The following is a 57,671-nucleotide window of genomic DNA, read 5'->3' as shown; positions in this document are numbered from 1 at the left end:
AAATAATTCTATTGCATTTTTAGATTTACCAGAAGACCAATACAACTCATTATTAAATGGACATATAAAAGATAATATACTTTCAAGTCCATTATTTAAAGGAGATCAATCAAAATTAGATTTAATTGATGGTTTGGATCCTTGGAGTGATCAAGTTAAAGACATAATTAGTAATAAAATATTGCCAAATGCTTCTAAGGATGAATCGTTATCCATTTTGAAAAAAGGAATAAATGATGGTAATGAGGCATTTTGGCATACTTATAATAAAATTTTTTTAGAAAAAGCATTTCAACGAGGTGATGATATTAGATTAGTTTCTGATCCAAAAATTTATCAGCCTGATCCTGTTAAGGGAGGGTCTTATAAACGTGAATTAGACGCTATTACAGGATCAGAAGGTTTAGCAAAAAAGTATGGTTATTATTATGATAATGCTACTAAAACATACTATAAAAAATAATGAAGTATTTTGATTTAATTTACGATGAATGTTTGAGAATAAATAAAATTCTTGATTCAAGATATAAAACTTTCTCTTTTTTAGAGTCTTCTTTACATAAGATAGTTTATGAAAATGAAGGTCATATGTTAATTTTTGGATATTATCCTGAGCGATATGAATATGGGAAATCAATGTTTTTAAAAGGGTTAATGATTCAGACAATTAATATGAGTGTGGAATCTTCTTTGGTTCAGATAGTATCTTTTTTTAAAAATGATTGTAAATTTTTTGAAGAGGATAATAAAGAATATCCTTTAGACGAATTACTTAACTATTACGATTTTTATAGATTAAATTATAAAAAATATCCTAATTGGGAACACAAGTATCAAGAGTATTTAAAAGTAAAATACCCTTGGTAATCTGGTTTTTATAAGGAGTAATTGATGAAATAGGAGGTTCTCATAAAAGAGAATTAATTGAATTGAAAGATTAAAAGATTTATATGAATATAATCCTGTTACAAAAGTTTTTATAAAAATTAAGTAATGAATAAAGTTAAGGCTAAATTATGATTTGAAGAGCCGTGTTTTTGATTATGAAAAAGAACATAATTTGTTTAAAATCCATTTATAATGGAGATGGTGTTTCTAGAAACTTAACAATGACATTACCAGAATATTTTGTCAATGGGTTACTAGAATGTTATAAAATAACAAATGAAGAATTAAAAGAAGAGTGGTAACCATGGAATACTTTAGTAATAAAATTAACGAACAATGATATTCCTTATAATAGTAGGGAAAAGTATGTAACCTAATAGTTTAGAGAGATAGAAAACTATTGAAGAAGAAAAAAAGAGTATTGAAAAGGGGGAAGCAGTACATATTAGTAAGCTTACTATGTTTAGTAAGTAGCATAAGTTTAGCACAAAATTTAGATATAGAATCCATTACAAAATCTACCAAGGTTAAAGTAAGCGGTAATGTCAATGCCAATATGGTGTATTACAATGCAAATACCCGTAATGCACGTATTCCGTTTACGTATTTTTTACAAGGAACAGTGAATGTAAGTTGGTTAAGTTTTAATATCCCTTTTACCTATAGTTTTTCTAATCAAGGAGATAATTTTGACTACCAACTGCCTTTTAAGTTTAATAGGTTGAGCTTACACCCAAAATACAAATGGATACAAGCGCATATAGGAGATGTTACCATGAATTTTTCTCCTTATACCTTAAACGGACATCAATTTACAGGAGGAGGTATTGAATTAACTCCTAACAAACCAATAAAGTTCAGTGCCATGTATGGTCGTTTATTAAAAGCAACAGAAGACGATGGTAATCCACAAACCTTACCAGCATTTAAACGTACAGGATATGGAGCAAAGGTAGCTTGGGAAAAGCCAAATTATAAGTTAGGATTAATAGGTTTTTATGCAAAAGATGCAGAAAATTCTATTGCAGCAATACCAGAAGAAAGAAATATTAGACCTAAAGAAAATTTAGTAATAAGTCTTACGGGAGAAACCACTATAGCTAAAAAATACACTATAAGAGCAGAATACGCATCAACAGCCATTACACAAGATTTAAGAGCAGATAAAAGTAGTAATACCGCTAACAATTTAGCAGGTTTTTTGTTTAATAACCGTACATCAACAGAATATTATAATGCGATTAAAGCAGATTTAGATGTAAAATTAGGACAAATGAAAGTTGGTTTGGGCTATGAACGTATCGATCCTAATTATGAAACCTTAGGAGCCTATTATTTTAATAACGATTTTGAGAATATTACATTAAATATGACTCGATCATTATTTAAAAACAAGTTGAACTTATCGTTTAATATAGGATACCAAAGAGATAATTTAAATAATCAAAAAGCACAATCTACAGGGAGAAATATAGGGAGCGTTAATGCAACGTATCAGATGACAGATGCGATTACCTTATCAGGAATGTATTCTAACTTCACCACGTTTACGAACAAAAGTTTAAATCAGTTTGATGACATTAACGACAACGATTTAACTGATGAAGAACAAGAAGCATTAAATTTTAAGCAACTGTCACAAAATGCCAATATAAACTTGAATTGGATGTTGGTTAAAAAGAAAAATGTTACACAGAATGTTAATCTAAACTATTCATTAGCATCTTCAGCAAATAAAGAGAATGGTATTATTAGAATTGGTCAAGCAAATAATTTTCACAACGGAAATGTAGTTTATACATTAGGATTTCCTGAAAAAGCGCTAACAATTTCGCCTTCACTTAACTACAATTATAGCGATATCGGTAGAGATGATAGCAAAGCATACGGAGCGTCTTTAAATATGAATAAACTATTTTTTAAAAACATATTAAATACCACTCTAGGAGCTTCGTATAATAGTAATGTAAACAAAGAAATTATAAGTAATGTTTTAAATTTTAGGGCAAGTGCTTCTACAACTATTGCACAAAACCATAATTTAAATTTAAATGCAATACAGTTGTTTAGAGAAGCTACACAGCAAGAAAAACTAAGTGAATTAACTATAACTTTTGGTTATAGTTATAGCTTTGGCTTGAAAAAACCGAAATTCAAATTTGGAAAAAGAGAAAGAAATAAAAAAGTAAAAGAATTTTCATTCTCGTATAAAGAGCATACTTTTAGTGGAGAACACTCTAAAATTACCTTAGAGATTAAACAGTTATTAAATGATCCTGTTTTTGCAAGTATAAAAAGTATAGAAAAAGTAAGAAATGATTTAAATTTATTAGAAACAGATGTCGTAAATAATGAAAATGTAAGTAATAAACATTATAAGAAAGCAGCAGTAAATTATTTAGACTATTTATATAAACACAAAGACTTTATAAATACGTATCATAAGTTAGCGTTTAAAAGTTTAAAGAAGCTTTACGAACAAGCAGTCTTACTAGATGAAGAAGTAAAAGCAAGTTATAATCGTTTACTGCACTTGATGAAACAGGAAGCGAAAAGAGGAAACTTCATATCTAAAAGTGATAAAAAAGACTTACAGACTAGAAAAATAAAAATGGAGGCGCATCAATGGATGCAGTCAGAATTACAAAAGTTAACATATCAGGACGTTGTGGCTAATAATGGAATCCTCAATGAGTTTAAAAATAATCATATATCAACTATTTTTAAAATGATAGAAGAAAAGAAAACAGAAGAGCAAATTGAAGACTTTTTAGCTTTAGAATTTGCTAAATTCTATCATAAAAAAAGTATTAAGAAACCGCAAAGGTAATTTTTTATTTGGTGAGCTTAGTTAAGCTAGATATATGGTGATGCATTCTTTTAAGAAAAATAAGCTAATCAAAGAAAGAACTACCCCTGTTATACCAATGAATAATTTTGAGCTAGTATTTTTGGATTTTCCAATTATAAGTTCCTTAGTATTTTTATTGTACAAAAAATTTATTTTATGTCTTGTTAATTTAAGTTCTAATGTCCTTAAATCAGCTTCAGTTAAAATCATTTATAAGAATAATAAGTGAAATTTAGATATGCTACGCAATCTTTGTCCCGTTTTTAACAGCACGTTCAGTAGTTAACAAAGTAACCTCTTTATCATCACCTAAACCACCTAATACAAGGCATTCACTCATCATATTAGCAATTTGTTTTTTAGGAAAGTTTACCACAGCAACCACTTGTTTTCCTATCAAATCTTCAGGCTTATACAGTTTAGTGATTTGTGCTGAGGTTTTTTTAATTCCGTAATCACCAAAATCAACCTGCATTTTATAGGCAGGATTTTTAACCTCTTTAAAAACCTCGGCAGAAATGATCGTACCAATACGCATTTCTACCTTTGTAAAGTCGTTCCAAGTGAGGGTGTTATCTTCCATATGTCTGTAAATTATACCAGTTAGGTATTTATAGTTGTTTAAAAATAAAATTTTATTAAGTGCCCATTATGAGCTCCATAATTTAGTTGTTTTCTAGCAATCGTTTTGCTGCAGTAAACGGTGTCGTTTTCCCATTTTCTAGTTTTGCAATTTCCTGCTGCAATAATTCTTTAATTTTAGGATTGTTATAAAAATTGTTTTTTAATTGTTGATTGATGGTTTCTAACAACCAATAATTATTTTGTTCATCTCTTTTCTGTTGAAAGTAGCCTGATTTTTTCACTAAACCCATGTACTCTTCAATCATAGCATAGATAGCATCAATTCCTTGATGATGCAATGCACTAGCTAATAAAACTTTAGGTTGCCAATCACTTTCCTTAGCAGGATATAAGTGTAAAGCTCTGTTAAATTCTACTTTCGCTAGTTTAGCATTTTTTTCATTACCGCTATCTGCTTTGTTAATCACAATCGCATCCGCCATTTCAATAATTCCACGTTTAATACCTTGTAATTCGTCACCAGCACCTGCCAATTTCAATAATAAAAAGAAATCAGTCATAGAATGTACAGCCGTTTCTGATTGTCCAACACCTACCGTTTCAATAATGATTGTATCAAAACCAGCTGCTTCACATAAAATAATACTTTCACGTGTTTTTTGAGCAACACCACCTAACGAAGTTCCAGAAGGAGAAGGGCGGATAAAAGCATTTTCATCAGTTACTAATTCCTCCATACGTGTTTTATCACCTAAAATACTCCCTTTGTTAATAGAACTACTTGGATCTACCGCCAAAACAGCTACTTTTTTTCCTAAAGAAGTTAAATGCTTACCAAAAGCTTCAATAAACGTACTTTTTCCTACACCTGGAACACCTGTAATTCCAATTCTAACCGATTTATTGGCATGCGGTAAACAAGCTTCTAAAATTTCATTGGCTTGTTGTTGGTGTTTTGGATTCGTACTTTCCACTAACGTAATAGCTCTACTTAAAAAAGGAATATTACCAGCAACTATTTGAGTAACAAATTCTTCAGTTGAGGTAGTTTTTCTTCTGTTACGTTTTATTTTTTCTGCAGATGATTTACTGGTGGTTTCAGGCTGAGAAACCCCGTCTTTTTCAGAGAGTGCAGATGTGTCTTTGTCGGTCATTATGTAGGTAAAACAAAATAATAACGTAAATTTAGAAATAAAAATGCAGGAAAATGCAACGCGGTAGAAAAAGTCTCGTATTTAGGGTAAGAAATCAAGAATGAAATCAACTAAACAGTTACATCAATCGGTAATAGATGCCTGTAGAAGCAATGATGCAAAAGCACAAATGCAATTGTATGATTTGTATTGTGATGCCATGTATACAGTGGCGTTACGGTATGTAAAAGATTCTTTTATAGCGGAAGATGTAATGCAAGAAGCATTTGTAAAAGCATTTAAAAATATTGATTCATATAAAAAAGGAGTAGCGTTTGGTGCTTGGTTAAAAAGAATCGTTATCAATCAAAGTATTGATTATTTAAAGAAGAGAAAATTAGAACTGGTTTCTATTAACGAAGAAATTACCACAGTAGCAGATGATGATAATTGGAATGTAGCCGCTACGATATCGTATCAAGAAATTGTAAACTGCATTCAGCAATTAAAAGAAAAGTATAGAGTTGTGTTGACTCTGTTTTTATTAGAAGGGTATGATCATGGAGAGATTTCGCAAATATTAGGAATTTCGGAAGTGAGTTCGAGAACACATTTATTAAGAGGAAAAAGACAAGTGCAAGAACAATTAAAAGCAGTACACCATGTCTAAAGATATTAGAGAAATACTAAAAAACAATGTTGAAAACACCGAGAGGTTATCAACAAATCACAGACAGCGTTTTCAACAAAAGTTGATGGATGAATTGCATTCAACACCATCAACAAAAAAATCATATCAGTGGTTGTATATAGCAGCATCCATTGTGTTGTTGGTGAGTTTGGGAATTCAGTTTTACCCAACTAATACTGTAAATCCAATAATAACTGAGCTTCCAAAAGAAACTCAAAATCAAATTAGTTTAGGAACCATATCTCCTGAGTTAAAAACGGTGGAAGATTACTATGTAAATACCATTAATTACGAACTAAGTCAGTTAGAATTAACTGAAGATAATAAAGAACTTTTTGATGGTTATTTAATTAAAATAGGAGAATTAACCAAAGAATATAAATCGTTAACCGAAGAGCTCAATACAAAAGGAATTAACGATGATACTATCAATGCATTGATTGGAAACCTGCAATTACGTTTACAGCTGTTAAAACGTATGCAAAAACAATTACAAGAATTTAAAAATCCAACTCAAAATGACATTCAAACAATTTAAAATCAGTGTTTTTTTACTGTTAGTAACTGGCGTTGTATCTGCACAGAAATACGATAAAAAGTTTAGTGAAAATTTTAAAACAAGTAAAGACGTAGTAGTTAATATCAATGCATCTAATGCAGATGTAGATGTAACTACATGGAATAAAAATGAAGTTTCAGTAGAAGCAGTTGTAGAAGTTGAAGGGCTAGATAAAAAAGAAGCTCAAAAATATTTAGACAACTGGAAATTTGAAGTCTTAGGGAATAAAAGTAAGGTACAAATTAATGCCAATAGAAATAGTTTTAGAATAGGAAGAGACAATATTGTATTCTTCAATTCATCAGACAATAATTACCCAAGAGTATTTGAGTATGATACAGAAAGTGAGGTTGTAGTAATACCAGAAATACCAGAGGTAAGTATCCCGGAAATGCCAGAAATGCCTGAAATTGAAATTCCAGAAATTAATTTTGAAAAGTTATTTCAAGATGTGGATTTTGATGTAGAGGAAATGTTTGAAAATGAAGAGCTTGTCAGGTTTAAGTGGAAAGATGGCAAGCATAATGTAAATATAACCTCAAAAGAAGAATGGGAGGAATTTAAGAAAACGGAAGCATATAAAGAATATCTTAAGAATAATAAAAATTCTAAAACAAAGATGTTTTTCTCAAAAAACCATCAAGTTCTCAATGAAAAAAAATTAAGAGACGAACTAAAAAGAGTTAAAAGTGAGCTTAAAAAAATTGACAGAGAAAAAATTCAAAAACAATTAGCAAAAGTGAAAGTGGAAATGCATAAGGTAAGAGAAGAAATGAAAAAAAATCACAGGAATTATTCTTTTTCTTCTGGCAGTAATAATCTTATGATTAATGGAAAAAAAGTAAAAATCACAAAGAAGATTACAATAAAAGTTCCAAAATCGGCAACGTTTGACTTGAATACACGACACTGTAAAGTAAAACTACCAAAAACTAAAGCTTCAGGAAAGGTTAGTTATGGAACTTTTAAAGCTGACGCACTTGACGGTGGAAAATTAAATATTTCATTTTCACCAGTAAACATAAATTCATTAAACGCTTGTACGTTGTTCTTAAATAATGTAACCGATGCTCAATTAGCATCGGTTACCAATACAACCGTAAACTCTAATTCATCAGGATTGGTAGTAAACAATGTTTATAGCAATGTTGAAGTAAATAATAAGTTTGGAAACTTAACCATAACCAAAGTACACCCTAGTCATGATACTTTAAAAGTACTTTTAAGTTATTCAGATGCTGGGGTTGATTTAGCAGGGATAAACAAAAAATTCGATATTCAGAGTAATAAGATTAAGAAACTAAAAGATGGAAGTGTAGAATATAATGGAGAGTTTATTTTGATTTCAAACGATAAGAAAATAGAAATAGACGGTAAATACAGCCAATTAAAAGTTAAAAACCAATAAGAAATACAAACAAAATTACTTTTTATTTCTACAAAATTGCTGCCAAATTCTTTTTCTATATTCTTTATAAAGTGCCTATATTAGCGATTGCAAATAGTCATTTTTACTATGGAATTATACAAAGAAAATCAACTTAAAATATATAACTCTTTAACCAAATCAAAAGAGCTTTTTAAACCAGTAACCGAAGGACGCGTAGGAATGTATGTATGTGGTCCTACAGTATATAGCAACGCCCATTTAGGAAACGTACGAACTTTTATGTTTTTTGATGTGGTGTATCGTTATTTATTACACCTTGGGTATAAAGTGCGTTATGTGCGTAATATTACCGATGCTGGTCACTTAGAAAACGATGCAGATGAAGGAGAAGATAGAATTGCAAAGAAAGCAAGACTAGAGGAGATTGAACCGATGGAAGTAGTGCAACGTTATACAGTTGATTTCCATAATGTATTAAACAACTATAATTTTTTACCACCAAGTATAGAGCCTACAGCAACAGGTCATATTGTAGAGCAGATTGAAATGATTAAAGAAATCATGGAAAAAGGTTTTGCTTATGAAGTAAACGGTTCGGTGTATTTTGATGTGTTAAAATATAATGAAACAGGTAACTACGGAATTCTCTCTGGTAGGAAATTTGAAGATGCTATTCATAACACAAGAGCGTTAGACGGACAGTCAGATAAAAGAAATCCGCAAGACTTTGCTCTTTGGAAAAAAGCCGATGATCGTCATATCATGCGTTGGCCTTCACCTTGGAGTGATGGTTTCCCAGGTTGGCATTTAGAATGTTCAGTAATGAGTACAAAGTACTTAGGAGAACAGTTTGATATTCATGGTGGAGGAATGGATTTAAAATTCCCGCATCATGAGTGTGAAATTGCACAATCGCAAACATGTAGTGGTGTTAAACCAGTAAATTACTGGATGCACACCAATATGTTATTGTTGAACAGTCAAAAAATGGCAAAATCAACAGGGAACTTTATTTTACCAAATGAAATTTTAACAGGAGAAAATAACATCTTAGGAAAACCGTTTTCTGCAAGTGTGGTTCGCTTTTTCAATATGCAAGCGAACTATAGAAGCATTTTAGACTTTTCTGGAGAAGCGTTAGAAGCTGCCGAAAAAGGACATGCGAAGTTAATGGAAGCTGTAGATTTCTTAAGTAAAATTGAAGCAGGTACTACTTCTACATTTGATGTGCAAAAATGGAAACAAGATTGCTACGATGCCATGAATGATGATTTTAATACACCAATATTAATATCACATTTATTTGAAGCAGTAAAAGTTATCAATCAAATAAAAGAAGGAAAGGCAAGTTTAACTACCGATGACTTAGAAGTGTTTAAAAATACAATCAATGCGTTTGTTTTTGATGTATTAGGATTAATGAATGAAACTTCAGAAGGAAATAATTCAGACAAACTAAGTGGTGTAGTTGAAATGTTAATTAGCATGCGTAAAGAAGCACGTGAAAATAAAGATTGGGCATTATCTGATGAAATTCGTGATAGATTACTGGAATTAGGTATTCAATTAAAAGACGGTAGAGAAGGAACAACGTTTACAGTTAACTAATTGAAAAAAATACTAACATATCCGTTTATATTACTAGTTCGATTTTATCAAACAGCCATATCTCCGTTTACACCAGCAACATGTAGATATTCACCAACGTGTTCAAGCTACACAATTGAAGCGTTACAAAAACACGGATTGTTTTACGGTGGTTGGTTGGCATTGAAAAGAATTTTCAGTTGTCACCCTTGGGGAGGAAGCGGTTACGATCCTGTTCCAGAGAAAAAAGAAAAATAATAATTGTCATTGAGGAGTTTATTAAGAAGTAATCTTAAGATTATTTCATTTTAACTTGTCTTAATTGACAGCCGAAAGGTTCACAATGAAACAAAAACTAAATTAAAGTAGATGAATTTTTTATCCATAGTGTGGGATTGGAACCCAGAAATAATAAATTTAGGAGGTTTTGGTATTCGTTGGTACAGTTTAATGTTTGTAGCAGCGTTTATTTTAGGACTTCGATTAATGAAAAAGATTTACATTAACGATAACATTGCTGTTGAAAAACTAGATCCGTTATTTATGTACGTATTCGTTTCTATGTTAATAGGAATGCGTTTAGGAGATGTATTCTTTTACAGTTGGGATTATTACCAAAACCATTTACTAGAAATCATATTACCATTTAAAAAACAAGAAGGAGCTTCGGCTTTATTCGGATTGTTAGATGGATGGAAATTTACAGGATTTACAGGGTTTGCAAGTCACGGAGCAGCAATAGCAATTCCAATAGCTATGTACTTTTACGCAAAGAAACACTTACAAAAACCATGGTTGTTTATTTTAGATAGATTAGGAATTATGGTAGCCTTAGCAGGATTTTTTATCCGTTTCGGAAACTTCTTTAATTCTGAAATTTACGGAAAACCAACAGGTAGCAGCTTTGGTGTAATCTTTAAAAGAGCAGGAGAGACGGTACCACGTCACCCAACCCAATTATACGAAGCACTAAGTTATTTAGTTTTGTTTTTTGCATTATGGCATTTCTATTGGAAAACAGACAAGAAAAACCAAATAGGATTTTTATTCGGACTGTTTATGGTTGTGTTATGGACGTTACGTTTTGTAATAGAGTTCTTAAAAGAGGCACAAGTAGAAGGAAGAGAAGATTGGGTATTCAATACATTAAACACAGGTCAGGTGTTAAGTATTCCACTAGTGTTAATCGGTTTTTGGTTAATGTTTAGAAAAACCAAAGCAACAACATAAAAACAATAAAAAAACTCCAAGGTTATTCTTGGAGTTTTTTGTTTATGAGAAAAAAGTTTTAAGCTTTTATTTTTGCTAACTCTTGCTTTTTAGCATTAATTTCATTTTCAATTTTTAACAAGCGATTTTCAATCTTACTGATAATAGCTTGTTTTCTTTCAATACTTTCTTTAGAAGTAGAAGCATCTTGCTTAGCCTCTTCTAATTTAGATTTCATTTTAGCTAAACCTTCCTTACCACTAATTAAAATTTCTTCGTTAATGCTAATATCATCTTCAAGGTCACTTATTAACGTGTTTTTCTCTTTACTAATGTTTTTCTCCTTAGCTTTAATTTGGTTACTTAATTGCTTCAATTTTTCTTCCTCTAAACGTAAAGCCTCTTGTTCTTTTAAATAAGCAAGCTCTTTGGCTTTTCTTTCTTCGTCTAACTTCTTACGGGCCTCTTCAAGTTTTTGTTTTTGTAAAAGAACTTCTTTCTGTTCGTCACTTATATTATCTTCATATACCACAAGACCAGTACTTACAGTAGTAGTTTTAGCTTCCTCTTTTTCCTCAGCTCTCTTAGCTTCTTCTTTTTTAAGTTTTCTAGCTAACTTTCTTTCAAGAGACGCTAAGTCTTTTTTATGTAAATCAATTTGATTATTTAACTTGCTTAACCTTTGTTGCATATTAGCAACAATTTTTTCTTTTCTTTCTACCTCTTGTTTTGTAGCTTTTTTACTTGTTTTAAAACGCTCTAAATTTCCTTTTACACGTTTTAAAGCACCAACGCCACTAACTAAAATTTCTTCATTAGCGCTAATTTGATTTTTCTTGTTTTTTACTTGAGCTTTTAAAGTTTTAATGTCATCTTGAGCATTTACTTGTTGGCAAGTAAGCGTTAAGAATAAAGTTAAAGAGACTAGGAATCTTAGTGTTTTCATTTTAATTTTATGGTATTAAGTTTTTGTTTTTTTCGGGGCGCAAAAGTATGGCTAAATGCGAAAAAAAAATAACTTTTCATCATGTTTTTTATCATGTTTTTCAGGATACTAAAAACATAATGTTTTGACTCACATAAAATTTGATATGAATAAATAGCTTAACAACACTTATTCGTGATGATAAGGCTCGTTACGAAGAATGGTAAACCCACGATAAATTTGTTCGACAATAAATAAACGAATCATTTGATGAGAAAACGTCATTTTAGAGAGTGATAACTTTCCTTGTGCTTTTTTATATACAGCCTCAGAAAAACCATACGGACCTCCAATTACCAGTACCAGTTGCTTAATACCAGAGTTCATTTTCTTTTGTAAGTATTGTGAAAACTCTACAGAAGTATACTGTTTTCCTTTATCGTCTAATAAAACTAATTGATCAGTAGGTTGTAGTTTAGACAGAATTAACTCTCCTTCTTTTTCTTTTTGTTGCGCCTCGCTTAGGTTTTTAACGTTTTTAATATCTGGAATAATCTCCAACTCAAACTTTACGTAATGTTTTAAGCGGTTTTGGTATTCGTCAATTAATTGCTGCAACTGTTTATTGTCAGTTTTGCCTATGGCGAGTAGTTTTATTTTCATATAGCAAAATTACGAATGTTTGACAAATTTTATAGAGATAGCTTTTAGGTTAAAAAACTAGCTTTAATAGCGGTATGTAATAAGCTACTAAAACAAGTTTTTGCCATCGTAAAAAGTGGTTTACCTTATGACGCAAATTATAAAAGTACGTTGGTTTAAAAAAGTATAAAATTTACTTGTTTTTTATCGTAGTTAGTTTTGTTTTACTTTTTATTAATATTTATACTATCACCTTCTTTATCATAAAGTGTTTTTTTTATGATTCTCCCTTCTTGATTGTATTCAATTTTTGATTTCAATTTTTCATTCTTATAATAAGTTCGCCAAACTCCAGCTTTTGTAAAATAATCAGTACCTAAATAGCTACCAGTTTCCATAATATTTCCATTAGGGTAAAAACTAGTATGTGTACCTATCTTATTTCCTCTTTCATCAAATTCCTTTTCTTGATATATAGTTCCGTTATCATAGTATATAATTAATTTGCCAACAAAATCACCTACATCATTATATTTAGCATCAAGTCGTAACTGACTATTTTTATAGTATTCAATATTCTTTTGAATTATGCCTTTTTCAGTATATTCTTCTTTTGATTTAATTTGACCATTGCTCCAATAATTTATCCAATTTCCAACGGGCTTATTTTCTTTGTAAACCCCAGTAGATTGTAACTGCCCGTTTTTATAGTAACTCTCGTAGTTTCCATCCATTTCGTAAAACCCTTTACCAGAGTAACTACATGTAGTTTGAATTTGTCCGTTTTTATAATAAAGAACAAAAGTACCTTTAGGGTTTCCATTTTTATCAAAATTAATTATAGAATTTATAGAGCCGTCTTTTCTGTAATATGTCCACTTACCATACGCTACTCCTTCACTATTTTTAAAACCTTCAGATTTTTTACTTCCATTGTCATAATAATCAATGTAATTTTGAGCACTTATAGAATTTATTGATACTAAAAAAAGTACTAAAAAAAAGGGTATATATTTTTTCTTGAGTTTCATTATTTAATTGATTATAATGGTTTTGTTTGTTTTGATGCTATTAAATTTAGCAAATGCACACAAAATTAAAAAACTGAAAGGATTTTAAGAAATAAGATAAAACAAGCAATTATTTATATTTGTTACACAGGTAGATATTCTATTTAAAATTCAAATACAAGAATAATATTATTGATACAGACTGAAATGATTCTTTGCTAACAGGAGATATATTTATTACGGTTTTTTCATTTTTAAAAGTTTCCTTACTCTTTAGAATTTTCAGTTACTCTTCATTTCCAGTAGTTTGCTGATCTCTATTTGTTTGTAACATGTTTTAAGCAAGTAAAAACCGAATAGAAAATCCGCGAGTTTTTTTGTTAATAGCTGATAAGTAGTAATTACTTATGGGAGTCGTTGTTGTACGTTTATAGTTTTTAAAAAAAAGGTTCTTCTAATACCATCTTATTACTTCCTTCTCGAAAGGTATTATCTTTGCTGTTTATCAGTTCAAAAGTAGGATATTGTACTCTTATTCTTTTTCTTTATGTGTAATAGTAGTTATTACTTTAGCTTCATGTTTTGGAGAAATACTAATAAAATACAAAGCAAAAAAATTGTTAGACATAATGAAAGTACATTAAACTTTAAGACTAAACCTTTATTAATTATAATAAATGCTGTAGATAGTTTTACTTCCAGAGTTCCCACCATTTTTTATTCTTTTCTTTAATGTTTTTGTCTGACGTTTTTTCCTTCAATTCAATTTCATCTTTAACCTTTTCTTCTTCTATCTTAACAAACTACTCTTTTATATACTTTACTGTAGAACTAGATGTATTTGGGTTGTTTATAATGTAATCTAAAAGATCTTCCATTTTTTCATTTCCTACATAAGTAACATTAGAGTTAAAAAGTGCATTTAGGTTCATAATCGTTATATCAGAAGCTTTTCTTTTTAAAGAATTTACATATTCTTGTTCAAAACCATCCATGTCTTCTAGTGAATACATGATATTCCAAAATACATTAGGCTCACTTACCTCACTGAATCTTTCTAATACCTTAAATAAGGTAACCATAGCTTTGTTTGATGTATGTTTTTTTAAAAAATTACCGTAAAGTTCATTAAAAAGATTTTCCAAAGGTGTAAAATCATCATTTTCTGGTCTAAAATTTTCTATTTTATATAAAAGTTCTTTTTCAGTATAATTTTTCATCTTTTTTATTTTTCTGATTATTTAATTTAATAGTGGTGTGTGATAAGCTACTAAAACAAGCTTTTGCTATTGTGAAAAGTGATTTATAGTGTGGTAGGTACAAACTATAAAAGTACTTTGGTTTAAAAAAGTATAAAATGCACTTGTTTTTTGCCTCAGTTCTTTGTTGGCGGTAGTTTTTTAATCACTACCAATTATTTGTAAAAATATAATTTTCGTATTATCAATTTCAAAAATTAAATCTATTCCAACTATTCTGTAAAAGCTAGCTTTGGTTAAACTTAGTTCATAAATATTATATGAATTTTCAGCAAATTCATTTTTCAATAAATTAATAAAATAATCGATAGAAGAGTTTATACTATGCTTCAAGTCCTTTACTAATTCACTTTCAGGTAAACTATTGTAGTTTCTTCTGTTAAAGTTTGATTTTAATTCGGATTCTAATTTTTCTTTCCAGTTTTTACATTCATTTATTTTAAATTCCCAGTCATTAGGATATACGCCGAAAAGCTCATATGAATTATCTTGAATTGCCTTATGAATATTTCCTGCTGAAAAATTAAAAGCAAAAAGTTTATAACTCATTCCAATTACAGAGTATGAATTTATTAATTCAAGAGCATCCAAATAGGCATTAAGATAAGTCAGTTTTGTTTGTAAAATTTGATCTTTCAGTTCTTCGTTTAACATTAATTTTAAATTTTATCAAAAATTTCCTATTTTACTTAAATTCAATCAAGTGATCATCCTCTTTTTTAATTACCGCCAACGGCTCGTATAACCGTCAGTTACGGGTTAGTATTCGTTAATTTTCGGTTTAGCACTGGCATTAGCAATTCCGAGTGGATTCGGATGTAGTCGAATCCATCGTAATTGCGGTTATACATCTTAAGTTAGCAATTGTTTAAATTTAGTAATAAAAACCAGAAAGAAAAAAGCGTAGAGTAAGGTTATGATATACGTTGAAACCTAGATTTCGTCAACATTGATAATCCCTACGCTTTTACTACTTCGAATTCGTTCAGTTCTGTGAGACCAAGATCTCGATTTCAAGTTGTTTAATTGATAGTAGTTATTTTCTTTCCAATCCTTTTTTCTTATGAGTAAAAATAAACAATTTTTAGGAATCGATGTAAGTAAAGACGTTTTAGATGTATATGATTATCAAGGAAATTGGTATCAGTTTAAAAATGATGCATCAGGTTTTAAAGAGCTGTTGTTAATCACAACTGATTTAACACATTGTATAATGGAAGCTACAGGATATTATCATGTACGGTTAGCTTATTTTTTAACAGAAAAAGGAGTTTTGTTATCGGTAGAAAATCCGTTGAAGGTTAAGCGTTTTATTCAGATGAATTTATCAAAAGTAAAGACGGATAAGAGTGATGCAAAGCAGTTATATAATTATGGCGTAAGTCAATCTCCTTCTATATGGAAAGGAGATAGTAAGGAACAACAAGAATGTTTACAAATAGTACGTTTGTTGAGTGTTTATACGAAACAATCTACTCAATTAAAGAACAAGCTTCATGGCGAATCAGTATTAGGAACTCCCTCAAAATTGGTAGTTAATTCCTTAAAAAGGCAGCTGAAAAACATACAAAAAGAGATAGTTAAATTAGAAGACTTGTTGCTAGAGAATGTAAAAAAGAGTTATCAAGAAGAAATAACTTTATTAAAGTCTATTCCAGGAATAGGGGATAAAACAGCATTAATGTTATTAGTTTTTACCGATGGATTTAAGCGTTTTACTTCAGCAAAAGAGTTGTGTAGTTACGCAGGTATTACACCCACTATTAGAGAATCAGGCAGTAGTATAAAAGGACGCCCTCGAATAAGTAAAATGGGGAATCCAAAGCTTAGAAATTTATTATTTATGTGTAGCTTTAATGCTTGTAAATACAACAAAGCATGTAGAGAGCTTTATGACCGAATAGTTGCTAAAGGTAAGAGTAAAAAACTAGCTTTAATAGCGGTATGTAATAAGCTACTAAAACAAGCTTTTGCTATTGTAAAAAGTGGTTTGCCTTATGACGCAAATTATAAAAGTACGTTGGTTTAAAAAAGTATAAAGTTAACTTGTTTTTTACCTCAGTTCTTTGTTGTAGGTAGTTTTTTCATTTTTCCATTACATCAAATTCGTCCACAATTCCATTTTCCTCAATCTCTTTTATTTCCTTTTCAGTCGGCTTTATTTTAGTTCCGTTTTTGTCATAGAATTTCCAATTTTCATTTAGAAATCCAATGTTAATTTCGTCTCCGCCTTCGCAAGTTGTTTCAATGTGTTTTTTGTCAATTTTGTAAATTCCTTTTGCTCTTAATTGTCCATTTTCGTGATAATAATTCCACTCGCCAATTTTGTAACTGTAAATTATGTCACAAGGTCCAGCAATACAACAATTCACATACGAGTCAGTTTTATATTCTCCAGTTTCTTTCAGTTTGCCATTCTCATAGAATTCACTCCATAATCCGATTCGAGCTGCTTTAGATAAAAGGTCTGAGTCAATTTGTCCTATGCTTTTTAAAAGTCCGTTTTCATAAAATTGCATTTCGGTTTTTTTAGAAATCGATTCCGATTCCGAAACTATTTTAGTCGATTTACAACTTAAAATGAAAACTAAAATTAGAATGTAAAACGGTATTTTCATATTTCGGTCAAATTACCTACAACTAGTTTATATACGTAATAAAATTACTTATATATTCCTTTTACGGTAGGGTATACGGAACTTTTAGCAATTTTATTAACACTCTCAAATATAAAAAAGTAAGATAAAAAAGTGTAACTTTTTTATCGGGTCGACACCCCAAGCCTAATCGGGTCGACACCCCAAGCCTAATCGGGTCGACACCCCAAGCCTAATCGGGTCGACACCCCAAGCCTAATCGGGTCGACACCCCAAGCCTAATCGGGTCGACACCCCAAGCCTAATCGGGTCGACACCCCAAGCCTAATCGGGTCGACACCCCAAGCCTAATCGGGTCGACACCCCAAGCCTAATCGGGTCGACACCCCAAGCCTAATCGGGTCGACACCCCAAGCCTAATCGGGTCGACACCCCAAGCCTAATCGGGTCGACACCCCAAGCCTAATCGGGTCGACACCCCAAGCCTAATCGGGTCGACACCCCAAGCCTAATCGGGTCGACACCCCAAGCCTAATCGGGTCAACACTCCTTGCCTAAGGGGAGTGACACTCCCTCGGTAAGGGGAACGATGCTCCCCGCCTAAGGGGAGTGTCATTCACTGCCTAAGGAGAGCAACTTCAAACAAGTAAAAAGGTAAAATATTCGTATTGTGTAGAAAAATGTTTGTTAGGTGCTGTGGTGTATAAAGAAACCATTTATAAAAAATAAATACACCCCAAAGAGAGGTGTATTAAAGTGTAAAGTTTTATAAACAGTTAATTTAACAGCTTACAAAAGCACAGGTGTTCTTGTTTGTTTCAATTTGTACCGTAAGTGAGAATTGTGTACTTGCTTTTATACTAAAGGTTCAGCTTTAAAACCTTTACTTTTTACAATAGCAATTACTTCATCCGCAGTAATTCCTTTAGAACTTACGGTAAGAACTTTATCATCAAAATTAGTATCTACATCCCAATGGCAAATACCTTCAGCATTGTCTAAATCAGTTTGTACTTTTGATACACATCCTCCGCAGTTAAGGTTTGTTTTGAATTTTAACTCTTTATTATTTTCCATTATATTAAAAAATTATTTGTTATTGAATACTGCAAATTTCAGGACAATACCGTTGTTTGTTGTTGTACAATTTTAAGATTGATTTGTGAGATTTACAGATTTACCTTTTAAGTCAGATTTAAAACGTTCCGACACTTGCTAGTGCCGAAACACTTGTTACTTTTTCCATTTTAATCGTAAGCTATTGCTAACCACACTAACACTACTCATAGCCATAGCTGCACCGGCAATCATAGGGTTTAATAAGAAACCATTAAATGGATATAAAATACCAGCTGCAATAGGAATACCAATAAGGTTGTAAATAAATGCCCAAAATAGGTTTTGTTTAATAGTAGCTACTGTTTGTTTTGATAGTTTTATGGCTTGCGGTATTTTACTTAGGTCAGATGATATAATGGTCATTTTAGCAACATCCATTGCAATATCACTACCTTTTCCCATGGCAATACTTACATCGGCAGTAGCTAGGGCAGTACTGTCGTTAATACCATCACCTACCATAGCAACGGTTTTTCCTTGTTGTTGTAATTCTTTTACAAAATCGGCTTTATGTTGTGGCAATACTTCAGCTTTGTAATATTGAATACCTGTTTCTTCAGCAATAGATTTTGCGGTAGCTTCGTTGTCACCCGTAAGCATATATAACTCAATATCCATAGCCTGTAACTCTTTAATAGCTTGTACCGAGGTTTCTTTTATTTTGTCTGAAATAGCAAGTACAGAAAGTGCTTCTTTATTATTAGCAAACCAAATAACTGTTTTAGCCTGTTTGCTCCATTCGTCCGCTTGTTTTAAAAGTTCTTCCGCTATGGTAACTTTATTTTCTGCTAATAGTTTTTTATTACCCACAAAAAAGGTTTCTCCGTTATAATCAGCCTTAGCACCCTTACCTGTAATACTGTCGAAATTTGTTAGTGGGGTAGTGGCGGTATCTCCTAAAAACTTTACAACTGCTTCTGCTAATGGGTGTTCAGATTTTTTTTCAATACTTAAAAGAATGTTCTTAGCAGTATCATTATTCTGTAACCAAGATATACCAGTAACTTCTGGTTTTCCTTCGGTAATAGTTCCTGTTTTATCCAAAATAATAGCATTTACTTTTTTAGCAGATTCAAGGCTTTCAGCATCTTTAATTAAAATACCTTTTTCGGCACCTTTACCAACACCCACCATAATAGCGGTAGGAGTAGCAAGACCTAAAGCACAAGGACATGCAATAACCAATACAGTGATAGCAGCTAATAATCCTTGAACTACTCCGTTATCACCCCCTAAAATAAACCATATAATAAATGTAATAACAGCAATACTCATAACCACAGGAACGAAAATACCTGCAATTTTGTCAACCAATTTCTGTACAGGAGCTTTACTACCTTGTGCATCTTGCACCATTTTAATAATTTGAGCTAGCATGGTTTCTTTTCCAACCTTAACTGCTTTGAATTGAAAACTTCCTTTTTGGTTGATGGTTCCTGCAAATACTTTTTCATTTTCTTCTTTTAGTACCGGAACAGGTTCACCACTTAACATGCTTTCATCTACATACGAACTTCCTGTGGTAACAATACCGTCTACAGCAATTTTTTCTCCTGGTTTAACAAGAATAGTATCATTTACATTCACATTTTCAATAGGGGTTTGTTTTTCCGTTCCGTCAGGTTGTATTACAACAACTGTTTTAGGTTGTAACCCTATCAATTTTTTAATGGCAGATGAGGTGTTTCCTTTGGCTTTTTCTTCCAGTAATTTTCCTAACAGAATAAATGCGATGATAACTGAAGCTGCCTCAAAATATACATGTGCTTCTAACCCTCTAGATTCCCAAAACTTAGGGAATAACATGTTGAATACACTAAAAATATACGCTATACCTGTACTTAAAGCGACCAAAGTGTCCATGTTAGCAGAACGATGTTTGGCTTGCTTCCATGCATTGATAAAAAAGTCTTTACCAAACCATAATAACACAGGGGTAGAGAAGGCCCACATAATAGGGTTGGCGTAAGGCATGTTCATAAAAAACATACCAATAACAACTACAGGCAACGAAAGTATTACCGACCACATGGTTTTGGTTTTTAGTTGCTTGAACTTCTTTTCATGAATAGCTTCGAGGGTTTCTTGTTGTTTGGTTTCGTCTTCAATTAGCAAATCATAACCCGCACCTTGTACTGCTTTTTGCAGTTTTGTAGCATTGGTCATGTTTGGAAGGTATTCTACCGTTAAATTTCCACTAGCAAAATTTACCGAAGCATTTACTACACCTGGTTCGTAGCTAACAATACTTTCAGCACTTCCTGCACAAGAGGCGCAAGTCATACCCAATACTGGAAATACTTTTTTAACAGTGGTTACACCATAGCCCAAATCTTTTATAGCGGTAACGGCGTTTGCAAGAACTTCTTCGTTAGTAACCGTAATAGCAGCTCTTTGGTTGTTTAGTTCTACTTTATGGGTTTCAATTCCCTCAACATGCGTTAGTCCTTTTTCAACGATTAAAGCACAGTGTTCACTTTCCACACCTTCTAGAGGTAGGTAAATGATATCTTTATTGTTATTTGTTGCCATTTTTTTACTGTATTAATTGTACAATACAAAGTTGGCATTAAGTTAGAGAAAATTTATTGTGGAATTTTGGAATTGATTTATAAGATTTACACCTCGTCTAATGGTTTTCTTCTGTCTTTACGGATTTTTTTAAAGTGACTTGGCGTTAATCCTGTAACTTTTTTAAACTGATTACTTAAATATGCTACGCTTGAATAGTGTAAACGAAAGGCGATTTCACTTAATGATAATTCATCGTAAACAAGTAATTCTTTTACCTTTTCTATTTTTTGAGCAATAAAATACTTTTCAATAGTAGTACCTTCTACTTCAGAAAAAAGATTGGATAAGTAATTATAATCGTGATGTAGTTCGTTGCTTAATAGTTCAGATAGATTGATTTTTGTTTCACTGTCTTGATGGTGTACCAAATTGATGATTAAGTTTTTTATCTTTTCAATAATGCGCCTTTTTTTATCATCAATAATCTCGAAGCCTAAATCAAGTAAAACCTTGTCCAGACTTTCTTTTTCATCTGAAGTAAGTTCTTTTTCTAGTATAACCTCACCTAATTTAATGCTTTTTACACCCAGACCTAATTTGTCTAATTCATTTTGAATGACAAGGATACAGCGATTGCAAACCATGTTTTTAATAGTGAGGGTCATAGTATTTTTATTATAGTTTGTTAGGTTTACAAAGATAAGGATAAGTGATTGCTATGAATCAAAAATTATTTCAATCTTATAACTATAAACACTACGATAGTATTGCTAAGGTAGGAGATAAAAAAATCCCGAGTATTTTTTACTCGGGATTTTTGTTTTATTAATCCTCGTCTATTTCAGTACGAGTTTCAGTAGGTTTTTCACCTTTTTCTATTTTAATAATGAGTTTTTGCTCAGGTTCATTTAAATCCATAAAGATAGCGTCACCTTCATCTAGTTTAGAGTTAACAATTTCTTCAGCTAGTGCATCTTCAATATACTTCTGAATGGCTCTTTTTAATGGACGAGCTCCGTATTGTTTATCAAAACCTTTATCAGCAATATAATCTTTAGCCTTATCGCTTAACGTAAGCTTATAACCTAAATCATCAATACGTTTTAGTAATTTATCTAATTCAATATCAATAATTTTATGAATGTTTTCACGTTCAAGAGAGTTAAAAATTACAATATCATCAATACGATTTAAAAATTCTGGAGCAAAAGATTTCTTTAAAGCACCTTCAATAATACTTTTGGCATGGGCGTCTTCTTGTTCTTTTTTAGAAGAAGTTCCGAAACCAACACCACCACCAAAATCTTTTAGTTTACGAACTCCAATATTTGAAGTCATGATAATAATGGTGTTTCTAAAATCTATTTTTCGACCTAAACTATCAGTTATATGCCCGTCATCTAGGACTTGTAGCAGCATATTAAATACATCAGGGTGTGCTTTCTCAATCTCATCTAATAAGATTACAGAATAAGGTTTACGACGTACTTTTTCAGTTAATTGTCCACCTTCTTCGTAACCAACATATCCTGGGGGCGCACCTATTAAACGAGAAATAGCAAACTTCTCCATGTACTCACTCATATCAATTCTAATTAAAGAATCGTCAGAGTCAAATAACTCACGAGCTAATACTTTTGCTAACTGTGTTTTACCTACACCCGTTGAACCTAGAAAGATAAAAGAACCAATTGGTTTGTTAGGGTCTTTTAACCCAACACGGTTACGCTGTATAGCTTTTACTACTTTGGTAACAGCTTCATCTTGACCAATTACTTTACCTTTTATTAATTGAGGTAATTCTGCTAAACGACTACTTTCTGCTTCGGCAACACGATTTACAGGAATTCCTGTCATCATCGATACTACTTCAGCTACATTATCTTCGGTAACAGTTTCTCTATGTAGTTTAGAATCTTCTTCCCATTGCTGTTGTGCAGACTCTAAAGCTGTTTCTATATTTTTTTCGTCATCACGAAGCTTTGCAGCTTCTTCGTACTTTTGTCCGCTTACCGCTTTAGTTTTGCGTCCTCTAATTTCTTCTAGTTTCGCTTCTAATTCTAAAATTTGTTGCGGAACTACAATGTTTGTAATATGAATTCTCGATCCAGCTTCATCTAAAGCATCAATAGCTTTATCTGGTAAAAAGCGATCAGTCATATAACGGTTGGTTAATTTTACACAGGCTTCAATAGCTTCATCAGTAAAAGAAACATGATGATGCGATTCGTATTTGCCTTTGATATTGTGTAAAATTTGTATGGTTTCTTCTACGGTAGTAGGATCTACAATTACTTTTTGAAAACGACGCTCTAAAGCACCGTCTTTTTCAATATTTGTTCTGTATTCATCTAAAGTAGTTGCACCAATACATTGAATTTCTCCTCTGGCTAAAGCAGGTTTTAACATATTAGAAGCATCTAACGAACCAGTAGCTCCACCAGCACCTACGATGGTGTGAATTTCATCAATAAAAAGAATAATATCATCGTTCTTTTCAAGCTCATTCATTAAAGCTTTCATGCGTTCTTCAAACTGACCTCTGTATTTTGTACCAGCAACTAAGCTAGCTAAGTCAAGAGAAACGATGCGTTTGTCGAATAGAATTCGTGATACTTTTCTATCTACAATACGTAAAGCTAATCCTTCTGCAATAGCAGATTTACCAACACCTGGCTCTCCAATAAGCATTGGGTTATTCTTTTTTCGTCTACTTAAAATCTGAGAAACACGCTCAATTTCTTTTAAACGACCTACAACAGGATCTAACTTTCCTGAAACAGCTAAGGCTGTTAAATCACGCCCAAAGTTATCTAAAACAGGAGTTTTAGATTTTTTAACTTGCTTTCCTTTTTGAGGTTGTTGCCCGTAAGGGTTTGATTTTTCGTCAGCAAATTCATCATCAGAAGGTGTTTCCCCTATAGGAGAAATAAACGAGTCATCATCTACGTGTAGTTCTTTGTACAAGTTTTTAGCCTGCTCATAGTCTACATCATACTTTTGAAGTAATTTAGTAGTAGGATCATTTTCGTTACGCAAAATACATAGTAACAAATGTGCAGTATCTATTGCATTGCTTTGGTATAGTTTAGCTTCTAAAAAGGTTGTTTTTATAGCTTTTTCTGCTTGTCTGGTAAGGTGTAAACTCTTTCTTTGAGGGCTTGAAAAAGATGGGGTTGTCGGATTTAGTTTTTCTAGTTTATTACGCACTAAATCTAAATCAACATCAAAAGTTGTTAATATTTCAATGGCTTTTCCATCACCTTTTCTAATCAAACCCAACAAAAGATGTTCTGTTCCAATAAAGTCATGACCTAGTCTTAAGGCTTCTTCTTTACTGAAAGTAATTACATCTCTAACCTGTGGTGAAAAATTATCGTCCATATATTTATTTTCTATCTCTGTAAAGTTAGTAAGTTTTTTTCTTAAAAATTACAAAAAAGATGCCAATAGTTTTTAACTGACATTCTGACGAGTAAATTAAGAAATTATTGTTTAATATAACATATAAAATTGTTAATAAATAAACGTAAAACAGTTAGTATATTTTTTGTGTAAAACTGAGGGTTGTAGTATCTTGCAATGTTTTAGAAAATGCGGAGAACTAGAAAGCATTTTAAAAAGTGGGTTTTATCAAGTGTAAAATTCACTTTTTTGACGAAAATAAATACTAATATTTTAAAAGAAAATATATGACAGATGGCGAAAAGTTGATTCCTATCAACATTGAAGAGCAAATGAAGTCAGCATACATCGATTATTCAATGTCGGTGATAGTATCGAGAGCGTTACCAGATGTAAGAGATGGTTTAAAACCAGTGCATAGAAGAGTTTTGTTTGGTATGCATGAATTAGGAATTAAATCCACAGGAGCATATAAAAAATCTGCAAGAGTTGTAGGAGAGGTATTAGGTAAATATCACCCACACGGAGACACCTCGGTTTACGATTCTATGGTACGTATGGCTCAAGATTGGAGTGTACGTTATATGATGGTTGATGGGCAAGGAAACTTCGGTTCTGTTGATGGAGATAGCCCTGCAGCGATGCGTTATACAGAGGTGCGCATGCAGAAAATATCAGAAGAGATGTTATCTGATATAGAAAAAGATACTGTAGATCATAAATTAAACTTTGATGATACGTTACAAGAACCAACAGTACTTCCTACACGTATTCCTAACTTATTAGTAAATGGAGCTTCTGGTATTGCAGTAGGAATGGCAACAAACATGGCACCGCATAACTTAACAGAAGTTATTAACGGTACTGTGGCATATATTGATAATCGCGACATTGAAATTGATGAGTTAATGCAACACATCAAAGCGCCAGATTTTCCAACAGGAGGGATTATTTATGGTTATGATGGAGTAAGAGACGCTTTCCATACAGGTCGTGGACGTATTGTAATGCGTGCTAAAGCAACTATTGAAGAAGTTAAGGGACGTGAATGTATAGTTGTTACTGAAATTCCTTACCAAGTTAACAAAGCAGAAATGATTAAGAAAACTGCTGATTTGGTTAATGAAAAGAAACTGGAAGGTATTGCAAGCATTCGTGATGAATCTGACCGTAAAGGAATGCGTATTGTTTATATATTAAAGCGAGATGCAATTCCTAATATCGTTTTAAATAAACTATTTAAATACACACAATTACAAACATCATTTAGTGTAAATAATATAGCTTTAGTTAAAGGGCGTCCTGAACAGTTAAACTTAAAAGAGTTAATCCATTATTTTGTAGAGCATAGACATGAAGTAATTGTTCGTAGAACTGAGTTTGAATTAAAGAAAGCAGAAGCACGTGCACATATTTTAGAAGGATTAATTATTGCTTCTGATAACATTGATGAGGTAATTTCTATTATTAGAGGTTCTTCTAACGCAGATGAAGCACGTGAAAAATTGATAGAGCGTTTTGAATTAACAGAAATTCAAGCACGTGCTATTGTTGAAATGCGTTTACGTCAGTTAACAGGACTAGAACAAGATAAGTTACGAGCAGAGTATGATGAAATTATTAAGACTATTGCCGATTTAAAAGATATTCTTGCAAATGAGCCGAGACGTTATCAAATAATCAAAGACGAACTATTATATATCAAAGAAAAATATGGTGATGATCGTCGTTCTGTAATTGAGTATGCAGGAGGAGATATGCGTATCGAAGATATGATTCCTAACTCTAAAGTTGTTGTTACTATTTCTCATGCAGGTTACGTAAAGCGTACAAATTTAGATGAATACAAGGTTCAGAATAGAGGAGGGCGTGGACAAAAAGGTGCAACTACTCGTAATGAAGATTTCTTAGAGCATTTATTCGTAGGTACTAACCATCAATATATGTTATTCTTTACTCAAAAAGGAAAAGTATTCTGGATGCGTGTATATGAAGTTCCAGAAGGAGGAAAGAATACCAAAGGTAGAGCAATTCAAAACTTAATAAATATCGAGCAAGACGATAAGGTAAAAGCGTTCTTAGTAACAGGTGATTTAAAAGATGAAGATTATATCAATAATCATTATGTTATTATGGCAACAAAACGAGGTCAGGTTAAGAAGACGCCTTTAGAACAATATTCTCGTCCAAGAGCTAATGGTATTAACGCAATAACTATTAAAGAAGGTGATGAGTTACTAGAGGCGAAGTTAACTACTGGAGATAGCCAAGTAATGCTAGCACTTAAATCGGGGAAAGCAATTCGTTTTGAAGAAGCTAAAACACGTCCAATGGGAAGAACAGCTTCGGGAGTTCGTGGTATTACATTATCGCATGAAAATGATGAGGTAATTGGTATGGTTGCTGTTAATGATATGGAAAGTAATATCTTAGTTGTTTCAGAAAAAGGATATGGAAAGCGTTCTAAATTAGAAGATTACCGTATAACGAATCGTGGAGGTAAAGGAGTTAAAACGTTGAATATATCAGAAAAAACTGGTAATTTAGTCGCTATCAAGAATGTAGATGATTCAAACGACTTAATGATTATCAACAAATCAGGACTAACAATTAGAATGGCAGTGGAAGATTTACGTGTTATGGGTAGAGCAACTCAAGGAGTTAAACTGATTAACATTAAAGATAATGATGATATTGCTGCTGTAGCAAAAGTAATGCATGAAAAAGATGAAGAAGAAGATGGCATGGAAATTGAAAATGAAACAAATGATAGTCAAGAACAACAATAAATAAATCATAACAAAAATGAAAAAACAAATCTTAGCCCTTTCTTTAGGATTAATGTCGTTAGGGGCATTTGCTCAAAAATCAGAACTTAAAGCTGCTGAGAAAGCTATAAAAAAACAAGATTTTACAACAGCATTAAATACTTTAAATGCTATTGAAGGATCTTTAATGATGAACGGAGAAGATAAATATAAATCTAAATTTTATTTCTTAAAAGGTAAAGCATTAGCAGCAAAAAAAGATTACAAGAATGCTGGTGAAGCTTTCAATGCTTTAATAGCAATGAAAGAAAACAAGTATACAGATGAAGCTAAGCCTATCTTAAATCAGATGATTCAAGAAGTTTCTAAAAAAGCGGTTGATTTATATAATAATAAAAAGGATTATAAAAATGCAGCTGAAGACTTCTATTTGACATATGTGTTAAGTCCTACAGATACATCTTTTGCTTATAATGCTGCAGTTGCTGCTACCCAAGCTAAAGATTATGATAAAGCGATTGAGTACTATAGAGAATTACAAAAAATAGGTTACACAGGTATTGAAAAGCAATATGTAGCTACAGATAAAACTACAGGAAAAGTTGAAAGTTTTGGAAATGACAAGGCAAGAAGAGACTTAATGGTAAAAACAGGAAACTATGTAAAACCAGACGTAAAATCTTCAGATTCAAAATCAGCAACAATTGTTAAAAATGTAGCTTTAATTTTAAAAGAGCAAGGAAAAACAGATGAGGCTATTGCAGCTTTTAAAGATGCTCGTGCTTCTAATCCAAAAGATTTAAATTTAATTTTAAACGAAGCTCAACTATATGTTGAAATGGGTAAAATGGATAAGTTTGGAGAATTGATGAATGAAGCTGTAGCTTTAGACCCTGAAAACCCAACATTATATTATAATTTAGGTGTTGTAAATTTCAATGAAGGTAGAATGGATGATGCGAAGAAGTATTACACGAAGGCAGTTGAGTTAAAACCTGATTATGCAGATGCTTATATGAATTTAGCAGTAGTAGTTTTAGATAAAGAAAAAGCTATTGTAGAAGAAATGAATAAAAACTTATCAAATTTTAAAAAATATGATGAGTTAGCAGCTAAACAAAAAGAAGTTTATAAGGAAGCAATCCCATTTTTAGAAAAAGCAGATAGTTTAAATAGAAATGTAGATACTGTAAAAACTTTAATGAATTTATATGAGGTGTTAGAAATGAGTAATAAAGCGGCTGAATATAGAGACTTATATAAATCAATGCAATAGTAGTAGATAAATTAGTTATAAAAAAAACCGAAATTTTAGAATTTCGGTTTTTTTTATAACTAATTTATAAGGTAATCTGTAAAACTATTTATTCAACTAAACGCTTAATTACTCTAAGTTTGTGTGTGTGTTGATGTGTATCAATATTATAAATACCGCTATGATCCAACTTGTCAATACGAACTTTTCCATGAGCGTGTATAATGTTGTAATCATTCATAATAATCCCAACATGGGTAATAATACCTTCTTCATTATCAAAAAAAGCTAAATCACCAGGCTCACTTTCCTCAATAAAACTCAAAACTTCACCTTGAGTTGCTTGTTCCTTTGCATCACGTAGAAGGTTGTATCCACATAATTTATATACTGTTTGAGTAAACCCAGAACAATCAATGCCAAAAGGCGATTTACCTCCCCATAAATAAGGAACATTTAAGAATAAGAAAGCGGTTTCTACAATTGCTGATTTTGCTAGTTTACTATTGCATACTTTGCCCTCATATAAAAATGAGGAATTATTAATGTTAATTTTATTGTCTTTAAATAAAGGAAGTCGAGCTCCCATAGGAATAGTAGTTAAATTACTATTATTATCAGTAATAAAATCAATTAATTCACCGGCATAGTGTTTTTTTTCTTTTAATAAAAGACTGTGTACCTCTACTGAAATTTCTTCATATTGTTTATTGTCAACATATCCTTGATAACCATCAAAAGCTAACCGTATTTTACTCCATTTTTTAGTTTTTTCTAAAACTTCAAAGTGCTCACCAAAAACAACTTGATTTACCATTTCTGAAGCATCAGAAGGCTCTGATCGAAGAGGTACAATACTTAAATTACAAATTCCGAAAGACATCTACTGGTTGGGGCTTTTAAAAAAATTATACTCTTTCAATAACCATTGCACTAGCACCACCACCACCGTTACAAATACCGGCAGCACCAATTTTAGCGTTATTTTGTTTTAATATTGAAGTTAAAGCAATAATAATTCTAGCTCCTGAAACGCCTAATGGGTGTCCTAATGAAACGGCACCACCATTAACATTTACTTTATCAGTAGATAATCCTAAGATTTTCATATTTGCTAAACCAACTACAGAAAAAGCTTCGTTTAACTCAAAATAATCAACATCATCAATAGAAACTCCAGCTTTAGCTAAAGCTTTAGGTAATGCTTTTGCAGGAGCAGTTGTAAACCATTTTGGTTCATGAGCAGCATCAGCATATCCTTTAATTTTAGCTAATGGAGTTAAGCCTAATTCAGCAGCTTTATCTGCAGACATTAATACTAAAGCAGCTCCTCCATCATTAATTGTGGAAGCATTAGCAGCAGTTACTGTACCTTCTTTTGTAAATGCAGGACGTAAAGCAGGTATTTTTTCCATTTTTACATTCTTGTATTCTTCATCTTCAGAAAAGATAATAGGCTCACCACGACGTTGAGGTATTTCAACAGGAACAACCTCATCTGCAAATTTTCCTTCGCTCCACGCTTTAGCAGAACGGTTATATGATTCAACTGCAAAAGCATCTTGATCCTCTCTTGAAAATTTATATTCAACAGCACATTCATCAGCACAAACTCCCATAGCTACTTGTTCGTAAGCATCCACTAATCCATCTTTCTGCATTCCATCTTCCATTTTAATAGGTCCAAATTTTGAACCTGTTCTGGCGTGTTGGTAATGAGGAATCATACTCATGTTTTCCATACCTCCAGCTACAACTATTTCGGCATCACCTAAAGCGATAGTTTGTGCAGCTAACATTATAGACTTCATTCCTGACGAACAAACTTTATTTACAGTAGTACAAGGCACAGTATCTGGTATTCCTGCAAAGATTGCCGCTTGACGAGCTGGAGCTTGTCCTAAACCTGCCGAAACAACATTACCCATAAAAACTTCTTCAACCATTTCTGGTTTTAGGTTAATTTTATCTAAAGCTCCTTTAATGGCTATAGCACCTAATTTAGGTGCAGGGGTAGTTGATAATGTTCCTAAAAAACTACCAATTGGAGTTCTTGCAACCGATACTATTACTACTTCTTTCATGTGCTACTATTTGTTAATTTTTTATTTATCCCAATAACCAAAAGTGACTAAAATAACAAAGCTGTTAAGCGCTTAATAATTATTTTCTGCTATTAATTTCATGTATTGGGTGAATTGTATTAAGATTTGTTTTGCGAAAATAACCATTTTATGCCAAGTACTCAAATAATAGAGAAAGGTTATATTTACATTTTATAAAGATCAAAAATGAACGACTTAATTAACAAACTGTACAAAAATAATACTGTAATTTACAAAGCATTATTGTTTTTGATCACGGTAATTGCTATAGTATATTTATTTCCTAAAGGTGGACAGTTTAAGTACGATTTTAGACAAGGAAAACCTTGGCAATATGACAATTTATATGCTCCTTTTGATTTTGCTATTCAAAAAACTACAGAAGAAATAGAAGAGGAAAAAAACGAACTTAAAAATAGTTCAAAAAAATATTTTGTAGTTGATACATCGATTAAAGAAGAGGTAACTCATTCATTTACGAACCAAGTTAAGAGTATTGACTCATTATCAACAAACGTAATTAGAGACATAATTAGAGAAGGAGAGAAGCTTATAAATAAAATTTACGTACATGGTTTTTTAGATGATGCAAGCATTGATAAAGCAGATAGAGAAGATGTGATAGTTTTACGTAAAGGAAACTCCATTGATGATGTTCTGTTTTCAAGGTTAGTACAATCAAAAGATATTTTAAGCTTTTTAAGAACAAATACAGAGGGACTTCAGTACTATAAACAACGCCTGTTAATAAACTATTTGTCAAATAATTTGCGCCCTAACGTAACCTATGATTATAAATACAGTGAAAAGGAGTTAAATGAACGTTTTCAAGGTATTTCTTATGCTAAAGGAAAGGTTTCAAAAGGAGAATTAATTATTTTAAAAGGAGACATTGTTGAAGGAAGGAAATATAATGTCTTAAAGTCGTATGAAGTAGCGTCAAGCTCTAGAATTTGGACAAAATCTAATTATTATTGGATTGTATTCGGATACACAATTTTAGTAGCCTTGGCATTGTTAATGTTATTATTATTTTTAGAAAGATATAGGTTTGAGACTTTTAATGATAACAATAAAGTAACTTTTATTTTCTTCAATATCTTTTTAATGATTTTTGTACAAACTATGGTGGTAAAATACAATTCTGGTTATTTGTACGTAGTTCCGTTAAGTATTTTACCAATTGTACTAAAAGCTTTTTTTGATGCCAGATTAGGTTTATTTACTCATGTACTTACCGTATTGTTGTTAGGATTTATTGTACCCAATAGTTTTGAGTTTATTTACTTACACATTATTGCAGGGATTGTAACTATATTAACGGTTTCTGAACTGTATAAAAGAGCAAGTTTATTTATGTCTATTGGACAAATTACGCTAATTTACATGGTTACTTATTTTGCCTTTTCTATTCTAAAAGAAGGGAATGCAGATAAGATAAATTGGATGTACTTTGGGTTATTTGCAGCAAATGGATTGTTGTCGTTCTTAGCAGTGTTTTTTATCTATTTTTATGAAAAGCTTTTCGGATTGGTTTCTGATGTAACATTATTAGAGCTTTCTAATACAAATTCAAAACTATTAAGAGATTTAAATGAAAAAGCTCCAGGAACGTTCCAACATTCAATGCAGGTGGCTAATTTAGCTGAAGCAGCAGCGAATGAAATAGGAGCGAACTCTATGTTAGTAAGAACAGGAGCTTTGTATCATGATATTGGTAAAATGGTAAAACCAATGTATTTTACCGAAAATCAATCCACAGGAGTTAATCCACATAATGATTTATTACCAGTAGATAGTGCACGTATTATTTTAGATCATGTAATTAACGGAATAGAAATAGCAAAAAAATATAAACTACCGGATAGAATTATAGACTTTATTCGTACACACCATGGAACAAGCGTTACCTATTACTTTTATAAACAAGAACAAGAAAATAATCCAGATGTTAATATTCAGAAGTTTCAATACCAAGGTCCAATTCCGTTTTCAAAAGAAACAGCTATTTTAATGATGTGTGATGCAGCAGAAGCTGCTTCTAAAAGTTTAAAAAATCCGACAGCACAATCGATAGATGTATTAATTGATAGGATTATAGACAAGCAAAAAAACGATAATCAGTTCATAAATTCAGATATTACTTTTAGAGAGATAGAAAAAATTAAAAAAATTATAAAGAATAAGTTAATGAATATCTATCACTTACGTGTTGAGTATCCAGAATAGGTAATTTTTTTAGTGAAAAAATTTGTAGAAACGTATATATAGTTATACATTTGCACTCGCAATTTTTAATTCACGTTTCGACAAGAATTAAGGAGAGGTGGCAGAGTGGTAATGCAGCAGCCTGCTAAGCTGTCATCCTTCGGGATGCCCGGGTTCGAATCCCGGTCTCTCCGCAAAAAGTTGTAGATGACACTAATCGGGGTGTAGCGTAGCCCGGTCATCGCGCCTGCTTTGGGAGCAGGAGGTCGCAGGTTCGAATCCTGCCACCCCGACAAAGAATGGTCGCGTAGCTCAGCTGGATAGAGCATCTGCCTTCTAAGCAGACGGTCACAGGTTCGAATCCTGTCGCGATCACAATAAGCCTTGCTAGAAATAGTAAGGTTTTTTTGTTTTTGTAGGTTTTGTAAGGGTTTCGGGTGGAATTAGGTGAAAATGCTGTTTGCTTAATTTGTAGAAAAACTACTAGAAATTATCAAAAAAAAGGGTGTAAAAAAGGTTGCAGCCTAAAATTAAAAAGGTTGCAGTTTTTCAGACTAATTTTTTAAGTTGTTGTGATAAAATTTTTACAATTATTTACCATAATTTTATGGTTTATGGTAAGAATATGTGTTTTGAAGTATTATTATAAAATTTATATCTTTGTACTTAAGATAAACAAGCACTATTCTACATAGTCAATTTTAACTTGTTTATCATGAAAAATACAAACTACAAAAAAGTAGCGCAAGAACTTTATAAAGAAGACTCACTTTTAAAGGCTTATACTTGTGCTTGGAAATTACAATTATCAGATTTTATACATTGGTATACCGATGTTCAAGGAAAAAGAAGGAAAAGTAAAACCCTGTCTTTTTTTAGTAATCCTTTTTTTTACAATACTTTTTTAATTACGCAATCTTCAGAATGGCTTTTAAACGAAGATGCTATTATGTTATGGGAATATTATTTGGAAAACCAAAAAGATATTCTACTTGAATTTGAACTATATGTAGCGCATAATAATCCATCACTTTTTATACAGGGTTATAAAAATAAATTAACTTTTATTGGAAATAGTATTCGACTAGATAAACTTAAAAAAGAGAACTTACCAATTTCAGTATTGAACGAACTTAATATTTGGTACAAGTTTGATGCTTTATTAACCCAAAAATGGAGTAAAGTTAAAAATGAGATTGAAAATTTACAGCTTCTTCCATATGAATTATGTATGGAAATTTGCGCGTCTTATGAAGCTTTTATCTATCAAAATCCAGATGATAAAATAAAATGGCATAATGCAGGTGAGACCCTGAGTTTACTTTTAGCATTTGTTCAAGATAAATATAGTTTATCAAAAATAGATATAAATAAAGAGAGGCTTTTGGGGGTATATATGAATAGTGTTCGAAAGTTTAGAACGCAAAATATTTTTAAAAAAGCTTATGAATATGTGCTCATAAAAGATAATACATTTAGATATGCTTATGAACCTGGACTTAAAGTTAATTTAGAGGATGATACGTTACGTTTTGAAGAAAGTAGTTCGTTTAATAGGCAATGGGAGTATGATACTCAAAGGTATACTCTTAATGAACAATTATACTATCAGTTAGGAGAAAGGTTGTTCAATCATTTAAATGCTCTTAATAAAATAAAGTATGTAAATGGTAATAAAAGCTTAAATAATCAATTAGGAAACACTAGGAAAAATGCTATTAGACAAGCAATTTATGATTTGGGTATTGTTGACAAAGATTTAAAAAATAATAAGCTACCTACTCTTGACTTCATGATTTCATTTCTTCATGGGATTGCATGGCGTAAAAAAGAAACTATAGAAGAGCCTCTTCATGAAACTGCTCGGGTTAGACGGAATTATTACTGTAATGGAGTTGCAGAGCTATTATTAACAAAAAGAGTTTTAGAATTTATAATAATTAGTGATAAGGACATATTGTACGATGCAGCCAAGTCTTCTGGTATAAACTCTACTCCTCAAGAGTTTCACCAATTAATTGATGCGTTTTGTTTTAACTGGAAAAGCAAAGAGTTTAATCCGTTCAAAATGCCAGTTAGTTTGTTTCAAAAGCCCTTTATAAAAATTGGAAAACATATTGTTTCACCAATTGGTATCATTACAAGTTTTACAGGTTTATTCACAATTTCTGAGTCCATATTAAAAAACTTCAGACCTAGAGATGGTAAAAGAATTGAAGAAATAATTAGAGAAACTTATGATAATAGTGTATGGAAAACATTCCTGTTAGAAGATAATCAGGAGTATGGTGATGTGGATGTTGTTATGGAAGATGATGAAAACATAATTTTTATGCAATTAAAACGTACAACACAAAAAACAAATGTGCTTGAATTGCATAATCAATTACCACAAGACAGAAAAGCTGAAAGACAACTTAAGTTAGCTAAGGAAGTTTATAATGGAGGTAAAAAGTTACACTTGTGGTATGTAACCACTGCATTAGAGAAGGTAGGAACATGGAATAATGAGGTTTATCGTGTTAGTTGTCAAGATTTAATTCATGCCAAACGATTATTAGATTTAGAAGGATTATGTTTTAATAATCTCAATGATTTTATTGAACTTATAGAGTCCGATACATTATATAAGAGTATTTTAGAATAATTTGAATTATAGTTTTTGAAGAGATAGAAGCTTAAATATAAGCTCAATTTTAAACTATCTTTTATGAAAACTAATGAATTTATTCCAAGTGTAAACTTCCACTTATGGGAACCATGTAACATGCGTTGTAAATTTTGCTTTGCAACTTTTCAAGACGTAAAACAAACTATTTTACCGAAAGGACATTTGCCAGAAGTTGACGCGATTAATGTTGTAAGAAAAATAGCAGCTTCAGGTTTTAAAAAAATAACATTTGCTGGAGGGGAACCATTGTTATGTCCTTGGTTGCCTGAGTTAATTAGAACAGCAAAACAATTAGGTATGACCACGATGATTGTAACAAACGGGAGTAGGTTAACAGAGAGCTTTTTAATACAAAATAAAGAATATCTTGATTGGATAGCTTTAAGTATTGATAGCCTTAATAAAGAAGCTAATTTAAAAATAGGTAGAGCAATTGTTGGAAAAAGAGCTTTAAGTGAGTCTTTTTATTATGAAAAAGTTAGTCTAGTTAAAAGTTATGATTATAACTTAAAAATAAACACTGTAGTCAATGCCTATAACTATCGAGACGATTTTAATGATTTTATTGATTTTGCGAAACCTAAAAGATGGAAGCTTTTGCAAGTGTTACCAATCAAAGGTCAAAATGACGCTAAAGTAGATGTTTATTTAATAGATAATAAAAAGTTTGCATCATTCCTCGAAAAACATAAAGCTATTAATTGCTTAGTTCCAGAAACAAATAATGATATAAAGGGGAGTTACGTTATGATAGACCCAGCTGGAAGATTTTTTAGCAATTCTGAGGGTAGGCATAATTACAGCAAACCAATTTTGAAGATAGGTGTTAAAAGAGCTTTAGGTGAAATGGACTACAGTTTTGAAAAGTTCTTGAAAAGAGGTGGTGATTATAATTGGCTATTAATCTAATACTAAAAAGTAGTTAAAAGTTTAGAGAAAATGAAATTTAAAATTATGAATAAACACATTATTAAGATATTATTTGTTGTTTCTTCTACAAGACTCAGAAAAGATGGTAAAACACCTCTATATTGTAGAATTACCTATAAAAAGAAAAGAAAACAATTTGCCACAGGATTATTTATATGTCCAGAATTATGGAATAGTAAAAAACAAAAGCTTTTAGATAAAGCAGAAAACTCTACAAATGTAAACATACAGTTAAGCCTTATTAGTCAGAAGATTAATGAGGCTTTTTTATTACTACAATTTCAACATAAAGATTTTGGTGTAGATGATATTTATAGTCAATACAAGGGAGAGAATATAAGAACTGAAAAAACACTCTTGGAACTATATGACTTACATAATGATGCTACAAAAGCTCTTATAGGAATTGATTTTAATGAAACATCTTGGGGTAGATATGTTGAAAATAAACGCAAAGTAGCAGAGTTTATAAAGTATAAATACAAAAGGTCTGATGTAAAGCTAAATCAGCTTGAATTGAAGTTTATAAAGGACTTGGAGTACTATTTTAAAACCGAGAAGAAATTAAGCCAAGCAACTATAAATAGGAGTTTACAGCGTTTAAAAAAAATTATTCAATTTGGTATAGCGGAGAATCATTTGGATAGAAACCCTTTTGTTTTGTACAAGCCAACTAAGTATAAATTAAAACTTGTTTACCTCACTAAAGAGGAACTAAATGATTTAGAAGAGTACACTTTTAAACAACCAAGATTACAGCAAGTAAAAGATTTGTTTGTGTTTTGTTGTTATACAGGTTTAGCTTATCAAGAAATGTCTATTTTGTCAGAAGAACATATTAAATTAGGTTTTGATGGTAATAAATGGATTGAAATGTATAGAAAAAAGACAGGTTCTAAAGTATTAGTTCCTATACTGCCTAAAGCACAACAGATTTTAGATAAATATGGAAATGAATTACCTAAGATTAGCAATCAAAGGTTTAATTCTTATTTAAAGGAAATATCAGGTGTATTAGGAATAGAGAAGAAACTAACGCATCATAATGCAAGAAAGACTTTTGCAACTACTGTTTTATTATCTAATGGTATTTCAATGGAGGTTGTAAGTGAGCTTCTAGGTCATTCTAGATTACAAGTTACCCAAGAACACTATGCTGAAGTTGTTAAGTTAAGGATAAGTAGTGAGGTGTTAAAATTGACTAAAAAACTAAAATAAACATGGGGATATGATTTGTGGAATTGTCAAGTTTTTTCATATATTTAAAACAAAAAAAATAATTATAGAAATAGATGGATAAAATCAATTTTAATCCCTATAGAGTTGTAGGTGTACTTTCTAATGCCACACAAAGAGAAATTGAAAAACAAAAAGGAAAAATAAAAGCCTATACAAAGGTTGGAAAAGAAATCAAATCCGATTTTGACTTTCAAATCCTTAACGGAATTTCCAGAACAGAAGAATCTGTAAGCAAAGCCTTCTCACAAATTGAGCAAAACCAAGACAAAGTAAACTTTTCTCTGTTTTGGTTTTTAAATGCAAGTCCGTTTGACAACACAGCTCTTGAATACTTAAAAAATGGTGATGAAGAAAAAGCAGTCGAGATTTGGGGAAAAGTAACAACTGACAAAGATGTTAATTCCAAAAACTTCTCTGCTTTCAACAATCTCGGAACTTATAAACTTTTAAGCAGGGATAAATCTGATATTAAAACAGGGATTGAAGCCAAAATAAAACTGATTGAATCTGATTATTTTGAAAATTTTGTTCATTCTGTTGCTGACGAAACCTATACCATTGACAAGCAAAAACAATCTGAAAAACTGATTGATGAATTGCTAACGCAATTCAAAAACCAGTATTCAAGTTCAGATACAATGCAATTGTTTAGTGGCTGCAACGGAATGACACAACAATATCTTTCTAAAAAATTCACAGAAGAGCCTTTACACAAAATTGAAAACCAAATTGAAAGTTGCAAAAAGAAACGAAAAGCAAGTAAAGGCAATGCTTATGAATATGGCTTAAGGCTTTTCACAAATACCAAAGAAGATTTATCACTACTTAAATCCTTGCTTGGTTCAAGCGACCTAAAATACAAATCGGTTGCCGACCAATTGGCAAATGAAATAATGCAATGCGGTATTGATTATTTCAACGAGTGTCAAGAAAATGATTCCAATGAAAATTATCTTGAATCAGCTCAAAAATTGACAAAATTGGCAGACTCTATTGCGGTTGGAAAATTAACCAAGGACAGAGCAAAAGACAGTCTTGAAACTCTTGCCGATATGAAAGACAGAGAGGTTAATCAAGCGATTGCAATATTAAATTCAATTAAAGAAGCTTACGAAAGAGCTTGTAGTCAAATTGATGCTGAAGTAGAAAAATTACAATACCACGAATTTAGTGGAATGCGTTTACCAAGAACTGACGTTTCAATTAATTGGAGCAAGGTTGAAAAGATGAAAAAGCAAGCTTTAGATTGGGATAAAGTTGTTGAAGTTGTAAGTAATGGGATAAGTATGAACAATGTTGAAACCATTCAGCGTTGCTCAAATCAAATCAAAGTTTCGGAATATAAAAGCCTTGTAGATTTCTTATTTGGTAAACTCGGTCCGATTCAAATAAATAAAGTAAAGCACCTTTGCTATTGGAAAGATGTTCGAGCTGCTCAAGCATCAGCTACAGCAAAAAAAGTTGGTTCAACTATTAGCAGTGCAGCAGACAAAGGAGGTTGTTACATTGCTACAATGGCTTATGGTGATTACGACCATCCACAAGTTTTGGAGTTACGAAAATTCAGAGATGACTTTTTGAGCAAAACAATTTTAGGAAGAAGATTTATCAGCTTCTACTACAAGTATTCTCCAACATTAGTTGAAAGACTAAAAAATAAACAAGCAATCAACTTGATAATCCGAAAAGGATTAGACCAGTTCATAAAAACAATCAGAAAATAATGAAGAAACTTATACTCGTAGTACTCTTTTTCGGAGTAACTAATCTTTTTGCACAGCAACAAGATTCAATTTTGGTTAAAGAAATACCGACTATCAAAAGCAATTTATCAAAGCAACAACAAGAAATTGATGCCTTAACCAAAAAGTTAAACAGTCAAAACTACACGATAGGAAAACAAGGTCAAACAATTTCAAGTTTGCAAACTGAAAATAAAAACTTGAACGTTTCTTATGATAGTTTAAGTGAACTCATTCAAACTAACAGTCAAAACATTACAACCATTTCAAATGAGCTAGGAACAAAAATCCAAGAAACAGGACAAAAGGCAGATTCGCAAATTGCAGAATTAGATAACAACGTAGAGAAAAACCGTTTGTATTGGATAATTGCCACTTTGGCAACGCTGTTATTAGGTGGTTTGATTTATTGGCTATTAGGTAAACGTATTTCTTCTAGTAAAACAGATGTGGAAACTCAAATCAGAAACACTAAAGCTTCTCTAGAAGAAGAAAGCGTAAAATTGGACAACAAATTGGTTGAAGTTTTAGAAACGCAATTGAAACTGCAACAAGAAACAAGCAAATCACAACCAATTGCTTCTAATGAAAAAGCAGACCATTCTTTGGCCTTAAAAGTTGCAGATGAAATTGTAAGAATGCAAAAAAACATTTCCAAAATGGGTAATGAAACCAAAGGTTTAAAACCTTTATTAAAAGGAATTGAACGTATTCAAAACAACTTTGCTGCAAATGGTTACGAAATGATAAACCACCTAAACAAAGCTTATGATGAAAGATTTAACATTGATGTTATCAACTTCATTACGGATGAAAATTTAGAAGAAGGAACTAGGATTATTACAGCAGTGATAAAACCACAAGTAAATTATAAAGGTGTACTCATTCAACGAGCACAAGTTGATGTTTCACAAAATTAAAATATTATCAAATGGCAAGAACTAAAATTGACTACGGAATTGATTTAGGAACCACCAATTCCGCTATTTCCAGAATGGAAAATGGAGAAGCAACCATAAAGAAACTACCTCAAAAAGACACAATGGCATCTTGTGTCGCATTTAATAAAAAGGGAATCCTTGTTGGAGATAAAGCATATGCCGCATATAGAAGTGAAAAGGAATCTGCCTTATCAAAAGATATAAGCCAAAACGCATTTATTGAATTCAAAAGAACAATGGGTACTGATAAGAAGTACTCATCAGAATATGGTGGTGATTTGAGTTCAGAAGAATTGTCTGCTGAAATACTTAAATCTTTGAAATCATTTATTACGGATGAGAACTTCTCTTCAATTGTAATAACAGTTCCTGCTGCTTTTAAAAACAATCAAAAAGAAGCTACAAGAGAGGCTGCTAAACTAGCAGGATTTAGTCATATAGAATTGTTACAAGAACCTGTGGCTGCTGCAATGGCATATGGTTTAGATACTGATAAAAAAGATGGTTTTTGGTTGGTATTTGATTTTGGAGGTGGAACTTTTGATGCTGCACTTCTAAAAGTAGAAGAGGGTATTATGAAGGTTATTGACACCGAAGGTGACAACTATCTTGGTGGTAAAAACCTAGATTATGCAATCGTAGATGAAATTTTAATTCCACACATCCAAGAAAACTTTTCGATAGACAGTTATTTGAATGATGAAGCAAAAAAGAGTAGTTACAGAGACGCCTTAAAATCATTTGCCGAAGAATTAAAGAATGAACTTTCATTTAAAGATTCGTATAATTTATATAAAGAAGACAGGTGTGGTGTTGATGATGAAGGTGAAGAAATTGAAATTGATGTAACTATAAGTCAATCAGAAATTGAAAAGGTTCTAAAGCCTGTTTTTCAAAAAGCTGTCAATTGTAGCTTAACCCTGTTAGAAAGAAATAACCTAAAAGGTTCTTCTTTAGATTCTTTAATACTTGTAGGAGGTCCTACTTTCTCTCCTGTTTTAAGAAAAATGTTAGAAGAACAAATCTGCAAACCTGATACGAGTGCAGACCCAATGACAGTAGTTTCAAAAGGTGCTGCTTTGTATGCGTCAACGGTTGATGTTTCGGAAGAAGTAAGAGAACAAACCAGAGATAAAACAAAGATTCAGTTGGAAATTGCAAACGAATCTTCAACTGTTGAAACCGAAGAGTTTGTACCTATTAAAATTTTGGCAGACAAAACAGAAGGAAATATTCCTGAAACCGTTTTTGCAGAAGTTACAAGAGGAGACAAAGCTTGGTCAAGTGGAAAAGTAGAAATTAACACTATTGGTGAAGTTGTTGAAATTCAACTAAACGAGGGTAAAACCAATATTTTTGAAGTAGTACTTTATGATGATAAAGGAAACATTTTAGAATGTGAACCATCATCTTTTAGTCTAATTCAAGGTTCAAAAATTGGTAGTGCTACCCTTCCTTACAATGTAGGTATTGAACTTAAAGATAAAGCAACAGGGAAGATTAGATTCAAAACCGTGAAAGGTTTAGAAAAAAACCAATCGATTCCAGCTGTCGGAATACGAAACGGGTTAAAAACACAAAAGCAAATTCGCCCAGGAATGGATTCTGACTTTATAAAAATTCCTGTTTATGAAGGTGAACACGGTTCAGAAGGTACAAGAGCTATTCATAATGAACACGTAAATACAATTAAGATATCAGGTGCAGATTTACCTTCTTTACTTCCTGCTGGTAGTGATGTTGATTTGACCGTAAACATAGATAGGTCAGAGAAAATCACCGTAACAGCCTACTTTCCGTATTTAGATTACACACACGAGGTAGAGGCTAAAAGTTTCAAAGAATCATTACAAACAGAATGGTTAGAAGAGGAAATAAGAAAAGCCAAAGGAAGTTTATTTGAATTAAAGCAGGATGGCAACTCTAATAGCGAGGTAATTGAACAAGTAGACAAGGAATTACAAGAAACTGAAAAGACATTTGTGTCAAATAAAAATGATATTGATACACAAAAACAGGTCGTATCTAATTTAAGAAAATCATTAAAAAAGATTGATGATTTGAATGAAGGGACAGAATGGCCAAAATTGGAAGAAACTTTGAAAGAAGAATTTTACCGATTGGAAAAAGCCAACAATGATTTAGGAAATGATAAAACGACACAAGTGGTTAATCAGTTCCGTTCGCAGTTGGATGAAGTTATTCGAGCAAAAGATGTAAAACTTGGAAATGTGCTTTTAGGAGAAATTGAGATGTTCTTTTTCAAAATGACAGAGATATATCAGTTTATTGGAATGTTAAGAAACTTCAATGATAATTTTGGCGACTACTCTTGGAATAACTCAACTAAAGCAAGACAATTGGTTAATTCAGGTATGGAGAAAATTGTAAATGGTCCTGATAAAGAAGAGTTAAGACAAATATTAATCTCTTTATATGATATGATTCCAGAGACGCAAATACCAAGTGATGACGGAGATATACTAGTAGGTTAAACTATTTCAATTATGAGATCAAAAACTATATTATTTCTATCTCTTTTTTGTTTCGCCATTTTTCTTTCTTCTTGCGAAAGTGAAGCAGAAAGAAAGCAACGATTAGCAAGGGAAGAACAGCAAAGAATTGAATTAGAAGAAAAACGCAAAGCGGAAGAAGCTGAACGTGCCTTTCAATTAGAACAAGAGCGAATAGAGCGAGAAAAACGTGAACAAGAAGAACGTATTGCAAGAGAAGCTCGTCTTGAAGAAGAAAGAAGAGAAAGAGCTATTTATGAAAAATACATAAACAATTCTCTTCACACGGGAGCAACGCCTTATTCACGCTATTATGGTGGTAATTCCTCTTGTAATGACTATGGGTGTTCACAGATTAAAGTGAGGACAAGTAATTCAGACGTGATTGTAACAATTAAAAAGAATGATAAAGTTGTTAGACACGCTTACATTAATTCAGGGAGCAGTTATACATTCTCATTCCCCAATGGTACTTACCAAACGTTCTTTTACTATGGCAAAGGCTGGAATCCTGAAAAACCTATGAAAAGTGGTGAGATGAAAGGAGGTTTCATATCAAATGAGAGTTTCGGTAAGGATGATCCACAATATTTAAGCAATAATATTTTAGAGTATGAACTGATTTTACAGCGAAATGGAAACTTTAGTACACATCCGAGTAATCAAGAGGAAGCATTTTAAATGAATAAACAAAGTCAAATATTATCCAAAGGTCAATCCATTAATGATAAGTACAAGGTAACTTTCTTTCTTAAAAAGGGAAGTTATGCCGAAACCTATCGAGTAAAAGACCAAGACGGAAAAACCAAATTATTGAAGCTGTTTGCGTATTCAAAATTGAATAGAACACAGTTTACCGAAAATGATGATGTTTTGGAAGTTGAGATTTTAAAGGAAATCAAACATCCTAATTTAGTTAAATTCTGTGATAGCGGTGAATTACTTCTTGACAATCAAAAATACGCTTATGCTATTCTTGACTTCATCAGTGGTGAAACTTTGGCTGATAAATTAAAACGTGAGCAATCACTAAATATTTACGAAACAAAAGACATCATTTTAGGAGTTTTAAACGGATTGAAGTATTTACATTCTTTAAACAACCCAATCATCCACAACGATATTACCAACTTAAATGTGATGTTGGATTTATCAGGTAAAATATCTATTCCTAAAATTATTGATTTTGGTTATGCACGTTTTTTAAGTCAATCCAATAAAGACTTTTTGAAAGAAGGATTAAATCCATTTTATCAAGCGAATGAAGCATTTAATAAAGTTTTTTCCGTTCAAAGTGATGTGTTTTCGGTTGGAGCTTTGTATTATCATTTGTTAGAAGGCTTACCACCTTGGTTTGTAGAAATTTCTAAATACAAGGCTGACAAAGTTAAATTAGAAGATGTTGTTATTGATGAACGAAAGAAGTCTTTAAGGTTTTTAAATATTACGGACCAACAAACTCAGAATATAATTAACAAGGCTTTACAACCAAATGCGGAACATCGTTTTAAAAATGTAAATGATTTTGTAAAAGCTATTAACGGTGAATTGGAAGTTCAATTGTCTTCACCACAACAGACTTCAAAACCTAAACTAAAACAAATAAAAAAAGGAAAAGGTTTTTCGGCTATTGCAGGAATGCAAAAATTAAAAGACACAATCCAACTTGACGTTATTGATGCCTTAAACGAAAAAGAACGTTATGCAGAATATGGTTTAACCATACCAAATGGAATGTTACTTTATGGTCCACCAGGTTGTGGAAAGACATTTTTTGCGGAGCGAATGGCAGAAGAAATAGGGTTTAGTTTTTATCAATTAAAGCCTTCCGACATTCAAAGTAAATACGTAAATCAAACACAGGAACAAATCAAAGATATTTTTGATGAAGCCCGTGAAAATGCACCAAGCATTATTTTTATTGATGAATTGGATGCAGTTGTTCCAAATCGTGATAATTCGAGTGTAAATCATATGAACACCAGTGCTGTTAATGAGTTTTTAGCACAAATGAATAATTGTGGTGAAGATGGAATATTTATAATTGGTGCAACCAATAGGCCAAATTCAATTGACCCAGCCATATTGAGAGCGGGAAGATTAGATAAAGTAATTTACTTGCCACCACCAGACTTTGAAGCTCGTGAATTGATGTTCAAGTTATACTTGGATAAAAGACCAAGAGAAATAGGTTTAGATTATTCAGTATTTGCAAAAGCAACAGAGAACTATGTTTCGAGCGACATTAAATTCCTTTGTGATGAAGCTTCAAGAACAGCATTAAAATTCAAGTCAAGAATTTCAAAAGAGATACTTCTTGAAACAATAAAGAAAAACAAACCTTCTATTTCACTAAAAGAATTGAATAGTTACATTTCTATCAAAGCAAAAATGGAAGGATTAGCAGAAAATACTAACGACCGACCAAGAATTGGTTTTAAAAACAATTAGATATGGAAGCATTACAATTCGACAAACTTTTGCTTAAAACAGCTTTTTCCTGTATGGCTTGTGATGGCGATATAGACAAACGAGAAATTAAACTGATTAAACGTTTGCATAAAGAGAAAAAGACTTTTGGGGATTTAGATGTCAATACAGAAATGGACAATCTTTTAATTGCCATCAATAAAGATGGACATCAATTTATGAGAGATTATTTTGATGAACTAACAAATTCTAAATTGACAGTATCCAATGAGCTTAATTTGATTGAAGTTGCAATTGACACAATAAAAGCAGACGAAAAAGTTGAATATAGCGAAATCAAGTTTTTCAAAGTAATACGTTCAAAGCTAAAAATAGATAACGAACTAATTCTTGAAAAGCATCCTGATTTTGAAGACTATTTGGAGCAAGATATTATCACTGATTCTTATTTAGCAAGACTTCAAGATGATTTCTTTGATACTCATATTTCAAATGAATTTGAGTTGATAAGTGAAATTGATGATGACATATTTGATAGTTTGAAAGAGAACAATGAAGAATAGTGAAGCATTAATAAAAATTGGTTTAGCAATTCTGTTTTTCCTATGCCTATTAGATATGCCTTATGGATTTTATCAAATCGTGAGGTTTGTGGCATTAATAGGGTTTGGAATTTTGGCATATCAAGCAAATCAAGATCAAAAGCAGACTGAAATGATTATTTACGGTGGACTTGCCTTACTCTTTCAGCCATTTTTTAAAATAGCACTTGGGAGGATGCTTTGGAATTTAGTAGATGTTATTGTTGGTTTAGGTTTAATTTTTAGTTTTTTTCTAAATAAAAAAATAAATTAGTCTAATGGATAAATACAAAATATCATCTTCAGGACAAGTAATTAAACAAATAAGACACGTTTGTCCAGAAAAAGGAAAAATTTATGCTAAAACTATTGTTTATTATAATGATGAAGGTGTGGCTTATAAAATAACCGAATGGGTACAAAATAAAGATAAATCTATTACCTATAGTAGTAGAGATATACCTCACTTTAACTGTTTTGGCGAGTTAAAATTGCAATAATTAAAGGAGTGTTTTACAGTAAAAACTTGGCAAGTTGCCTTAGGTCATTTTGCAAGGTTTTGTTAACAGAGTTCTCGTAAATATTTATATTTTTACTGTTCACACTTTTGTAAATTTCTTACAACATTTTAATTGCAATGCGTACAGACAAACTAGACCTAACCACACCAGACTTGGTGAACCAAAATATAGAAAAAATAGCCGCTTTATTTCCTAACTGTGTTACCGAAACTGCAGAAGGAAAAGCCATAGATTTCGACCTCTTAAAACAAGAACTTAACTACGAGGTAGTAGAAGGTGCAAAAGAACGCTACCGACTAGAATGGCCTGGTAAAAAAGAAGCTATTGTAAAGGCCAATTTACCTACCACCAAAACACTACGACCAGTACGTGAAGATTCTGTAGATTTTGACAATACAGAAAACATCTACATAGAAGGCGATAACCTAGAAGTACTCAAAATTTTACAAGAAAGCTACTTGGGTAAAATTAAAATGATATATATAGACCCACCATACAACACAGGTAAAGACTTTGTATACAAAGATAATTTTACACAAGACAGTAGTGAGTATAAAGAAGAAACCGACCAAACAGACGAGTACGGCAACCGCTTAGTAGCCAACCCAGAAACCGCAGGGCGTTACCATAGCGATTGGCTCTCTATGATGTACCCACGTTTAAAACTAGCACGTAACTTATTAACTGATGATGGGGTTATTTTTATGTCTATTGATGATAACGAGGTACACAACCTACGTAAAATTGCAGATGAAATTTTTGGGGAGAGTAATTTTGTTGCTGATGTCAGTAGATTAGCCAAGAAAGGAGGAGCTTCAGGAAGATTCTTTTCGCCTAACGTTGAATTTATTTTAGTTTATGCAAAGAAAATAGGTTCTCTTAATCCATTTAGAGATGAAATGGATGAAAATCTTATTAGAAAGGTTTACACGAATATTGAAAAAGAAGGTGAACGTAAAGGTGAGTTATATAGAACGATGGGGCTATATCAATCTTCTTTAACATTGGAAAGAAGCAGAAACGCTCGATATTATATAAAGTGTCCTGATAATGAAATGGTAATACCACCAAAAGGTAAAAGATGGAGAGTAGTTGAAGAATCTTATTTAAAAATGCTTGAAGAAGGTAATATAGAATTTAAAGAAACTAATTCTTCACCGCTTTTCGATGCTGAAGGTAATAAGTCTAAATGGAATATATATACTAAAATTTGGCTAAAAGATAGACAAGAAGAAGGTCAATTACCGAATGATTTTATTGATAAATATGAAAATAGATTGAGTTCAAAAGAATTGCAAAAATTAGATATACCATTTGACTTTGCAAAACCCTCTATTTTAATAAAATATCTAACCAAAATAATTAATGAAAAAAATAATGTTATTTTAGATTTTTTCTCAGGTTCTGCAACCACAGCTCACGCAGTAATGCAACTCAATGCAGAAGATGGTGGTAACCGTAAGTTTATTATGGCACAATTACCAGAAGCCACAGACGAGAAAAGTGAAGCTTACAAAGCTGGCTATAAAAATATTTGTGAGATAGGTAAAGAACGTATTCGTAGAGCTGCTACAAAAATTAAAGAAGAAACCAAGGCAGATATAGATTACGGTTTTAAAGTTTTTAAAGTAGATAGTAGCAATATGCAAGACGTGTATTACAAACCACAAGACTACAACCAAGGGCAATTAGACGTATTTGCAGATAACATAAAAGAAGATAGAACTTCAGAAGATTTACTCACGCAAATACTATTAGATTGGGGCTTACCATTAACCCTAAACACCCAAAAAGAAACCGTATTAGGTAAAGAAGTATTTGTGGTAGATACCAATTACTTACTCGCTTGTTTTGATAAAGACTTAGACGAGGCATTTGCCAAAGAAATTGCCAAACACCAACCGTTACGTTTTGTGTGTAAAGACAGTAGTTTTAAAAACGATACTGCCAAAGAAAACGTAAAGCAGTTGCTAAAGCAATTAAGCCCTAATACAGAAATGAAAGTGATATAACCTTTGTCACCTCGAGCGCAGTCGAGAGGTCTCAATCAAGTTTTTCTTTAAATGAGTTAAGCTTTAGGAAGAATTAAAAAGCGTTAAGGAACAAGAATTAGCATCTGTAAATTATTGATAAATAGGAGTTTTTGTAGGTTAAGGAACATTTAACCCAAAATAAGGAACAACGGTTATGAAAGATAAAATAATAACATATAATACTCAAGAAATTGAAAATAGAATTTTTTCAGTTCGTGGGCAACAAGTTATGATAGACCGTGATTTAGCCGAAATGTACCAAGTACAAACAAAAGTTCTCAATCAAGCGGTTAAAAGAAATAGCCAAAGATTTCCTGAAAAATTTCGTTTTCAATTAACAGAAAATGAAAAGGACGAACTGGTCACAAATTGTGACCGGTTTACAAACCTTAAACATTCTACAGCTTTACCTTATGCATTTACAGAACAAGGCATTGCTATGTTGTCTGCCGTATTAAGGTCAGACATTGCCATACAAGTAAGCATACAAATAATGGATGCTTTTGTAGAAATGCGCAAAGTACTAACTTCTCAAAGTAAAGTATTACAGCGTATAGATAGTTTAGAGCTTAAACAATTAGAAAACAACCAAAAATTCAATCAAATATTTAAAGCTCTAGAGGCTGGTAGCCCCCAGAAAAAGCAAGGCGTTTTTTTTAACGGTCAAACCTTTGATGCCTATACTTTTGTAGCAGATATTGTAAGGGAAGCCAAATCGTCTATTCAGTTAATAGATAATTATATAGATGATTCTGTTTTATTGTTATTTGCCAAAAGAAATAAAGACGTTTCGGTTACTTTATATACCAAAACCATTACCAAAGTATTACAACAAGATATTAAAAAGTACAACCAGCAATACCCAAACATTAACCTAAAAAAGTTTGATAAAGCGCACGATAGATTTTTAATTATTGACAATAAAACCGTGTATCATATTGGAGCTTCTTTAAAAGATTTGGGCAAAAAATGGTTTGCATTTTCTATAATAGATAAAGATGCAATAAACGTACTTCAAAAAATAAACGACATTTAATCAGATGAAATTACAGTTTAAAGAACAACAATTTCAAATAGAAGCAGTAAATGCAATTACCAATTGCTTTTTAGGGCAACAAAAAGGAGTGAATCATTTTACTTTAGAGCGCAGTAAAGCTTTATTACAAAAAGCACAACAAGCGGCTAATGGTGTTAATACGTTACAATTTGAAGAAGAAGTAAACGAAAATATAGGGTATCGTAATAAGTTAATTTCTATAACAGACAATCAATTGCTACAAAATATAAAAAATGTACAAAGTAGTAATGACATTAGAGAAAGTGAAATTTTAGAAAAACCAAAAGTTCAAAAAAAAGGTATCAACCTTACCATAGAAATGGAAACGGGTACAGGAAAAACCTATACCTACATTCGTACAATGTACGAGTTACACGAGCAATACGGTTGGTCTAAATTCATCATTATTGTACCTAGTGTAGCTATTCGTGAAGGTGTGTACAAGTCGTTTGAAGTTACACAAACCCACTTTCAAGAAAAGTATGGGCATAAAATAGCACCGTTTATTTACGATTCTAAAAAGCCTACAGATATAGAAACCTTTGCATCAGATAATCGTATTAGTGTGATGATTATCAACACACAAGCCTTTAATGCAAAAGGTAAAGATGCAAGACGTATTTATGGAGAAATAGATGGTTTCCAATCCAGAAGACCAATTGATATCATTGCACAAACCAATCCTATTTTAATTATTGATGAACCGCAATCGGTAGATGGTAAAAAGACCTTGGAGAGTATGCAAGATTTTAATCCGCTGTTTACCATTCGCTACTCTGCTACACATAAAGAAGAATATAATAAAGTATATCGTTTAGATGCCCTAGATGCTTACAGTAAAAAGTTAGTCAAAAAAATACACGTTAAAGGAATTAACCTTAAAGGGTCTACAGGAACTACAGGCTATGTATATTTAGAACAAATTGCTGTAAAAGCAGGCAAGCCACCAGTTGCTATTGTAGAATACGAAAAAAGACAAGGTACAGGTGTAAAACGTAAAAGAGAACGTTTAGAAGAAGGCACAAACCTTTATGAGTTATCGGGCGAAATGCCACAATATAAAAATTGCTTAATTACAGATATTAATGGGGCTTCTAATACAATTTCTGTAAATGGGACTACCTTACAAGCTGGTGAAGCTTTGGGTGATTTAGACGAACAAGCCTTTAGACGTATACAAATTCGTGAAACCATTTTATCACATCTACATAAAGAAAAAGAATTGTATGCACGAGGTATAAAAGTACTATCCTTATTTTTTATTGATACGGTAGATAAATACCGTAAATATGATGAAAATGGAGAGCAGGTATTAGGGGAGTATGCACAAATATTTGAAGAAGAATATAATAAGGTTAAAAGCGATTTCTTAGACTTATTTCAACAAGAATATAACGACTATTTAAAAGATACAGATCCTGGTTCTGCACGTAAAGCGTATTTTCCTAGTGCGTATGCAGAATTTTTAGACAGAGATAAAGCTAACGAAATTCATAACGGTTATTTTTCAATAGACAAAAAGAAAAAGTTTATAGACCCAAGCGTAAAGCGTGGAAAAGAAGATTCAGATGATATTTCGGCTTACGATTTAATAATGAAAGATAAAGAACGCTTGTTAAGTATGGATGAGCCAACACGTTTTATCTTTTCACATTCAGCATTAAAAGAAGGTTGGGACAACCCAAATGTATTTCAAATTTGTGCTTTAAAACATTCGGAGGCTACTATTAGAAGACGTCAAGAAGTTGGGCGTGGTATGCGTTTATGTGTCAATAAAGAAGGGATTCGTCAAGATTATGATACGGTGGGTGAAAATGTACACCATATCAATAAATTAACCATTATTGCTTCAGAGAGTTATGAGGATTTTGCTAAAGGCTTACAGTCAGAAATTGCAGCAACCTTAAAAGACAGACCGCAAAAAGCAGAAGTAGAATTTTTTGTGGGTAAACTGATAACCGATGCTATGGGTGTAGAAATGCGTATAGATAAAGACACAGCCAAAAAGCTAAATAAAATTTTATACAAGAATGATATTATTGATGAAGATGATAAAATTACAACCGAAGGAAAAGAAGCTATTGAGCAAAACAAAGTAACCTTACCAGAAAATCTAGAACCGTTTAGAGAGGCAATTACTAGGCTATTAAAATCTGTTTATACAGGCGAAATAATAAAGCCTGAAAATGATAGAGATAAAATAACAGTTACTTTAAATAAAAACTTCCATAAAAAAGAGTTTCAAGAATTATGGAATAAAATTAACATTAAAACGATTTATGAAGTAAAATTCAATTCTGACAAATTAATAACTGATAGTGTAACTAGAATAAATGCAGATTTACATATTTCTGATAGAGTCTACGAAATTAAAACAGGTTTTCTAAAAGATAGTAATAAAGAAGAATTAGAAAGTAAAGAAGGTTTTAAACAAACCAATAGGGAGTCTAAAAAACTGAATGCAGATTTGTATACAGATACAGTGTATGATATTGTAGGTGAAATTGTAAACAGTACCAACTTAACACGAAGAACAATAGTAGAAGTGTTAAAGAAAATAAGTCCGCAAAAGTTTGTGTTAATTCGTAAAAACCCAGAAGAGTTTATTGCTAAAACTGCCAATTTAATAAACGAGGTAAAGGCGAGCTTAATTTTAAATAACATTACCTTTCATAAAACAGAAGATCGTTTCGATTCTAAAACCGTATTTACTAACGATGTAACAGTAGATAGAAACGCACAACAAGTAAAAAATCATATTTACGACTTTGTAATAGGAGATTCAGATACAGAAAAAAGATTTGCTAAAGAATTAAGTAATAGTGTTGAGGTTTCTGTATTTGCTAAACTACCTAAAGACTTTTATATCACAATACCTACAGGCGATAAAACAGGAAGATACAGTCCAGATTGGGCAATAGTTTTTGATAAAGAAAAAGTACGTGAAATTTATTTTGTAGCAGAAACTAAAGGTTCTGATGATAATAGAGAGTTAAAAGCTATTGAAGCTTTAAAAATACATTGTGCTACAAAACATTTTGAAAGTATCGGTGAAGGTGAAGTAAAATTTAGCAAGGTAAGTTCTTATGAAAAAATGATGGAAATGGTAACCTTGAATTAAATCAATCAAAAAAATATGAATTTAGGAAAACCAAGATTAGAAGATTTATTTAACAAACAAATAAAATTTAGAATACCTGTATTTCAAAGGCATTATGTTTGGAATGAAACCGACCAATGGCAACCACTTTGGGATGATTTTATAAATAAATTTAATGAACGCTCTAATAAAAATAAAAACCATCCACATTATACAGGTTCTATTGTTTTGTTCCAAGAAGCTACAACTACTAGTTCTGTATCAACTTATAGTGTAATTGATGGTCAACAACGTTTAACAACGTTCCAATTATTTGTTACGGCATTTAGAGAAATCTGCAGAAAACACGTAGGGGATGAGGATTTATTAAATGATTTAGAAAAGCTATTATTCAATGATAAAGTGTATGGTCAAAAAGATTATGAAAATCAAAAGCATAAGTTAGAACCTACTAAATTCAACAATGAAGAGTTTAAAATAATACTAGATAATACATTTGATGAGGTACAAGAGTTATTGGTTAATCCAATTTTAGATGAGTATGGTTTCGGTTGGAAAACCTATAAAAATGAAGCTAAAAGAAGATACAGAATGCTTTCTGCTTATCTTTTCTTTTATGAAAAAATCGAGAATGTAATTCAAGAATCTTCAGAATCTTTAGAGGTAATCATACCTAAATTACTATTAACTTTAAAAAGAGATTTTCAATTCGTTGAAATAAATTTAGACCAAAATGATGATCCTCAAATGATATTTGAGACTATGAATGGGCGTGGTGCATCTTTAACGGAAACTGATTTAATACGTAATTATGTGTTTATGCGTGCTAATAAATACGATATTAACTTAGATGATGTTTATGATAAATACTGGGATGAATTCGATAATGCAAATTCAGAGTTTAAATGGCACGATAAAACAAGTAGAGGGCGTTATTTTGGAAATTTTTTACAGTTTTTTATAATAGATTATTTAACGTTAAAGCTGAATACAGATATTAGATACGATCAAGTATTTTACCAATATAAATTTTATATAGTTAACAAATCTTCTTTTCAAAATATAGAAGAAGAGTTAAAGGAGTTAAACAGATACAGTGCAATTTTCAAAAAAATTGTGAAACCAACTAATAATTCTGTATTTGGAAAGTTTGCTTCTAGGTTAAAAGATATGGGAATTACAACAATTTATCCTTTATTGTTAGCTATTGAAAGTGATAGTCAAATTAATACATTAGATAAGGAGAAAATATATTTAGCTTTAGATTCTTATGTTACAAGAAGGTTTTTGTGTGGTTATACAACCAAAAACTACAATAATGTTTTTCTAGATTTTATAAAATATATAAATCAAAATAAAACATCAGAAACTTTTATAGAGTATTTAAAATCAAAAACAGGCGATTCCAATTTATGGCCAACCGATGTAATTTTAAAAGAAAAGTTACTAGAAAGACCAATATATAGAGAGGAAAAAGGGAAATCTAAAAGCCTTTGTAATATTTTATTAGAAATTGAAAAATACCAAAGAGGTAAAAAGCAAGAAAAAATAGAATTTACAAACGAGGGGTTAACTGTGGAGCATTTGATGCCTCAAAAGTGGTATGAAAACTGGTCTTTAGAGAATAAGTTTGTTTCTAAAGATGAATTTGAAATAGCAATCCACGCTGTAATGACAGAAGAGGATAACAACGGAATTTATCATAAAATAGAAAATAGAAATAGAGCCTTACATAGTATTGGTAATTTAACAATTCTAACGGAAGCACTTAATCCATCAGTTAGTAATAATAGTTATAAAATTAAAAAGCAAGAGATAGCAAAACAGTCTACTTTAAAGCTAAATACATATTTTATAGATAAAGATAATTGGAGCGAAAATGAAATTAAAGAAAGAGCTGAGGTTTTAGTAGCTTCAATTCTTAATGTTTGGGCTTACTAAGTAGTTTATATGAAAATTATTGATAACATCACCAATCGTTTAAATGACGAATTAAAAACGGAAATAAAAAAAGGAAGTAATCTAGCAATTGCAGCTTCTTCATTTTCTATTTACGCATTTGAGGCTTTAAAGAGAGAATTAAAAGGTATTGATGAATTAAAGTTTATTTTTACTTCACCTACATTTATCAAAGAAAAGCTCAATAAAGAATCTAGAGAATTTTACATTCCTCATATCTTTAATGAAGCCGATTTATGTGGTGGTGAGTTTGAGTTGCGCTTAAAAAATGAGTTAAACCAAAGAGCTATAGCTAAAGAATGCTCGCAATGGGTAAAAGATAAAGTAACCTTTAAATCTAATAAGAACAGTGCTACACCATTAAATGGTGTAATTCATATTGACAATAACTTAGAAGGTGCAGCCTATGCCAATGTAAATGGTTTTACTACTTCAGATTTGGGAGTTAGTCATAAAAAAGGCTTTCCAACATTGATTCAAAAAGTAGATTTTCCACAAAGCAATGCTTACTTAGAGTGGTTCAATCAAATTTGGGAGAATCAAGAAAACTTGCAAGATGTTACCAATTTTGTACAAGAGTATTTTGAAAATGCGTTTAAGGAGAATAGTCCTGAATTTATCTACTTTATTACCTTGTACAACATCTTCAACGATTTTCTAGATGATATTGCAATGGAAAATTTACCCAATGATGAAATTGGTTTTAAAGATACCGTTGTTTGGTCTAAGCTATATAATTTTCAACGTGATGCTGTCATAGGTGCTATTAATAAATTAGAAAAATACAACGGTTGTATTATTGCAGATAGTGTAGGGTTAGGTAAAACCTTCTCTGCTTTAGGCGTTATTAAATATTATGAAAAACGAAACAAAGATGTATTAGTACTTTGTCCTAAAAAATTAGAAGCCAATTGGAATACCTATCGTCAAAACGATAAAGACAATATCCTATCTAAAGACAGATTTAGATATGATGTATTATTTCATACCGATTTATCTCGTGAAAAAGGAATGAGTAATGGTCGTAGACTAGAGAACGTGAACTGGGGAAATTATGGGTTAGTAGTGATAGATGAATCGCATAATTTCAGGAATAATAACACTTCAGTTGGTAAAGAAAATAGATACCAAAAGTTACTACGTAAAATAGTACAAGAAGGTATTGAAACAAAGGTATTAATGTTATCTGCAACGCCAGTAAACAATAGGTTTAATGATTTAAAGAATCAATTGGCTTTAGCTTATGAGGGTGCTTCTAAAAAAATAGATGAAAAGCTTGATACTGAAAGAGGAATTGATACCATTTTTAGAAGAGCACAGTTAGCATTTAATAGTTGGTCTAAGTTTGAAACTGAAAACAGAACAACGGAAAAGTTATTAGAAATGCTAGATTTTGATTTCTTTGAAATTTTAGATAGTCTAACAATTGCTCGTTCAAGAAAGCACATTACAACTTATTACGATACCTCAGATATTGGAGAATTTCCTAAACGAAATAAACCAATTTCAAAGCAAAGTCCGCTAACCAATACCAAAGGTACTAACTACATAGAAATTGCAGAAAAGTTAACCTTATTAAACCTTTCTGTGTATTCGCCTTTAAGTTATATTTTACCAAGTAAGGTACAATTGTACGCAGATTTGTATGATAAAAAAGTTAAAGCAGGTTCTAGTAAGTTCGCACAAATAGATAGAGAATCTAGTTTAAAGATTTTAATGCGTATGAACTTATTAAAACGTATTGAAAGTTCGGTATATGCTTTTAGATTAACGGTTGAAAATATTCTAGGACAAATCAATAACGCTATTAATGCAATTGAAAAAGGGGAAGAGAATACGTTTTCTGGTTTACAAGCAAATATTGCTAATGATATAGATTGGGATGCAGATTGGGGCGATGAAGAAAATGTAATTGGTAAAAAAGTAAAAGTTCATATTGCCGATATGGATGGTAGGCGATGGAAAGAAGATTTAAGTGCAGATGTAGCTATTTTAAATCAATTACTTTCAGAAATAAAACCAGTAAAAGATAATCTTGATTTTAAGTTAAAAGATTTAAAAGAGTTGCTTAAAAATAAAATTGAGAAACCTTCAAATGATAACAATAAAAAGGTAATCATATTTACAGCATTTGCCGATACAGCCAATTACTTATATGACAGTTTAAAGTCAGAATTTAAAAGTTTTTATGGCTTAAACACTGCTTTAATAACAGGTAGTAAACGTAAATGTACAACTAAAGAAATACCTACAGATTTAAATACGCTTTTAACGTGTTTTTCACCACGCTCTAAAAGTAAACAACAACTACATCCTAATATCAAAGAGGATATTGATATTCTAATTGCTACTGACTGTATTTCAGAAGGTCAAAACTTACAAGATTGCGATTTTTTGATTAACTATGATATACATTGGAATCCTGTACGTATCATTCAACGTTTTGGTCGTATTGATAGAATTGGTTCAACCAATGATAACATTACTATGGTTAATTTTTGGCCAGATATCACTTTAGATAATTACATCAATTTAAAATCTAGAGTAGAAAACAGAATGTTAATCAGTAATATGGCAAGTACTGGTGATGATAATATTCTAAATACAGAAGATAAAGATTTAGAATATCGTAAAATTCAATTAAAAAAATTGCAAGAAGAAGTAGTTGATTTAGAGGACTTACGAGAAGGTGTAAGCATTACAGATTTAGGATTAAATGATTTTAGAATCGATTTATCCAATTACATCAAAAAATTTGGTGAGTTAAAAAATATTCCAGAAGGTTTACATGCTATAACCGAAGCAAATGAGTTTTTTGAAAGTGGTGTAGTCTATGTATTAAAGAATGTGAATTCAGCAGTCAATATTGATAAAATGAATCGTTTGCATCCATATTACATGGTCTATATTAAAGAAAATGGAGAGGTTAAATTTGGGCATTTAGAAGGTAAAAAAACACTAGATGTTTTTAGAATGTTATGTAAAGACAAAAAAGAACCTTTACTAGAAGTTTGCAAATCTTTTGAAATAGAAACAAACGAGTATAAAGATATGTCTAGGTATTCAAGTTTACTAAAACAAAGTATTGCATCTATTGTGGATACAGAAGAAGAAAAGGAAGTGTTAAGTTTATTTAAAGCTGGTGGCACAGCATCTGGTAAAAGCCAAATTAAAGGAATAGAAGATTTTAAATTAATTTCATTTTTAGTTATAAAATAAATGAGTTTTTTTCAACTACCCATACAAACTAAAAA

At 31.5% G+C, this 57,671-nt stretch carries 45 protein-coding genes, 3 tRNA genes and 1 pseudogene (2 of these 49 only partly in view); 35 read left to right on the top strand and 14 right to left on the bottom strand.

Annotated elements, in window-relative coordinates; all coding sequences use genetic code 11:
- The 4 genes from AC3VJB_RS07885 to AC3VJB_RS07870 form a co-directional block, all read left to right on the top strand.
- Nucleotides 1–463 carry the 3' portion of a fibronectin type III domain-containing protein gene (locus AC3VJB_RS07885; protein WP_497667009.1) on the top strand. Its footprint begins 4,634 nt before the window's first position, so 463 of the gene's 5,097 nt are visible here — the last part of the coding sequence; its start codon lies beyond the left edge, outside the window; it ends in the stop codon at nt 461–463.
- 32 nt (nt 464–495) lie between these two features.
- Complete coding sequence (locus AC3VJB_RS07880; protein WP_497667008.1) at nt 496–867, top strand: hypothetical protein; 372 nt, start codon at nt 496–498, stop codon at nt 865–867.
- Between the two features lie 176 nt (nt 868–1,043).
- A complete protein-coding gene (locus AC3VJB_RS07875) occupies nt 1,044–1,190 on the top strand; it encodes a hypothetical protein (protein WP_437822900.1) in 147 nt (48 codons plus the stop codon).
- Between the two features lie 98 nt (nt 1,191–1,288).
- Nucleotides 1,289–3,718: a hypothetical protein gene (locus tag AC3VJB_RS07870; protein ID WP_497667007.1), complete on the top strand. Its 2,430-nt coding sequence runs from the start codon at nt 1,289–1,291 to the stop codon at nt 3,716–3,718.
- Nucleotides 3,719–3,980: 262 nt separating this feature from the next.
- On the opposite strand, the gene AC3VJB_RS07865 is transcribed toward AC3VJB_RS07870, so the two are convergent.
- Nucleotides 3,981–4,322, bottom strand: coding sequence for a tRNA-binding protein (locus AC3VJB_RS07865; RefSeq protein WP_159490057.1), 342 nt, complete (start codon nt 4,320–4,322; stop codon nt 3,981–3,983).
- An 82-nt stretch (nt 4,323–4,404) separates the two neighbouring features.
- A complete protein-coding gene (meaB, locus tag AC3VJB_RS07860; protein ID WP_159490059.1) occupies nt 4,405–5,478 on the bottom strand; it encodes a methylmalonyl Co-A mutase-associated GTPase MeaB in 1,074 nt (357 codons plus the stop codon).
- Nucleotides 5,479–5,578: 100 nt separating this feature from the next.
- On the opposite strand from meaB, the gene AC3VJB_RS07855 reads away from it, so the two are divergent.
- From AC3VJB_RS07855 to lgt, 6 genes are all read left to right on the top strand, one after another.
- Nucleotides 5,579–6,127, top strand: coding sequence for an RNA polymerase sigma factor (locus AC3VJB_RS07855; protein WP_173360408.1), 549 nt, complete (start codon nt 5,579–5,581; stop codon nt 6,125–6,127).
- Complete coding sequence (locus tag AC3VJB_RS07850; RefSeq protein ID WP_159490063.1) at nt 6,120–6,686, top strand: hypothetical protein; 567 nt, start codon at nt 6,120–6,122, stop codon at nt 6,684–6,686. The genes AC3VJB_RS07855 and AC3VJB_RS07850 overlap by 8 nt, the downstream gene beginning before the upstream one ends.
- Nucleotides 6,667–8,115: a hypothetical protein gene (locus AC3VJB_RS07845; protein ID WP_497667006.1), complete on the top strand. Its 1,449-nt coding sequence runs from the start codon at nt 6,667–6,669 to the stop codon at nt 8,113–8,115. The genes AC3VJB_RS07850 and AC3VJB_RS07845 overlap by 20 nt, the downstream gene beginning before the upstream one ends.
- Nucleotides 8,116–8,223: 108 nt before the next feature.
- Nucleotides 8,224–9,705: a cysteine--tRNA ligase gene (cysS, locus tag AC3VJB_RS07840; RefSeq protein ID WP_073181391.1), complete on the top strand. Its 1,482-nt coding sequence runs from the start codon at nt 8,224–8,226 to the stop codon at nt 9,703–9,705.
- Nucleotides 9,706–9,942, top strand: coding sequence for a membrane protein insertion efficiency factor YidD (gene yidD / locus AC3VJB_RS07835; protein ID WP_073181389.1), 237 nt, complete (start codon nt 9,706–9,708; stop codon nt 9,940–9,942).
- Nucleotides 9,943–10,053: 111 nt separating this feature from the next.
- A complete protein-coding gene (lgt, locus tag AC3VJB_RS07830; RefSeq protein ID WP_437822894.1) occupies nt 10,054–10,914 on the top strand; it encodes a prolipoprotein diacylglyceryl transferase in 861 nt (286 codons plus the stop codon).
- Between the two features lie 58 nt (nt 10,915–10,972).
- Here the strand turns inward: lgt and AC3VJB_RS07825 are convergent, their stop codons facing one another.
- Both AC3VJB_RS07825 and rlmH read right to left on the bottom strand, forming a co-directional pair.
- A complete protein-coding gene (locus AC3VJB_RS07825) occupies nt 10,973–11,839 on the bottom strand; it encodes a coiled-coil domain-containing protein (RefSeq protein ID WP_437822892.1) in 867 nt (288 codons plus the stop codon).
- A 168-nt stretch (nt 11,840–12,007) separates the two neighbouring features.
- Nucleotides 12,008–12,481, bottom strand: coding sequence for a 23S rRNA (pseudouridine(1915)-N(3))-methyltransferase RlmH (rlmH, locus tag AC3VJB_RS07820; RefSeq protein ID WP_159490073.1), 474 nt, complete (start codon nt 12,479–12,481; stop codon nt 12,008–12,010).
- A gap of 51 nt (nt 12,482–12,532) precedes the next feature.
- Here rlmH and AC3VJB_RS07815 point away from each other — a divergent pair.
- Nucleotides 12,533–12,640, top strand: a pseudogene (locus tag AC3VJB_RS07815) (IS110 family transposase); the annotation flags it as partial.
- 44 nt (nt 12,641–12,684) lie between these two features.
- On the opposite strand, the gene AC3VJB_RS07810 reads toward AC3VJB_RS07815, so the two are convergent.
- The 3 genes from AC3VJB_RS07810 to AC3VJB_RS07800 form a co-directional block, all read right to left on the bottom strand.
- Nucleotides 12,685–13,491, bottom strand: a complete 807-nt coding sequence (locus AC3VJB_RS07810) for a toxin-antitoxin system YwqK family antitoxin (RefSeq protein WP_167713457.1) — start codon at nt 13,489–13,491, stop codon at nt 12,685–12,687.
- A 782-nt stretch (nt 13,492–14,273) separates the two neighbouring features.
- Complete coding sequence (locus AC3VJB_RS07805) at nt 14,274–14,690, bottom strand: hypothetical protein (protein WP_497667005.1); 417 nt, start codon at nt 14,688–14,690, stop codon at nt 14,274–14,276.
- A 180-nt stretch (nt 14,691–14,870) separates the two neighbouring features.
- Nucleotides 14,871–15,383, bottom strand: a complete 513-nt coding sequence (locus AC3VJB_RS07800) for a hypothetical protein (protein ID WP_159613930.1) — start codon at nt 15,381–15,383, stop codon at nt 14,871–14,873.
- A 409-nt stretch (nt 15,384–15,792) separates the two neighbouring features.
- On the opposite strand from AC3VJB_RS07800, the gene AC3VJB_RS07795 reads away from it, so the two are divergent.
- Nucleotides 15,793–16,758 (top strand): IS110 family RNA-guided transposase, encoded by a 966-nt coding sequence (locus AC3VJB_RS07795; protein WP_281979320.1) that lies wholly within the window; start codon nt 15,793–15,795, stop codon nt 16,756–16,758.
- Between the two features lie 55 nt (nt 16,759–16,813).
- Here the strand turns inward: AC3VJB_RS07795 and AC3VJB_RS07790 are convergent, their stop codons facing one another.
- The 5 genes from AC3VJB_RS07790 to AC3VJB_RS07770 all read right to left on the bottom strand — a co-directional run bounded on the left by AC3VJB_RS07790 (nt 16,814) and on the right by AC3VJB_RS07770 (nt 24,343).
- Nucleotides 16,814–17,347, bottom strand: coding sequence for a toxin-antitoxin system YwqK family antitoxin (locus AC3VJB_RS07790; protein WP_497667004.1), 534 nt, complete (start codon nt 17,345–17,347; stop codon nt 16,814–16,816).
- An 834-nt stretch (nt 17,348–18,181) separates the two neighbouring features.
- Complete coding sequence (locus AC3VJB_RS07785; RefSeq protein WP_437822887.1) at nt 18,182–18,403, bottom strand: heavy-metal-associated domain-containing protein; 222 nt, start codon at nt 18,401–18,403, stop codon at nt 18,182–18,184.
- 156 nt (nt 18,404–18,559) lie between these two features.
- On the bottom strand, nt 18,560–20,977 hold the full coding sequence (locus tag AC3VJB_RS07780; protein ID WP_497667003.1) for a heavy metal translocating P-type ATPase: 2,418 nt from the start codon (nt 20,975–20,977) through the stop codon (nt 18,560–18,562).
- An 86-nt stretch (nt 20,978–21,063) separates the two neighbouring features.
- Nucleotides 21,064–21,624 carry a helix-turn-helix domain-containing protein gene (locus AC3VJB_RS07775; protein WP_497667002.1) on the bottom strand — a complete coding sequence of 187 codons (561 nt, stop codon included), beginning with the start codon at nt 21,622–21,624 and terminating at the stop codon, nt 21,064–21,066.
- A gap of 160 nt (nt 21,625–21,784) precedes the next feature.
- Nucleotides 21,785–24,343: an ATP-dependent Clp protease ATP-binding subunit gene (locus tag AC3VJB_RS07770; protein ID WP_047789771.1), complete on the bottom strand. Its 2,559-nt coding sequence runs from the start codon at nt 24,341–24,343 to the stop codon at nt 21,785–21,787.
- A 308-nt stretch (nt 24,344–24,651) separates the two neighbouring features.
- Between AC3VJB_RS07770 and gyrA the strand changes: the two genes are divergently transcribed.
- On the top strand, nt 24,652–27,153 hold the full coding sequence (gyrA, locus tag AC3VJB_RS07765) for a DNA gyrase subunit A (RefSeq protein WP_047789770.1): 2,502 nt from the start codon (nt 24,652–24,654) through the stop codon (nt 27,151–27,153).
- A 16-nt stretch (nt 27,154–27,169) separates the two neighbouring features.
- Entirely contained in the window at nt 27,170–28,408 is a 1,239-nt protein-coding gene (locus tag AC3VJB_RS07760) for a tetratricopeptide repeat protein (RefSeq protein WP_437822880.1), read from the top strand.
- 88 nt (nt 28,409–28,496) lie between these two features.
- On the opposite strand, the gene AC3VJB_RS07755 is transcribed toward AC3VJB_RS07760, so the two are convergent.
- Both AC3VJB_RS07755 and AC3VJB_RS07750 read right to left on the bottom strand, forming a co-directional pair.
- On the bottom strand, nt 28,497–29,270 hold the full coding sequence (locus AC3VJB_RS07755; RefSeq protein ID WP_073181379.1) for a C40 family peptidase: 774 nt from the start codon (nt 29,268–29,270) through the stop codon (nt 28,497–28,499).
- A gap of 25 nt (nt 29,271–29,295) precedes the next feature.
- Nucleotides 29,296–30,471, bottom strand: coding sequence for an acetyl-CoA C-acyltransferase (locus AC3VJB_RS07750; protein WP_253057014.1), 1,176 nt, complete (start codon nt 30,469–30,471; stop codon nt 29,296–29,298).
- A 207-nt stretch (nt 30,472–30,678) separates the two neighbouring features.
- Between AC3VJB_RS07750 and AC3VJB_RS07745 the strand changes: the two genes are divergently transcribed.
- The 21 genes from AC3VJB_RS07745 to AC3VJB_RS07645 form a co-directional block, all read left to right on the top strand.
- On the top strand, nt 30,679–32,721 hold the full coding sequence (locus AC3VJB_RS07745) for an HD family phosphohydrolase (protein WP_437822877.1): 2,043 nt from the start codon (nt 30,679–30,681) through the stop codon (nt 32,719–32,721).
- A gap of 91 nt (nt 32,722–32,812) precedes the next feature.
- Nucleotides 32,813–32,894: transfer RNA gene (locus tag AC3VJB_RS07740), tRNA-Ser, on the top strand.
- Nucleotides 32,895–32,918: 24 nt separating this feature from the next.
- Nucleotides 32,919–32,993, top strand: a tRNA-Pro gene (locus AC3VJB_RS07735).
- Nucleotides 32,994–33,001: 8 nt separating this feature from the next.
- Nucleotides 33,002–33,075, top strand: a tRNA-Arg gene (locus AC3VJB_RS07730).
- Nucleotides 33,076–33,415: 340 nt separating this feature from the next.
- On the top strand, nt 33,416–35,347 hold the full coding sequence (locus AC3VJB_RS07725; protein WP_497667001.1) for a hypothetical protein: 1,932 nt from the start codon (nt 33,416–33,418) through the stop codon (nt 35,345–35,347).
- Between the two features lie 63 nt (nt 35,348–35,410).
- Complete coding sequence (locus AC3VJB_RS07720; protein ID WP_497667000.1) at nt 35,411–36,280, top strand: viperin family antiviral radical SAM protein; 870 nt, start codon at nt 35,411–35,413, stop codon at nt 36,278–36,280.
- 45 nt (nt 36,281–36,325) lie between these two features.
- Nucleotides 36,326–37,519, top strand: a complete 1,194-nt coding sequence (locus tag AC3VJB_RS07715; RefSeq protein ID WP_497666999.1) for a site-specific integrase — start codon at nt 36,326–36,328, stop codon at nt 37,517–37,519.
- 74 nt (nt 37,520–37,593) lie between these two features.
- Nucleotides 37,594–39,264: a CFI-box extended C-terminal domain-containing protein gene (locus AC3VJB_RS07710; protein WP_497666998.1), complete on the top strand. Its 1,671-nt coding sequence runs from the start codon at nt 37,594–37,596 to the stop codon at nt 39,262–39,264.
- Nucleotides 39,264–40,202, top strand: coding sequence for a hypothetical protein (locus tag AC3VJB_RS07705; protein ID WP_497666997.1), 939 nt, complete (start codon nt 39,264–39,266; stop codon nt 40,200–40,202). The genes AC3VJB_RS07710 and AC3VJB_RS07705 overlap by 1 nt, the downstream gene beginning before the upstream one ends.
- 11 nt (nt 40,203–40,213) lie before the next feature.
- On the top strand, nt 40,214–42,718 hold the full coding sequence (locus AC3VJB_RS07700; RefSeq protein ID WP_497666996.1) for an Hsp70 family protein: 2,505 nt from the start codon (nt 40,214–40,216) through the stop codon (nt 42,716–42,718).
- A 12-nt stretch (nt 42,719–42,730) separates the two neighbouring features.
- A complete protein-coding gene (locus AC3VJB_RS07695) occupies nt 42,731–43,417 on the top strand; it encodes a hypothetical protein (RefSeq protein WP_497666995.1) in 687 nt (228 codons plus the stop codon).
- Entirely contained in the window at nt 43,418–45,187 is a 1,770-nt protein-coding gene (locus AC3VJB_RS07690; protein ID WP_497666994.1) for an AAA family ATPase, read from the top strand.
- Between the two features lie 2 nt (nt 45,188–45,189).
- Entirely contained in the window at nt 45,190–45,729 is a 540-nt protein-coding gene (locus AC3VJB_RS07685) for a hypothetical protein (protein WP_497666993.1), read from the top strand.
- Nucleotides 45,719–46,021, top strand: a complete 303-nt coding sequence (locus AC3VJB_RS07680; protein ID WP_497666992.1) for a DUF6804 family protein — start codon at nt 45,719–45,721, stop codon at nt 46,019–46,021. Before AC3VJB_RS07685 ends, AC3VJB_RS07680 begins: the two co-directional genes overlap by 11 nt.
- Nucleotides 46,022–46,025: 4 nt before the next feature.
- The gene (locus tag AC3VJB_RS07675; protein WP_497666991.1) at nt 46,026–46,247 is read left to right on the top strand and encodes a hypothetical protein; all 222 of its coding nucleotides are present in this window, start codon (nt 46,026–46,028) and stop codon (nt 46,245–46,247) included.
- Between the two features lie 137 nt (nt 46,248–46,384).
- The gene (locus AC3VJB_RS07670; RefSeq protein WP_497666990.1) at nt 46,385–48,280 is read left to right on the top strand and encodes a site-specific DNA-methyltransferase; all 1,896 of its coding nucleotides are present in this window, start codon (nt 46,385–46,387) and stop codon (nt 48,278–48,280) included.
- Between the two features lie 175 nt (nt 48,281–48,455).
- Nucleotides 48,456–49,337 (top strand): ORF6N domain-containing protein, encoded by an 882-nt coding sequence (locus AC3VJB_RS07665; protein WP_497666989.1) that lies wholly within the window; start codon nt 48,456–48,458, stop codon nt 49,335–49,337.
- A gap of 4 nt (nt 49,338–49,341) precedes the next feature.
- Nucleotides 49,342–52,479 carry a type III restriction-modification system endonuclease gene (locus AC3VJB_RS07660; RefSeq protein WP_497666988.1) on the top strand — a complete coding sequence of 1,046 codons (3,138 nt, stop codon included), beginning with the start codon at nt 49,342–49,344 and terminating at the stop codon, nt 52,477–52,479.
- A 15-nt stretch (nt 52,480–52,494) separates the two neighbouring features.
- Entirely contained in the window at nt 52,495–54,399 is a 1,905-nt protein-coding gene (locus tag AC3VJB_RS07655) for a DUF262 domain-containing protein (protein WP_497666987.1), read from the top strand.
- Between the two features lie 9 nt (nt 54,400–54,408).
- Nucleotides 54,409–57,636, top strand: coding sequence for a helicase-related protein (locus AC3VJB_RS07650; RefSeq protein ID WP_497666986.1), 3,228 nt, complete (start codon nt 54,409–54,411; stop codon nt 57,634–57,636).
- Nucleotides 57,637–57,671, top strand: the start of a protein-coding gene (locus tag AC3VJB_RS07645) for a DUF4391 domain-containing protein (protein WP_497666985.1). The gene runs 616 nt beyond the window's last position; the window shows 35 of its 651 coding nt (coding positions 1–35); it begins with the start codon at nt 57,637–57,639; its stop codon lies beyond the right edge, outside the window.

The sequence above is a fragment of the Tenacibaculum sp. TB-53 genome, assembly GCF_059716285.2.
This window is presented reverse-complemented; position numbering and strand designations above follow the sequence as displayed.

Bases quoted from the DNA above. Each gene is read 5' to 3' on its own strand.
- AC3VJB_RS07720 (WP_497667000.1), top strand. From the start codon at position 35,411: ATGAAAACTAATGAATTTATTCCAAGTGTAAACTTCCACTTATGGGAA.
- AC3VJB_RS07750 (WP_253057014.1), bottom strand. From the start codon at position 30,471: ATGAAAGAAGTAGTAATAGTATCGGTTGCAAGAACTCCAATTGGTAGT.
- AC3VJB_RS07695 (WP_497666995.1), top strand. From the start codon at position 42,731: ATGAGATCAAAAACTATATTATTTCTATCTCTTTTTTGTTTCGCCATT.
- AC3VJB_RS07770 (WP_047789771.1), bottom strand. From the start codon at position 24,343: ATGGACGATAATTTTTCACCACAGGTTAGAGATGTAATTACTTTCAGT.
- AC3VJB_RS07780 (WP_497667003.1), bottom strand. From the start codon at position 20,977: ATGGCAACAAATAACAATAAAGATATCATTTACCTACCTCTAGAAGGT.
- AC3VJB_RS07660 (WP_497666988.1), top strand. From the start codon at position 49,342: ATGAAATTACAGTTTAAAGAACAACAATTTCAAATAGAAGCAGTAAAT.
- AC3VJB_RS07680 (WP_497666992.1), top strand. From the start codon at position 45,719: ATGAAGAATAGTGAAGCATTAATAAAAATTGGTTTAGCAATTCTGTTT.
- AC3VJB_RS07755 (WP_073181379.1), bottom strand. From the start codon at position 29,270: ATGTCTTTCGGAATTTGTAATTTAAGTATTGTACCTCTTCGATCAGAG.
- AC3VJB_RS07670 (WP_497666990.1), top strand. From the start codon at position 46,385: ATGCGTACAGACAAACTAGACCTAACCACACCAGACTTGGTGAACCAA.
- AC3VJB_RS07790 (WP_497667004.1), bottom strand. From the start codon at position 17,347: ATGAAAATACCGTTTTACATTCTAATTTTAGTTTTCATTTTAAGTTGT.
- AC3VJB_RS07775 (WP_497667002.1), bottom strand. From the start codon at position 21,624: ATGACCCTCACTATTAAAAACATGGTTTGCAATCGCTGTATCCTTGTC.
- AC3VJB_RS07715 (WP_497666999.1), top strand. From the start codon at position 36,326: ATGAATAAACACATTATTAAGATATTATTTGTTGTTTCTTCTACAAGA.
- AC3VJB_RS07760 (WP_437822880.1), top strand. From the start codon at position 27,170: ATGAAAAAACAAATCTTAGCCCTTTCTTTAGGATTAATGTCGTTAGGG.
- AC3VJB_RS07855 (WP_173360408.1), top strand. From the start codon at position 5,579: ATGAAATCAACTAAACAGTTACATCAATCGGTAATAGATGCCTGTAGA.
- AC3VJB_RS07810 (WP_167713457.1), bottom strand. From the start codon at position 13,491: ATGAAACTCAAGAAAAAATATATACCCTTTTTTTTAGTACTTTTTTTA.
- AC3VJB_RS07745 (WP_437822877.1), top strand. From the start codon at position 30,679: ATGAACGACTTAATTAACAAACTGTACAAAAATAATACTGTAATTTAC.
- AC3VJB_RS07785 (WP_437822887.1), bottom strand. From the start codon at position 18,403: ATGGAAAATAATAAAGAGTTAAAATTCAAAACAAACCTTAACTGCGGA.
- AC3VJB_RS07865 (WP_159490057.1), bottom strand. From the start codon at position 4,322: ATGGAAGATAACACCCTCACTTGGAACGACTTTACAAAGGTAGAAATG.
- AC3VJB_RS07795 (WP_281979320.1), top strand. From the start codon at position 15,793: ATGAGTAAAAATAAACAATTTTTAGGAATCGATGTAAGTAAAGACGTT.
- AC3VJB_RS07685 (WP_497666993.1), top strand. From the start codon at position 45,190: ATGGAAGCATTACAATTCGACAAACTTTTGCTTAAAACAGCTTTTTCC.
- AC3VJB_RS07655 (WP_497666987.1), top strand. From the start codon at position 52,495: ATGAATTTAGGAAAACCAAGATTAGAAGATTTATTTAACAAACAAATA.
- AC3VJB_RS07705 (WP_497666997.1), top strand. From the start codon at position 39,264: ATGAAGAAACTTATACTCGTAGTACTCTTTTTCGGAGTAACTAATCTT.
- lgt (WP_437822894.1), top strand. From the start codon at position 10,054: ATGAATTTTTTATCCATAGTGTGGGATTGGAACCCAGAAATAATAAAT.
- AC3VJB_RS07700 (WP_497666996.1), top strand. From the start codon at position 40,214: ATGGCAAGAACTAAAATTGACTACGGAATTGATTTAGGAACCACCAAT.
- AC3VJB_RS07725 (WP_497667001.1), top strand. From the start codon at position 33,416: ATGAAAAATACAAACTACAAAAAAGTAGCGCAAGAACTTTATAAAGAA.
- AC3VJB_RS07875 (WP_437822900.1), top strand. From the start codon at position 1,044: ATGAAAAAGAACATAATTTGTTTAAAATCCATTTATAATGGAGATGGT.
- meaB (WP_159490059.1), bottom strand. From the start codon at position 5,478: ATGACCGACAAAGACACATCTGCACTCTCTGAAAAAGACGGGGTTTCT.
- cysS (WP_073181391.1), top strand. From the start codon at position 8,224: ATGGAATTATACAAAGAAAATCAACTTAAAATATATAACTCTTTAACC.
- AC3VJB_RS07845 (WP_497667006.1), top strand. From the start codon at position 6,667: ATGACATTCAAACAATTTAAAATCAGTGTTTTTTTACTGTTAGTAACT.
- AC3VJB_RS07805 (WP_497667005.1), bottom strand. From the start codon at position 14,690: ATGAAAAATTATACTGAAAAAGAACTTTTATATAAAATAGAAAATTTT.
- AC3VJB_RS07675 (WP_497666991.1), top strand. From the start codon at position 46,026: ATGGATAAATACAAAATATCATCTTCAGGACAAGTAATTAAACAAATA.
- AC3VJB_RS07690 (WP_497666994.1), top strand. From the start codon at position 43,418: ATGAATAAACAAAGTCAAATATTATCCAAAGGTCAATCCATTAATGAT.
- AC3VJB_RS07650 (WP_497666986.1), top strand. From the start codon at position 54,409: ATGAAAATTATTGATAACATCACCAATCGTTTAAATGACGAATTAAAA.
- AC3VJB_RS07800 (WP_159613930.1), bottom strand. From the start codon at position 15,383: ATGTTAAACGAAGAACTGAAAGATCAAATTTTACAAACAAAACTGACT.
- AC3VJB_RS07710 (WP_497666998.1), top strand. From the start codon at position 37,594: ATGGATAAAATCAATTTTAATCCCTATAGAGTTGTAGGTGTACTTTCT.
- gyrA (WP_047789770.1), top strand. From the start codon at position 24,652: ATGACAGATGGCGAAAAGTTGATTCCTATCAACATTGAAGAGCAAATG.
- AC3VJB_RS07665 (WP_497666989.1), top strand. From the start codon at position 48,456: ATGAAAGATAAAATAATAACATATAATACTCAAGAAATTGAAAATAGA.
- AC3VJB_RS07850 (WP_159490063.1), top strand. From the start codon at position 6,120: ATGTCTAAAGATATTAGAGAAATACTAAAAAACAATGTTGAAAACACC.
- AC3VJB_RS07825 (WP_437822892.1), bottom strand. From the start codon at position 11,839: ATGAAAACACTAAGATTCCTAGTCTCTTTAACTTTATTCTTAACGCTT.
- rlmH (WP_159490073.1), bottom strand. From the start codon at position 12,481: ATGAAAATAAAACTACTCGCCATAGGCAAAACTGACAATAAACAGTTG.